This window comes from Amycolatopsis lexingtonensis, from assembly GCF_014873755.1.
Classification (GTDB): Bacteria; Actinomycetota; Actinomycetes; order Mycobacteriales; family Pseudonocardiaceae; genus Amycolatopsis; species Amycolatopsis lexingtonensis.
Genome location: NZ_JADBEG010000001.1, coordinates 9,922,506 through 9,978,677 on the forward strand (window position 1 = coordinate 9,922,506; position 56,172 = coordinate 9,978,677).

51 protein-coding genes, 1 tRNA gene and 1 pseudogene (2 of these 53 running past the window's edge) are annotated in these 56,172 nt (G+C 71.3%); 25 read left to right on the top strand and 28 right to left on the bottom strand.

Annotation, left to right across the window (positions count from 1 at the left end; all coding sequences use genetic code 11):
• Positions 1-335: the 3' portion of a carboxymuconolactone decarboxylase family protein gene (locus tag H4696_RS45970; protein WP_086865567.1), read on the top strand. Its footprint begins 214 nt before the window's first position; the window shows 335 of its 549 coding nt (coding positions 215-549); its start codon lies beyond the left edge, outside the window; it ends in the stop codon at positions 333-335.
• Positions 336-737: 402 nt separating this feature from the next.
• Here the strand turns inward: H4696_RS45970 and H4696_RS45975 are convergent, their stop codons facing one another.
• The 3 genes from H4696_RS45975 to H4696_RS45985 all read right to left on the bottom strand — a co-directional run bounded on the left by H4696_RS45975 (position 738) and on the right by H4696_RS45985 (position 3,435).
• Positions 738-1,850 (bottom strand): epoxide hydrolase family protein, encoded by a 1,113-nt coding sequence (locus tag H4696_RS45975; RefSeq protein ID WP_086865568.1) that lies wholly within the window; start codon positions 1,848-1,850, stop codon positions 738-740.
• A gap of 58 nt (positions 1,851-1,908) precedes the next feature.
• Positions 1,909-2,703 carry an SAM-dependent methyltransferase gene (locus H4696_RS45980; RefSeq protein WP_086865569.1) on the bottom strand — a complete coding sequence of 265 codons (795 nt, stop codon included), beginning with the start codon at positions 2,701-2,703 and terminating at the stop codon, positions 1,909-1,911.
• Between the two features lie 78 nt (positions 2,704-2,781).
• On the bottom strand, positions 2,782-3,435 hold the full coding sequence (locus H4696_RS45985; RefSeq protein ID WP_192782905.1) for a DUF899 domain-containing protein: 654 nt from the start codon (positions 3,433-3,435) through the stop codon (positions 2,782-2,784).
• Positions 3,436-3,756: 321 nt separating this feature from the next.
• Between H4696_RS45985 and tpx the strand changes: the two genes are divergently transcribed.
• From tpx to H4696_RS46005, 4 genes are all read left to right on the top strand, one after another.
• Positions 3,757-4,296, top strand: a complete 540-nt coding sequence (gene tpx / locus H4696_RS45990) for a thiol peroxidase (protein WP_086865092.1) — start codon at positions 3,757-3,759, stop codon at positions 4,294-4,296.
• A 108-nt stretch (positions 4,297-4,404) separates the two neighbouring features.
• Entirely contained in the window at positions 4,405-4,863 is a 459-nt protein-coding gene (locus tag H4696_RS45995; protein ID WP_086865090.1) for an SgcJ/EcaC family oxidoreductase, read from the top strand.
• 23 nt (positions 4,864-4,886) lie between these two features.
• Complete coding sequence (locus H4696_RS46000; RefSeq protein ID WP_086865089.1) at positions 4,887-5,342, top strand: SgcJ/EcaC family oxidoreductase; 456 nt, start codon at positions 4,887-4,889, stop codon at positions 5,340-5,342.
• A gap of 148 nt (positions 5,343-5,490) precedes the next feature.
• On the top strand, positions 5,491-6,516 hold the full coding sequence (locus H4696_RS46005; protein ID WP_211299835.1) for a methyltransferase: 1,026 nt from the start codon (positions 5,491-5,493) through the stop codon (positions 6,514-6,516).
• Positions 6,517-6,539: 23 nt separating this feature from the next.
• Here H4696_RS46005 and H4696_RS46010 read toward each other — a convergent pair whose 3' ends face one another.
• On the bottom strand, positions 6,540-8,084 hold the full coding sequence (locus tag H4696_RS46010) for an acyl-CoA dehydrogenase family protein (RefSeq protein ID WP_086865087.1): 1,545 nt from the start codon (positions 8,082-8,084) through the stop codon (positions 6,540-6,542).
• A gap of 174 nt (positions 8,085-8,258) precedes the next feature.
• Here H4696_RS46010 and H4696_RS46015 point away from each other — a divergent pair, with 174 nt between their 5' ends.
• The 9 genes from H4696_RS46015 to H4696_RS46055 all read left to right on the top strand — a co-directional run bounded on the left by H4696_RS46015 (position 8,259) and on the right by H4696_RS46055 (position 19,040).
• Complete coding sequence (locus tag H4696_RS46015; protein ID WP_086865086.1) at positions 8,259-8,732, top strand: polyketide cyclase; 474 nt, start codon at positions 8,259-8,261, stop codon at positions 8,730-8,732.
• Positions 8,733-8,819: 87 nt separating this feature from the next.
• Positions 8,820-9,287: an SgcJ/EcaC family oxidoreductase gene (locus tag H4696_RS46020; RefSeq protein ID WP_192782906.1), complete on the top strand. Its 468-nt coding sequence runs from the start codon at positions 8,820-8,822 to the stop codon at positions 9,285-9,287.
• A 29-nt stretch (positions 9,288-9,316) separates the two neighbouring features.
• Entirely contained in the window at positions 9,317-9,778 is a 462-nt protein-coding gene (locus tag H4696_RS46025) for an SgcJ/EcaC family oxidoreductase (RefSeq protein ID WP_086865085.1), read from the top strand.
• A 107-nt stretch (positions 9,779-9,885) separates the two neighbouring features.
• Positions 9,886-11,073, top strand: a complete 1,188-nt coding sequence (locus tag H4696_RS46030) for an acyl-CoA dehydrogenase family protein (protein ID WP_086865084.1) — start codon at positions 9,886-9,888, stop codon at positions 11,071-11,073.
• A gap of 129 nt (positions 11,074-11,202) precedes the next feature.
• Positions 11,203-12,582, top strand: coding sequence for an aminotransferase family protein (locus H4696_RS46035; RefSeq protein WP_249027260.1), 1,380 nt, complete (start codon positions 11,203-11,205; stop codon positions 12,580-12,582).
• Positions 12,583-12,676: 94 nt separating this feature from the next.
• Positions 12,677-14,224, top strand: coding sequence for a GMC family oxidoreductase (locus H4696_RS46040; protein WP_192782907.1), 1,548 nt, complete (start codon positions 12,677-12,679; stop codon positions 14,222-14,224).
• On the top strand, positions 14,224-15,792 hold the full coding sequence (locus H4696_RS46045) for a GMC family oxidoreductase (RefSeq protein ID WP_086857997.1): 1,569 nt from the start codon (positions 14,224-14,226) through the stop codon (positions 15,790-15,792). The genes H4696_RS46040 and H4696_RS46045 overlap by 1 nt, the downstream gene beginning before the upstream one ends.
• 282 nt (positions 15,793-16,074) lie before the next feature.
• Positions 16,075-17,583, top strand: a complete 1,509-nt coding sequence (locus H4696_RS46050; protein WP_338078719.1) for an APC family permease — start codon at positions 16,075-16,077, stop codon at positions 17,581-17,583.
• 101 nt (positions 17,584-17,684) lie between these two features.
• Complete coding sequence (locus H4696_RS46055; protein ID WP_169735119.1) at positions 17,685-19,040, top strand: nucleotide disphospho-sugar-binding domain-containing protein; 1,356 nt, start codon at positions 17,685-17,687, stop codon at positions 19,038-19,040.
• Positions 19,041-19,209: 169 nt separating this feature from the next.
• Here the strand turns inward: H4696_RS46055 and H4696_RS46060 are convergent, their stop codons facing one another.
• Positions 19,210-20,346: a nucleotide disphospho-sugar-binding domain-containing protein gene (locus tag H4696_RS46060; RefSeq protein WP_086863579.1), complete on the bottom strand. Its 1,137-nt coding sequence runs from the start codon at positions 20,344-20,346 to the stop codon at positions 19,210-19,212.
• Positions 20,347-20,522: 176 nt separating this feature from the next.
• Between H4696_RS46060 and H4696_RS46065 the strand changes: the two genes are divergently transcribed.
• A complete protein-coding gene (locus tag H4696_RS46065; RefSeq protein WP_086863578.1) occupies positions 20,523-22,115 on the top strand; it encodes an MFS transporter in 1,593 nt (530 codons plus the stop codon).
• A 1-nt stretch (position 22,116) separates the two neighbouring features.
• Here the strand turns inward: H4696_RS46065 and H4696_RS46070 are convergent, their stop codons facing one another.
• The 3 genes and pseudogenes from H4696_RS46070 to H4696_RS46075 all read right to left on the bottom strand — a co-directional run bounded on the left by H4696_RS46070 (position 22,117) and on the right by H4696_RS46075 (position 24,536).
• A complete protein-coding gene (locus H4696_RS46070) occupies positions 22,117-23,133 on the bottom strand; it encodes a class I SAM-dependent methyltransferase (RefSeq protein WP_338078741.1) in 1,017 nt (338 codons plus the stop codon).
• A pseudogene (locus H4696_RS50515) lies at positions 23,116-23,265 on the bottom strand (hypothetical protein); the annotation flags it as partial. The gene H4696_RS46070 and the pseudogene H4696_RS50515, both read right to left, overlap by 18 nt.
• 17 nt (positions 23,266-23,282) lie before the next feature.
• Entirely contained in the window at positions 23,283-24,536 is a 1,254-nt protein-coding gene (locus tag H4696_RS46075; protein ID WP_086863576.1) for a cytochrome P450, read from the bottom strand.
• A gap of 188 nt (positions 24,537-24,724) precedes the next feature.
• Between H4696_RS46075 and H4696_RS46080 the strand changes: the two genes are divergently transcribed.
• Positions 24,725-25,900, top strand: coding sequence for an acyltransferase family protein (locus tag H4696_RS46080; protein WP_086863759.1), 1,176 nt, complete (start codon positions 24,725-24,727; stop codon positions 25,898-25,900).
• A gap of 316 nt (positions 25,901-26,216) precedes the next feature.
• Here H4696_RS46080 and H4696_RS46085 read toward each other — a convergent pair whose 3' ends face one another.
• The 3 genes from H4696_RS46085 to H4696_RS46095 form a co-directional block, all read right to left on the bottom strand.
• Positions 26,217-27,437, bottom strand: coding sequence for a class I SAM-dependent methyltransferase (locus H4696_RS46085; RefSeq protein WP_086863760.1), 1,221 nt, complete (start codon positions 27,435-27,437; stop codon positions 26,217-26,219).
• 87 nt (positions 27,438-27,524) lie between these two features.
• A complete protein-coding gene (rfbB, locus tag H4696_RS46090; protein WP_225955998.1) occupies positions 27,525-28,523 on the bottom strand; it encodes a dTDP-glucose 4,6-dehydratase in 999 nt (332 codons plus the stop codon).
• 51 nt (positions 28,524-28,574) lie between these two features.
• Positions 28,575-29,216: a sigma-70 family RNA polymerase sigma factor gene (locus H4696_RS46095; protein WP_086863028.1), complete on the bottom strand. Its 642-nt coding sequence runs from the start codon at positions 29,214-29,216 to the stop codon at positions 28,575-28,577.
• Between the two features lie 204 nt (positions 29,217-29,420).
• On the opposite strand from H4696_RS46095, the gene H4696_RS51400 reads away from it, so the two are divergent.
• The 5 genes from H4696_RS51400 to H4696_RS46120 all read left to right on the top strand — a co-directional run bounded on the left by H4696_RS51400 (position 29,421) and on the right by H4696_RS46120 (position 35,154).
• Positions 29,421-30,719, top strand: coding sequence for an MFS transporter (locus tag H4696_RS51400; protein WP_143265260.1), 1,299 nt, complete (start codon positions 29,421-29,423; stop codon positions 30,717-30,719).
• 21 nt (positions 30,720-30,740) lie between these two features.
• Entirely contained in the window at positions 30,741-32,123 is a 1,383-nt protein-coding gene (locus H4696_RS46105) for an FAD-binding oxidoreductase (protein ID WP_086863030.1), read from the top strand.
• Positions 32,120-32,569, top strand: coding sequence for an NUDIX domain-containing protein (locus tag H4696_RS46110; protein WP_086863031.1), 450 nt, complete (start codon positions 32,120-32,122; stop codon positions 32,567-32,569). Before H4696_RS46105 ends, H4696_RS46110 begins: the two co-directional genes overlap by 4 nt.
• Positions 32,570-32,743: 174 nt before the next feature.
• Entirely contained in the window at positions 32,744-33,964 is a 1,221-nt protein-coding gene (locus H4696_RS46115) for a MalY/PatB family protein (RefSeq protein WP_086863032.1), read from the top strand.
• Positions 33,961-35,154, top strand: coding sequence for an amidohydrolase family protein (locus tag H4696_RS46120; RefSeq protein ID WP_086863033.1), 1,194 nt, complete (start codon positions 33,961-33,963; stop codon positions 35,152-35,154). The genes H4696_RS46115 and H4696_RS46120 overlap by 4 nt, the downstream gene beginning before the upstream one ends.
• A gap of 185 nt (positions 35,155-35,339) precedes the next feature.
• Here the strand turns inward: H4696_RS46120 and H4696_RS46125 are convergent, their stop codons facing one another.
• From H4696_RS46125 to aroB, 9 genes are read right to left on the bottom strand one after another with little or no spacing between them, the layout of a single operon-like run.
• Positions 35,340-35,960 carry a mycothiol-dependent nitroreductase Rv2466c family protein gene (locus tag H4696_RS46125; RefSeq protein WP_086863034.1) on the bottom strand — a complete coding sequence of 207 codons (621 nt, stop codon included), beginning with the start codon at positions 35,958-35,960 and terminating at the stop codon, positions 35,340-35,342.
• A 2-nt stretch (positions 35,961-35,962) separates the two neighbouring features.
• Positions 35,963-36,787 carry a mycothiol conjugate amidase Mca gene (gene mca / locus H4696_RS46130; protein ID WP_211299762.1) on the bottom strand — a complete coding sequence of 275 codons (825 nt, stop codon included), beginning with the start codon at positions 36,785-36,787 and terminating at the stop codon, positions 35,963-35,965.
• A 5-nt stretch (positions 36,788-36,792) separates the two neighbouring features.
• Positions 36,793-37,518, bottom strand: coding sequence for an SDR family NAD(P)-dependent oxidoreductase (locus tag H4696_RS46135; protein WP_086863036.1), 726 nt, complete (start codon positions 37,516-37,518; stop codon positions 36,793-36,795).
• On the bottom strand, positions 37,515-38,783 hold the full coding sequence (locus tag H4696_RS51405; protein ID WP_143265261.1) for a glycosyltransferase: 1,269 nt from the start codon (positions 38,781-38,783) through the stop codon (positions 37,515-37,517). Before H4696_RS51405 ends, H4696_RS46135 begins: the two co-directional genes overlap by 4 nt.
• A complete protein-coding gene (locus H4696_RS46145; protein WP_086863038.1) occupies positions 38,780-39,736 on the bottom strand; it encodes a sugar phosphate isomerase/epimerase family protein in 957 nt (318 codons plus the stop codon). The genes H4696_RS51405 and H4696_RS46145 overlap by 4 nt, the downstream gene beginning before the upstream one ends.
• Complete coding sequence (locus tag H4696_RS46150) at positions 39,702-40,709, bottom strand: BadF/BadG/BcrA/BcrD ATPase family protein (RefSeq protein ID WP_086863039.1); 1,008 nt, start codon at positions 40,707-40,709, stop codon at positions 39,702-39,704. Before H4696_RS46150 ends, H4696_RS46145 begins: the two co-directional genes overlap by 35 nt.
• On the bottom strand, positions 40,709-41,608 hold the full coding sequence (locus H4696_RS46155; protein ID WP_086863040.1) for an SDR family oxidoreductase: 900 nt from the start codon (positions 41,606-41,608) through the stop codon (positions 40,709-40,711). The genes H4696_RS46150 and H4696_RS46155 overlap by 1 nt, the downstream gene beginning before the upstream one ends.
• Positions 41,601-42,272 carry an HAD-IA family hydrolase gene (locus H4696_RS46160; RefSeq protein WP_086863041.1) on the bottom strand — a complete coding sequence of 224 codons (672 nt, stop codon included), beginning with the start codon at positions 42,270-42,272 and terminating at the stop codon, positions 41,601-41,603. Before H4696_RS46160 ends, H4696_RS46155 begins: the two co-directional genes overlap by 8 nt.
• Entirely contained in the window at positions 42,269-43,459 is a 1,191-nt protein-coding gene (gene aroB / locus H4696_RS46165; protein ID WP_086863042.1) for a 3-dehydroquinate synthase, read from the bottom strand. The genes H4696_RS46160 and aroB overlap by 4 nt, the downstream gene beginning before the upstream one ends.
• 237 nt (positions 43,460-43,696) lie before the next feature.
• On the opposite strand from aroB, the gene H4696_RS46170 reads away from it, so the two are divergent.
• Together H4696_RS46170 and H4696_RS46175 are read left to right on the top strand one after the other, a co-directional pair.
• On the top strand, positions 43,697-44,629 hold the full coding sequence (locus tag H4696_RS46170; protein ID WP_086863043.1) for an LLM class F420-dependent oxidoreductase: 933 nt from the start codon (positions 43,697-43,699) through the stop codon (positions 44,627-44,629).
• A gap of 257 nt (positions 44,630-44,886) precedes the next feature.
• Complete coding sequence (locus tag H4696_RS46175; RefSeq protein ID WP_249027129.1) at positions 44,887-46,467, top strand: FAD-binding oxidoreductase; 1,581 nt, start codon at positions 44,887-44,889, stop codon at positions 46,465-46,467.
• Between the two features lie 57 nt (positions 46,468-46,524).
• Here H4696_RS46175 and H4696_RS46180 read toward each other — a convergent pair whose 3' ends face one another.
• Positions 46,525-47,127, bottom strand: a complete 603-nt coding sequence (locus H4696_RS46180; RefSeq protein WP_192782908.1) for a sugar O-acetyltransferase — start codon at positions 47,125-47,127, stop codon at positions 46,525-46,527.
• A gap of 177 nt (positions 47,128-47,304) precedes the next feature.
• Here H4696_RS46180 and H4696_RS46185 point away from each other — a divergent pair, with 177 nt between their 5' ends.
• The gene (locus H4696_RS46185; RefSeq protein WP_086863750.1) at positions 47,305-48,258 is read left to right on the top strand and encodes an NAD-dependent epimerase/dehydratase family protein; all 954 of its coding nucleotides are present in this window, start codon (positions 47,305-47,307) and stop codon (positions 48,256-48,258) included.
• Positions 48,259-48,321: 63 nt separating this feature from the next.
• Here the strand turns inward: H4696_RS46185 and H4696_RS46190 are convergent, their stop codons facing one another.
• The 6 genes from H4696_RS46190 to H4696_RS46215 form a co-directional block, all read right to left on the bottom strand.
• Complete coding sequence (locus tag H4696_RS46190) at positions 48,322-49,860, bottom strand: alpha-amylase family glycosyl hydrolase (RefSeq protein ID WP_086863751.1); 1,539 nt, start codon at positions 49,858-49,860, stop codon at positions 48,322-48,324.
• Positions 49,861-50,003: 143 nt separating this feature from the next.
• Positions 50,004-50,597 carry a dihydrofolate reductase family protein gene (locus H4696_RS46195; protein ID WP_086863752.1) on the bottom strand — a complete coding sequence of 198 codons (594 nt, stop codon included), beginning with the start codon at positions 50,595-50,597 and terminating at the stop codon, positions 50,004-50,006.
• A gap of 87 nt (positions 50,598-50,684) precedes the next feature.
• On the bottom strand, positions 50,685-51,116 hold the full coding sequence (locus H4696_RS46200; protein WP_249027171.1) for a VOC family protein: 432 nt from the start codon (positions 51,114-51,116) through the stop codon (positions 50,685-50,687).
• Positions 51,117-51,181: 65 nt separating this feature from the next.
• Positions 51,182-51,799: a TIGR03086 family metal-binding protein gene (locus H4696_RS46205; protein ID WP_086863754.1), complete on the bottom strand. Its 618-nt coding sequence runs from the start codon at positions 51,797-51,799 to the stop codon at positions 51,182-51,184.
• A 716-nt stretch (positions 51,800-52,515) separates the two neighbouring features.
• Positions 52,516-52,592 (bottom strand) — tRNA-Arg (locus tag H4696_RS46210).
• Positions 52,593-52,929: 337 nt separating this feature from the next.
• Positions 52,930-53,313 carry a peptidase inhibitor family I36 protein gene (locus tag H4696_RS46215; protein WP_086863755.1) on the bottom strand — a complete coding sequence of 128 codons (384 nt, stop codon included), beginning with the start codon at positions 53,311-53,313 and terminating at the stop codon, positions 52,930-52,932.
• A gap of 218 nt (positions 53,314-53,531) precedes the next feature.
• Between H4696_RS46215 and H4696_RS46220 the strand changes: the two genes are divergently transcribed.
• Positions 53,532-54,716: an MFS transporter gene (locus H4696_RS46220; RefSeq protein ID WP_086863756.1), complete on the top strand. Its 1,185-nt coding sequence runs from the start codon at positions 53,532-53,534 to the stop codon at positions 54,714-54,716.
• A 182-nt stretch (positions 54,717-54,898) separates the two neighbouring features.
• On the opposite strand, the gene H4696_RS46225 is transcribed toward H4696_RS46220, so the two are convergent.
• Positions 54,899-56,172: the 3' portion of a YcaO-like family protein gene (locus tag H4696_RS46225; protein ID WP_192782909.1), read on the bottom strand. Its footprint extends 79 nt past the window's final position; 1,274 of the gene's 1,353 nt are visible here — the last part of the coding sequence; its start codon lies beyond the right edge, outside the window; its stop codon occupies positions 54,899-54,901.

Consider the following 56,172-nt stretch of genomic DNA (forward strand, 5'->3'; position numbering starts at 1 on the left):
CCTTCGGCGTCGAGCCGGGCGTGCTGACCGCGGCGCTCACCGACCTGGACTCCGCGCCGGTCGAGGACCGCCTGAAGCCGGTGCTCGCCTACGTCGGCAAGCTGACGCGGACGCCGTCCCGGATGACCGACGCCGACGCCGAAGCGGTGTTCGCGGCCGGCTGGGACGAGCGCGCGCTGCACGACGCCGTGCTGGTCTGCGCGCTGTTCAACTTCATGAACCGCATGGTCGACGGCCTCGGCATCCGCGCCGACGACGAGTACAAGTCGCTGTCGGGCGAGCGGCTCAAGCACAGCGGCTACGCGGGTCTCGCGAAGTTCCTGCCCGAGGAGTGAGTCCCGGCCGTGACTTCGGCCGAGTAGCCGACGACGGTGCCTGGCACCCCGGTGCCGGTATGCCGGGCTCGTTCACGTTCGACGCCGGCGGCGACGCCGCGGTGGTCGGGTTCTGCTACGGGAACGCCGATCCGGCGGGCACCTTCGTGGCGGCGGACCACCCCGGCGGGGCAGCGACGGTTTCCTGCACGCCGCAGGCTTCCGGCCCCAACGACCGCTACGTGGCGACGTCTACGAGGATTGGGACAACCCGACCGTGGTTCCGCCGGGCCCGGATGGCCGGGCGAGCTTCACCTTCACCCCGGAGGCTTCCGGGTTCTACGGTCGCGACCACTTCATCGCGGTGAACCGAAGCTTGGGACGCCTTCAGCGCGGCGAGTGCGCTGAAGGCGTCCTCCGAGCTCAAGCCAGCTCGGCGAAGAACTCCGCGATGTCGCGCCCGAGCGTCTCCGGTGACTCGACGGCCGGGTAGTGGCCGCCGCGCTCCATCACCGTGTAGCGGCGCAGGTCGAAGCGGCTCTCCACCCACTTCCGCGGCACGGCCGCGGGTTCGCGCGGGTAGGCCGCGACCGCCGTCGGGACGTTGAACAGCGGCTGCGCGTCGCTCTTCGGCGTCCACGGCTTCTGGAAGCTCTCCGCGTACAGCCGGGCGGTGCTGCCCATCGAGTTGGTGAACCAGAACAGCGAAAGCGTCGTGAGGACGCGGTCGCGCGGGTACCCGGTCTCGAAGTCGCCGTCGTGGTCGGTCCAGTCGTGCAGCTTCTCGACCAGCCACGCCGCGGTCGCCGCCGGCGAGTCGCCGATGTAGGCGATGCTCTGCGGCCGGGTCGTGTGCAGCACGAAGTAGCCGTTGCTGTAGCGCGCCCACGCCGTGTTCGCCGCGCGCCGCACCTTCTCGTCGTCCGCCCAGAGCTCCTCGGGGATCGGGCCCTCGAGGCTGAACGGCATCGTGGTGTGCAGCCCGGCGACCGCTTCCGGGTGGTGGTGGGCCAGGTGCTGGCCGATGATCGAGCCCCAGTCCGAGCCGTAGACGCCGTAGCGCTCGTGGCCCAGCACCTCGGTCATCAGGCGGTGGTACATGTCGGCGGTCTCGGCGTACCCGATGCCCGGGCGGGCCAGCGGCGTCGAAAAGCCGTAGCCCGGCAGGTCCGCCACCACGACTTCGTGGCCGGCCAGGTGCGGCAGGACCTCCTTGAAGTCCCAGAACGTCCACGGCCAGCCGCCGATCAGCAGCAGCGGCACCTTCCCGTCGCCGGGGACGTGCAGGTAGTGCACCGGCTGGCCGTCCAGCTCGACGCGGTAATGCGCGTAGGCGTTCATCTCGGCCTCGTGCGCGCGCCAGTCGTAGCTGTCGCGCCAGTCGGCCAGCAGCCCGGCCAGGTATTCCTGGTTGGTCCCGTACTCCCAGCCGTCGTTGGCCAGGTCGCCGGGGAGCCGCGTGCGCGCGAGGCGCTCGCGGAGGTCCTGGATGTCCTCGTCGGGCACGGCGATGCGGAACGGTTCCGGTTGAGGCAAGGGATTCGCCCTTCGTTCGTGGTGACCACGGCCGCGGACCCGGCCGCGGGCGCGGTGGTCAGCCCAGCCGGCCGAGCCCGCCGTACATCCGGCGGGTGGTGTCGCCTTCGCGGCGCCAGTGCCCGGTCGGCACCAGGCCGGGCGGCTGCAGGGTGAAGCCGGTGAACAGCGCTTCGATCTCGGCGCGGGTCCGGAAGACGATCGGCGACGTCGCGTTGCGGTAGATCGCGCGCATGGTGTCCTGCTCGGCTTCGGGTGACTCGTCGGCGTTGAGGTGCGACAGCGCGAGGAACGACCCCGGCGCCAGCCGCTCCCGGAACGTGCGGAGGATGCCGTGCGGGTCGTCTTCGTCGGTGATGAAGTGGAAGACGGCGACGCACAGCAGCGCGACCGGCTGCGCGAAGTCGATCAGGTCCGCCAGCTCCGGGTTGTCCAGAATGGACAGTGGATCGCGCAGGTCGGCGGTGAGCAGCCGGGTGATCTTCTGCTCTTCCTCGGTCAGCAGGGTTTTCCCGTGGCTGGCGACGACCGGGTCGAGGTCCACGTAGGCGACCCGGGCGTCCGGGGTGGACCGGCGCGCGATCTGGTGGGTGTTCTCCATGCTGGGCAGCCCGGCCCCGACGTCGATGAACTGCCGCACCCCGTGCTCGGCGGCGAGGTGCTGCACCACCCGGCCGAGGAAGCGGCGGTTCTCCCAGACGACGTCCTTGGTGAGCACCTCGCCGACCTGGTCGATGACGGCGTCCCCGGCCGCCCGGTCGACCGGGAAGTTGTTGTCCCCGTGGAGGAAGTAGTCGTACATCCGCGCCGGCGACGGCTTCTCCGCCGCCACGGCGTCTTCTGCTCCCGGCATCCTGGCCTCCCGCACGTCGGTCCCGGCCGCGAGCCTAGGCCGCGCCGGGACCGCGGTCGCCTTCGTGCGTGCGCAGGTTCAGTACTCGTCCCGCAGCCGGAGCCAGCCCATGGTCGAGGTCTGCGGCCAGCCTTCGGGCGAGTCCTCCCAGACTTCCTGGCGCCCGTAGGGGGTGAGGTCGAGCAGGTTGAAGTCGAGCCGGAGGCGGTCGGTGCCGCGCCCGTTGGTGAACCAGGTGCGGAAGACCTCGTCGCCGTCGCGCAGCAGCACGCTCACGCCGAACCCGCCGCCGGTGCCCATGTCCGCGTTGAACGTGCTGCCGTAGCTCGAATACCACGGGATCTGCCAGCCGAACCGCTGCCGCAGCGGTTCGAGTTCTTCCTGCGGCGCCACGGACTCGAGGATCAGCCGCACTCCGCGCGGGGCCAGGTGCGCCCACGGCGAGAGGTTGTCGGTCAGCGACGCGCAGCCGACGCAGAGGTGGTCGCTGCCCGGCTGCTTCATGTAGTGGTAGATGATCAGCTGGTTGTGGCCGTCGAACAGCGAAACGAGATCACCGGTTTCGCCGTCGGGGCCGGTGAAGACGTAGTCGTTCTTCAGCCGCACCATCGGCAGCCGCCGCCGTTGCGCGGCGAGGTCGTCGAGCGCGTGGGTGAGCTCCTTTTCCTTGACGAGGAGCTTGTCGCGCTCGGCCTGCCATTCCTCCGCCGAGACGACGGGCGGGCGATTCATGGGGGTGGTCCTTTCCTTGGCAGTGGGGGAAATCGACCGTAGCAGCGGGGGTGGGGGTGGAACACCGGTCGCGGGAGGGAGCGCACGGGAGGAGACGCCGGTCAATCGTGTGGGTGAAAGACTGAAGCTTTTCTTTCGCCGGGCGGCCGGACACGGACGTCTTGAATGAGTCATTCAGGTCACCGGAGGTCCTGAATGACTCATTCAAGACACCACCGGGAGCCGCGCCACAAAGAATCCGGCAGTCGAGGAGAGGCGCGCGGTCCCGCCAACCCGGAAACTGGGGCCTCGACCCGTACCCAGCCGAAAGTGGTCCAGTCCATGAACGCGATTCCCGAACGCACCGGCGTCACGACCTTCCGCGGCCGTCCGGTGACCCTGCTCGGGCCGGCCGTCGGTGTCGGCGACCAGGCTCCGGACTTCACCGTCGTGGCGCCGGACATGTCCCCCGTGGCGTCCGCCTCCCTCGCCGGCCGGGTGCGGATCCTCTCGGTCGTGCCGTCGCTCGAGACGCCCGTCTGCGACCTCCAGACCCGCCGGTTCAACGAGGAGGTCGCCGGGCTCGGCGACGTCTCCGTGCTGACCGTTTCCGTCGACCTCCCCTTCGCGCAGGCGCGCTGGTGCGGGGCCGCCGGGATCGAGGGCGCGCTGGTCGGCTCCGACCACCGTGACCTGTCCTTCGGCACCGCCTACGGCGTCGTGATCAAGGAATTCCGGTTGCTCGCCCGCGCGGTTTTCGTGGTCGACGCGAACGACACCGTCGTTTACGCCGAATACGTGCCGGAAATCGGCGAACACCCCGGCTACGACGCCGTCATCGCCGCCGCCAAGAGCGCCGAGACCGCGCGCCGGGCCGCGTAGGGACGACAAGCACGAATGAAGGCGCCCGCGCGGAACCGGGTGCCCACCATGGTAACCGGGGTTTGCTGTGCCGAACCCGGCAGAGATCCGTGACGACAAGGGGCCGGAATGACGACCACCGAACAATCCCGTTTGGACGCGTACTACGGAGAGTTCACCAGCGACAAGGAGAAGGAGGTGCTCCAGGTTCCGCTGCGGCTGGTGGCGGCGTGGGCGAAGAACGACGCCGACGGTGTCGCCGACGTCTTCACCGACGACGGCCTCCTGCTGCTGCCGGGTGACGTGTACAAGGAAGGCCGCGAGGAGATCCGCATCTTCATGAAGGCCGCGTACGCTGGGCCGTTCAAGAACAGCGGTGTCACCGGGCAGCCGGTCGACCTGCGCTTCGTCACCGACGACGTCGCGCTGATCCGCACGCACGGCGGCATCCTCGCCGAGGGCGAGACCGAGATCGCGCCCGAGCTGGCCGTTCGCTCCACCTGGATCACCGTCAAGCGCGACGGGACCTGGTACCTGGCCGGCTACCAGAACAGCCCGCGCGGCGAAGGCGCCACCCTCCGCTGGTAACCCCCATCTTCGAGGAGACACCGATGACTTCCAAGGCTTCCGACCTGGTCGCCAAGGCCAAGCAGTGGGCCGGCTACTACGGCGACTTCCCGAACGGCGAGGAGGGCGCGGTCTTCACCGTTCCGCTGCGCCTGCGCGCCGCCTGGGACGCCGGTGACGCCGACGCGCTGGCCGACCTGTTCACCGTCGACGGCAGCATGCTGATCGGCGACGAGCAGCTGCGCGGCCGCGAGGCGATCCGCGCCTACCTGACCGAGCAGTTCGCCGGCGCGTACCGCGGCAGCAAGGTCGCCGACGAGCCCGTCCAGTGCAAGTTCCTGGCCGACGGCGTCGCGCTGGCCATCACCAAGGGTGGCATCAGCTTGGACGGCGCCACCGAGATCGCGCCGGAGAACGAGAACCGGGCGACCTGGGTCGTGCGCAAGGAGGCGGGCGACTACAAGCTCGTCTCTCACCAGACCAGCCCGATCCGCGGCTGAGCCCGCCGCGGCGCGAAGGCCACCCCGGCACCCTCGGGGTGGCCTTCGCGCGTGACTGTCCACAGTGGTCCCGCACGGGAGGAGTCGACGCTGCCCGCGGCGCGCCGCCACGATGGGGAGCCACAGGCGACGAGCGGAAGGTGATCCCGTGGACAGCAAACCCGCAAGACTCTCCGACACCGAACAGGCCGGGATCCGCTTGTTCGAGGAGACGCTGGGCTACGTCTATTCCGCGGCCCTGCGCGCCGCGGCCGCCGTGGGCGTCGCCGACCACCTGGCCGACGGCCCGAAGACGGTCGTCGAGCTGGCGCAGGCCACCGGGGCGCACGCGGACAACCTCAACCGCGTCCTGCGGGCCCTCGCCATGCGCGGGGTGTTCCACGAGGACGACCAGGGGCGGTTCGAGCTGACCCCCGAGGCCGAGCTGCTGCGCTCGGACGTGCCGGGCTCGCTCCGGTCCGCGGTCCTGACGTTCACCGACAAGACGTTCTGGAACTCGCACGGCGAGCTGGCGCACAGCGTCGAGCACGGCGACGCGTCCTTCGACAAGGTGTTCGGCACGACGTTCTTCGACTACTTCCGCGACGTCGAGTCGCCCGAGACGTTCTACTCGGGCATGCAGTCGAAGTCGGACTCCGAAAACGCTTCCATCATCCGCAACCTGACCTTCCCGGCCGGGGCGACGGTCGTCGACGTCGGCGGCGGGTACGGCGGGCTGCTGCTCGAAGCGCTGCGCGCCGACGACAGCCTGTACGGCCTCCTGATGGACCTGGGCGAGCACGTCGTGTCCGGCCACCGCCTCGGCGAACTCGGCGACGACGACCGCTGGGAGCTCGTCACCGGCGACTTCTTCGAGGAGTGCCCGCCGGCCGACGTGTACCTGCTCAAGCACATCATCCACGACTGGAACGACGAGCAGTGCGTGCGCATCCTGCGCAACTGCCGCCGCGCGATGCGGCCCGGCGGCCGGATCGTGGTGCTGGACACGGTGATCCCGCCGCGCAACGAACCGCACCTCGGCAAGCTGTTCGACATCATGGTCATGTCGATCCTGCCCGGCCGGGAGCGCACCGAGGAGGAGTTCCGGGCGCTGTTCGCGAAGGCCGAGCTGGAGCTGACCCGGGTCCTCGACACCGGCTTCGCGGTGTCGGTCGTGGAGGCCGTCGCCCGCTGAGCGCCCGCACGGGTCGTGAGTGTTCAGTCGGGTTGGAACCCGACTGAACACTCACGACCCGTGCGGGCCAGCAGGTGCTCGAGCGTGGTGGGGTCGCGGTGCAGGCGGCGGCAGATCGCGTTGATCCGCTCCGGCAGGCCGAGGACCTGCTCCGCGGTGAGCAGCCCGTGGGCCAGGAACCACCCCGCGTGCGCCTCGATCTCCTCGAGGCAGTGCAGCTCGTACAGGTCCGGCGGCAGCTCTCCGGAGAGGACCTCCGCCGTCCGGCGGGCCGAGTGCGCGGAAACGAAGCGCAGCGCCAGTTCCGAGTGCGCGTTCCAGGTGTCGAACGAGCCGTCGAGCCCGGCCGTGAGTTCCTCGTGCAGCAGCCGTTCCCGGTGCCGGAAGAGCGTCACCCACTCGTCGGCGCCCGGGGCGGCCGCGGGCGGCGTGTAGTCCTCGCCTGCCGCCATCGTCCACGCCGCGTCGAGCCCGATCAGCCGGTTGTCGCCACCGGCGGACTGGAACGCCAGCGTCAGGCCCTGGTAGCCGATCAGCCGGTGCTCGGAGAAGAACCCGGCCGTGCCGCTCGCCGACCGGGCGCGGTTCACCGCGCTGTCGGCCAAGGACGTGACCGCGACCTTGGTCAGCCCGAGTTCGCGGTGTACGCCAGGAGGCGCGCCGAAGGACCAGTACCGGGCGGTCTCGCGCCGCGCGAGCGTCGTCGCCGCCAGCGCCGAAGCCAGCGCGCCGAACAGCAGGCGCTGCTGGTTGAGGTGGTCGATCGCGGGGATCTCGCCGGCCAGCCGGTCGAGCGTCCGGCGGCGGACGGCGCGTTCGAGGGCGAGTGAGACGCTCGCGCGCGCGACCGCGGCGAGGCCGACGGTGATCGCGCCCCAGCCGAAGCGGCCCATGCTCATCGTGCGGCGGCCGCGGGCGCCGGTGTCGTCCAGGGGGTCGTGGAACTCGCCGTCCGGGGTGATCGACGCGCCGTCGCGCAGCCAGCGCCGGTAGGGCACGCGGACGCCGTCGAACCGGACCGTCGCGTAGTCCAGCGGCAGCAACGCGGTCGGCGGGCGGGGCTCGATCGAGACGCCCGGGCACGGGCCGTGCTCGTCGCGCACCGGCACCAGGAACAGCGCGGTGCCGTGCTCGCCGCCACCGGTGACGAGCCGGGCGCTGACGACGGCGAGCGTCGCGAACCCGGCCGGGCCGAAGGTGGCGGGGTACTTCGCCGCGCCGGGCACCGGGGTCGACAGCACGAACTCCCGCGTCGCCGGGTCGAAGACGGCCTCGGTGTGCGTGCGGGAGTTGCTGTTGGCGTGGCCCAGTTCGGCGAGCAGTGCCGCGCCGGCCCAGCGCCCGGAGACGAGGCCGGCGACGTCTTCCTCGGCCGCGCCCTGGTCGAGCGCGGCGCCGGTGGCCATGCAGTGGTGCAGGAACAGCAGGAAGAACTCGCCCGGGTCGGCCACCGCGCTCGATTCGAGCAGCGACCGCAGGCGCGGGTGGTCGTGGAGCAGCGGCCGGTCGGCGGCGAGCGCGGCCCGCAGGCGCGCTCCCGGCGGCTCCTCGGTTCGCAAGGGAATCATGTCCGCCCTTTCCGCGGGCCGGGAGCGGTCCACTGTCGCACGGTAACCAGGGCCGGGACAGCGCTCTACTCCGAGCGTGCGCTCTGGGTTTCTTGATTCGCGGGAAACTGGCAGGGCCCCGGCGGGCGGTGCCATTCTCGGTCATTCCACATCCTACTCTCCACAGGAGTGACCGTGAATTCGGAAACCACGCTGACCAGAGAACTGTACGACGGGTTGCAACTCGTCGAGTTCGACCGCTGGGACGCCATCATCGCCGACGACGTCCTGATCAACAGCCCGGCCCAGTTCGGGCAAATCGGCCTCGGTGCGCTGAAGGAATGGGCGAAGTGGTTCGTGCGCCTCGGCAAGCGCATAGACCTCGTCGACGAGCACCTCGCACTGGACGACCGGGGGAACGGGCGGGGCTTCATCGTCTTCAACCTGCATTGGAAACACGACGAGCCGTTTTTCCACATCGGGCCGACCGGGCGCGAGGGCACGTCGGTGGAAACAATTGTGCTGAAGATCGAAAATCACCGCATTGCGCAGATCGACGTCGCGAGCAACACCGTCGACCTCGTGCTCTACCTGACGCAGCGCGGCTGGCCGTACCCGCACAACGTGCGCCCGGAGCCGCTCGTCGCCGGGCTCGACCGGAGCGCGTGACGTAGCGGCAATGCAGAAGGCGCCGGGTCACGGGGTGAGCGCCGATGATGGGCGGGACCCGTCCGCTGAGGCGAAGAGGAGGACCCGGTGTCCGCTGAACTCGACGCGTCGTCCGCGTTGGACGACTATTACGGCCCGTTCACGAGCGAACGGGAGAAGGAAGTGCTGGGCGTCCCGCTGCGGCTGGTGGAAGCCTGGGCACGCAACGACGTCGACGCGGTCGTCGACGTCTTCACCAAGGACGGCACCCTGATCCTGCCGGGTGACGTCTACAAGGTCGGCCGCGACGAGATCCGCCCGTTCCTGGCGGCCGCGTTCGCCGGCCCGTTCAAGGGCTCGCGGATCACCGGCAAGCCGGTGGACCTGCGGCTGGTGAACGACACCGTCGCGCTGATCCGCACGCACGGCGGCATCCTGGCGCCGGGGGAGACCGAAATCTCCCCGGAGCTCGCCGTCCGCTCGACGTGGACGGTCAAGAAGGAAGAAGACGGCGTGTGGTACCTCGCCGGCTACCAGAACAGCCCGCGCGGCACCGGCGCGACCCTCCGCTGGTGAACACCCGGAACACCGACGAAGGAGCCGCAATGCCCGCCACCGCAACGGAGATCCTCGCCTCGTACGGGGTCGAGGAGGACACGGACTTCTACCGGGAGTTCACCGACCCCCGCGACCGCGCCGCGCTCACCGTGCCGCTGCGCATCACGCACGCGTGGAAGACCAACGACGCCGACGAGTTCGCCGGGGTCTTCACCGAGAACGGCAGCCTGCTCATGCAGGACGAGCAGCTGACCAGCCGGGAGCAGATCCGCGCGTACATGCAGGCGGGCTTCGCCGGCCCGCTGGCCGGCGCGCACGTCAAGGGCTGGCCGCTGCAGGTCACGTTCCTGGCCGAGGACACCGCGATGGTGATCACCCAGGGCGGCATCATCCTCGACGGCGAGACCGAAACCGCGCCGGAGCGCCAGATCCGCGCCACCTGGATCGTGGTGGAGCGCGACGGCGAGTGGTCGCTCCTGTCGCACCAGAGCAGCCCCGTCCGCGGCTGAGCGCCCGCTGCCCGGCGGCGTTCTCCGCAATCGCGGAGGTGCGCCGCCGGAGCGGGGAAGCGGATTCTCGACCCGACGCCGCACGTGGAAACCCGGAAGGACCACCGATGACGACGAACGTCCCCGTCCCTTCGCGCGAGGAACTGGTCCGCCGGGCCCAGGACCTGGTGCCCCTCCTGCAGAAGAACGCCGTCTGGCACGAGGAGAACCGCCGCCTGCACGACGACACCCTCGAGGCGCTGGGCGACGCCGGGTTCTTCAAGCTGCGCGTGCCGAAGCGCTACGGCGGGTTCGAGGTCGACACCGCCACCCTGAACGCCGTGCTCGTCGAGCTGGCGCGCGGTGACGGTGCCGTCGGCTGGACGACGTCGGTGTGGAACATCCCCGGCTGGATGGTCGGCATGTTCCCGGACGCCGTGCAGGACGAGGTCTACTCGACGCCGGACGTGCGCGTCTGCGGCACGCTCAGCCCGGGCGGCCAGGCCGTGCCCACCGACGGTGGCTACGTCGTCAACGGGCGCTGGGGTTTCATCAGCGGCGCGCTGCACAGCCACTGGCAGGAGATCATCGCCATCGCCCCGACGCCGGACGGCCAGGGCATGTGGCCGGTCGCCGCGCTGGTGCCGCTGAGCGACCTGCAGGTGATCGACGACTGGTACACGATGGGCATGGCCGGTTCCGGCAGTGTCACGACGGTCGCGAACGACCTGTTCGTGCCCGCCGAGCGCGTCATCCCGCTGGTCTCGATCCTGCAGGGCCAGAGCCACTCGCCGGCGAGCGCGGAGCTGCCGATCTACCGGAACCCGTTGCTGGGCGTGGCGAACGCGTCGTCGGCGGGCACGCCGATCGGGCTGGCCGAGGCGGCGATGGAGAACTTCCTCGAGCGCGTCGGCACCCGCAAGATCACCTACACCGACTACGCGCACCAGGCCGAAGCGCCCGTCACGCACCTCAAGGTCGCCGAGGCCCGGCTGCAGATCGACCAGGCCGCCTTCCACGCGGACCGGATCACCCGGACCGCCGACGAGAAGGCCGCGACCGGCGCGGAGTGGTCGCTGCTCGAGCGCGCCCGCACCCGTGCGGACATCGGCGCGATCTGCAAGCTCACCAAGTCCGCGGTGGACGCGCTGAGCCTCGCCAGCGGCGGTTCGTCGGCCTACACCAGCGTGCCGATCCAGCGGATCGCGCGGGACATCCACGTGGTGAACCTGCACGCGCTGATGGCGCCCGACACGAACAACGAGCTCTACGGCCGGATCCTGCTCGGCCTGGAACCCAACACGCAGTACATCTGAGGCGCCCCGCACCGGCGGAGAAGTGGATGACCGACCGCCGGGTACGGTGAATTCGGTTTCGGAAAGTGTTGTGTGCCAACGTTCCTGGGGCGAATTACGTCGTCTCCTCTCATGATTGGACTGAAAGCCGTGACCACACCTGGGATCCCGCCGTTGTCCGCCCCGGCGTCGGAACTGGAAGACCTCGACCGCAAGCACCTGGTCCGCTCGATGCACCGCGGTGACATCACCGACCGGCTGGTCATCGTCAAGGGGCAGGGGAGCACGGTCTGGGACGCGCGCGGCAACGAACTCCTCGACGCCGCCGGCGGCGGGGTCTGGCACTCGCCGCTCGGTCACGGCCGCGCCGACCTCGCCGAGGTCGCCGCGAAGCAGATCAAGGAGATCGAGTTCTTCACGAGCCTCCTCGAGTTCACCAACGAGAAGGCGATCCGGCTCGCCGAGCGGCTCGCGCAGCTCGCGCCGGCCGGCATCAACCGGGTCGCCTTCTCCAGCGGTGGCTCGGAAGCGGTGGAGACGGCGATCAAGGCCGCCCGGCTCTACCACACCCGCAAGGGATCGCCGGACCGGACGTGGATCCTCGCCCGGCACTACTCGTTCCACGGCGCGACCTACGGCAGCGGCACCGCGACCGGCTTCCCGCCCATGCAGGCCGGCGTCGGCCCGAACCTGCCGCACGTCGAGAAGCTCTCCCCGCCCTACCCGTACCGGGCCAAGCAGCTCTACGGCGACGTCGACCCGACCGACTTCCTGGTCAAGGAGCTCGAAGACACCATCGAGCGGATCGGCGCGGGCAACATCGCGGCCATGATCGGTGAGCCGATCATGGCGGGCGGCGGCGTGCTCGCCCCGCCGCCGGGGTACTGGAAGCGCGTTCGCGAGGTCCTCAGCAAGAACGGGATCCTGCTCATCGCGGACGAGGTCGTCACGGCGTTCGGCCGGATCGGTTCGTGGTTCGAGTCGGCGAACCAGGGCATGGACGCGGACATCATCACCGCCGCCAAGGGCATCGCCGGTGGCTACGCGCCGCTGGGCGCCACCCTGATGACCGACGACATCGCCGACACCCTCATCGGCGACGGCGGCTTCTTCCACGGCTACACGTTCCAGGGGCACCCGGTCGCCTGCGCCCTCGGCCTGGCCACGCTCGACATCATCGAGCGCGAAGGCCTGCTGGAGAACGCGCGGCGCATCCAGGGCTGGTTCGAGGAGGGGCTCGCCCCGGCGCGGGAGCTGCCGAACGTCGGGGACGTCCGGATCGAGGGCACCCTCGCCGCCCTCGAACTGGTCGCCGACAAGGAAACGACGATCCCGCTCGACTGGTCGCAGGTCGAGGCGGTCGCGTTCGAGACGCGCAAGGCCCACGGCGTGATCGCCCGGCCGTACGGGCACAACTTCGTGCTCGCGCCGCCGCTGGTGTTCACCGAGGCGGAGGCGCGCCGGGCGACCGCGGCGGTCGTCGAGGTCGTGTCCCGGTTGCGGCCGGACGGCACGCTCGCACCGCGGTGACCCCGTGGGGTGGCGGGCGCGAGCCCGCCGCCCCGCCCGCCGAGCTCCGGCAGCGAGCTCGACCCCGATTGACCTTCTGGAGCTTGGAGAGCAGATGTACGACTACGTGATCGTCGGCGCGGGTTCGACGGGGTGCGTGCTGGCGGCCCGGCTGTCGGAGGATCCCGACGTCAAGGTGGCCCTGCTGGAGGCGGGACCGCCGGACGACGCCGAGGAGATCCACATCCCGGCGGCGTTCAGCCAGCTGTTCCGCACCCGCTACGACTGGGACTACGACACGGCGGAGGAGCCGCACCTCGGCGGCCGCCGGCTCTACCTCCCGCGCGGCAAGGTGCTGGGCGGCACCAGCTCCACCAACGCGATGCTGTACGTCCGCGGCACGAAGCTCGACTACGACGGCTGGAACCAGCCGGGCTGGTCGTTCGACGAGGTGCTGCCGTACTTCAAGAAGTCCGAGGACAACGAGCGCGGCGCGTCGGAGTACCACGGCGAGGGCGGTCCGCTGTCCGTTTCGGACAACCGCTCGCACAACCCGAGCTCGGTGGCGCTCGTCGAGGCCGCCGTGCAGGCCGGCTACAAGGCCACCGACGACTTCAACGGCGCCGAGCTGGACGGCTTCGGCGAGTTCCAGCTGACCCAGCGCGACGGCAGGCGGTGGAGCACCGCGGCGGCGTTCCTGCGCCCGGCGCTGGGGCGGCCGAACCTGACCGTGCTGACGGAGTTCCGCGCGCACAAGGTGATCATCGAGAACGGCCGTGCGGTCGGCGTCACCGGGCAGCAGGGCGACGACGCCCCCGTGGACATCCGCGCCGAGCGCGAGGTCATCCTCTCGGCCGGGGCGTACAACTCGCCGCAGCTGCTGCAGCTGTCCGGCATCGGCCCGTCGTGCCTGCTCTCGGCGTTCGGGATCCCGGTCGTCGCCGACAGCCCGCAGGTCGGCCAGAACCTCTCCGACCACGCACTGGTGCCGCTGGTTTCGGTGCACTCGCAGCCGATCAGCATGACCGCGGCGGCCACCCCGGAGAACTTCCGGCTGTTCATGGAAGAGCAGCGCGGCCCGCTGACCGGCAACGGCCCGGAGGCCGGCGGCTACTTCCGCACCCTGCCGGACCTGCCCGCCCCGGACGCGGCGATCTTCGCGGCGCCGGTGATGTTCGTCGAGAGCGGGCTCGCCTTCCCCTACGAGCACGCGATTTCCCTCGGCCCGGTGCTCATCACGCCGGAGAGCCGGGGCAACATCACGCTGCAGTCGACCAACCCGACGGCGAAACCGCGCATCCTCAACAACTTCTTCGCCGAGGAGTCCGACCTGGAGACGGGCGTGCGGGCGCTGCGGGTCTCGCTGGAGATCGCGAAGCAGGAAGCCCTGCGGCCGTTCCACGAGTCGTTCTACCAGCTGCCGGCGTCGGAGTCCGACGAGGACCTCAAGGCCTACCTCCGCCGGTACACCCACTCGATCTTCCACCCCGCGGGCACCTGCGCGATCGGCGAGGTCGTCGACGCCGAGCTGCGCGTCCAGGGCGTCGACGGCCTGCGGGTGGCCGACTGCTCGGTGATGCCGGTCGTCGGCCGGGGCAACCCGAACGCGTCCGCCATCATGATCGGCGAGAAGGCCGCCGATCTCATCAAGGAGGCCAGCTGATGTACGACTACATCGTGGTCGGCGCGGGCTCCGCGGGCTGCGTGCTCGCGGCCCGGCTGTCCGAAGACCCCGACGTCAAGGTCGCCCTGGTCGAGGCGGGCGGCACCGACGACGTCGAGAACATCCACATCCCGGCCGTCTTCGGCGACCTGTTCCGCACCCGGGTCGACTGGGACTACGACTCCCACGAAGAGGAGCAGCTGAACCGGCGGCGGATCTTCCACCCGCGCGGCAAGGTGCTCGGCGGCACCAGCTCGATCAACGCGATGCTGTACCTGCGCAACAACCGCATCGACTACGACGGCTGGAACCAGCCCGGCTGGAGCTACGACGAGCTGCTCCCGCTGTTCAAGCGCTCGGAGGACAACGAGCGCGGCGCCTCGGAGTACCACGGCGCGGGCGGGCCACTGTCCGTTTCGGACGGTCGCTCGCTGAACCCGGCGACGACGGCGCTCGTCGAGGCGGCGCTGCAGGCCGGGCACCCGGCCAACGACGACTTCAACGGCCCCACCCAGGACGGCTTCGGCCGCTTCCAGGTGACCCAGCGCAACGGGCGCCGGTGGAGCACCGCGCAGGCGTTCCTGCACCCGGCGCTCGAGCGGCCGAACCTGACGCTGATCAAGAACTACCAGGTTTACCGCGTGCTGATCGAAAACGGCCGCGCGATCGGCGTCACCGGGCGGCAGGTCGACGACGAGCTCACGCTGCACGCCGAGCGCGAGGTCATCCTCTCGGCCGGGGCGTACAACTCGCCGCAGCTGCTGCTGCTCTCCGGCATCGGCCCGGCCGACCAGCTGCGCGGGCTGGGCATGGACGTCGTCCTCGACCACGCCGAGGTCGGCAAGAACCTGCAGGACCACCCGCTGGTCCCGCTGATCTACGAACACTCGCAGCCGAACAGCCTGCTGAGCGCGTTCGAGCCGGAGAGCATCCGGGCGTTCCAGGAAGAGGGCCGCGGCCCGCTGACATCCAATGGCCCCGAGGCAGGCGGGTACGTGCGGACCCAGCCAGGCCTGCCGGGCCCGGACGTCGTGTACTTCGCCGGGCCGATGGAGTTCGCCGACAGCGGCCTGACGGTGCCGACCCGGCACGCGATCACCTTCGGCCCGGTGCTGCTGACCCAGCGCAGCCGCGGGCAGATCACGCTGGTGGCGGAGGACCCGACGGCCAAGCCGAAGATCGAGCACCGCTACTTCACCGCGGAGGGCGACATCGACGTCGCGGTGGCCGGCGTCCGGATCGCGATGGACATCGCGAGCCGGCCGGCGTTCGCGAAGTTCAACGAGCGCCTGCTCAACGCCCCGGCGTCGGACTCCGACGACGACCTGCGCGAGTACGTGCGGCGCTACACGAACTCGATCTTCCACGGCAGCGGCGCCTGCGGGATGGGCCGGGTCGTCGACCACGAGCTCAAGGTGTACGGCGTCGAAGGCCTCCGGGTCGCCGACGTCTCGGTGATGCCGACCGTCGGCCGCGGCGCGCCGAACGCGACGGCGATCGTCATCGGGGAGAAGGCCGCGGACCTGGTCCGCGGCGCGCAGTCGACGCCACTGGCCAAGGCGTCCTGACGCGACTCCCCACGCGGAGAAAGGGACGGCCGGCACCCGCCGGCCGTCCCTTTCGCGTCCTCCGCTCCGCTTCGCCTCGAGCGCCCCAATGTGGCCTTCGGTGCGTCACACGCACCCAAGGCGGCCTTCGGTGCGCAAGACGCAACCAAGGCCACATTGGGGCGCTTGGGGACCACCGATCGACCGCCCGGCCAAGTCCGCAGCGGGGGAGACGAGGGCGGGCCGCCCCCAAGCGAAGACTTGTTCGCGAACCCCATCGCGAGCGAGTGAGAGGAAGAACCCGTGAGCGCAGCAACCGACCGCGGTTCCGGGGACGCGCGACCGGCGTCCCTCCGGCGCACCCTCGGTACTCCCAAAGTCGTCTTCCTGGTCGTGGCCGCCGCGGCGCCGCTGGCCGCGATGGTCGGCACCGTCCCGCTGGCGTTCGTCATCGGCAACGGGGCCGCCGTGCCGGCGATGTTCGTCTTCGCCGGGCTCACGCTCCTCTGCTTCTCCGTCGGGTACGCCGCGATGAGCCGGCGGATCGTGACGTCCGGTGGGTTCTACGGCTACCTCTCGGCCGGGCTCGGGCGGCCGGCCGCGGTCGGGGGCGGGTGGGCCGCCGTGCTCGCCTACAACACCGCCACCGTCGGCATGACCGGCGCCTTCGCCTACTTCGCGCAGCTCGTCGCGTCCTCCTACGGCCTCGACTGGCCGTGGCCGGTCTGGGCGGCAATCGGCCTCGCGCTGATGGGCGTGCTGGGCTACCGGAAGATCGACTTCAGCGCCCGCGTACTCGCCGTCCTGATGATCGCCGAGGTCGCGATCCTGGTGCTGCTGGACGTCGCGGTGCTGCTCCGGCACGGCGGTGGCGCGCTGCCCGCGGCCTCGTTCGACCCGGCGACCATCGTCGGCGCCGGGCTCGGCGTGTCGCTCATGTTCGCGCTGATCTCCTTCATCGGCTTCGAATCCGCCGCGCTGTACGGCGAAGAGTCGCGCAACCCGCGGCGCAGCGTCCCGCTCGCCACCTACTGGTCGGTGATCCTGATCGCCGTCTTCTACGCGCTGACGAGCTGGGTCGCGGTCGGCGCCGTCGGGCCGGGGCAGCTGCGGGACGTCGCCGGGCAGCAGCTCGGCAACCTCTTCGGCGGGCTCACCGACGACTACCTGGGCTCGGCGGTCACCACCGCGATGCAGATCCTGTTGTGCACCAGCCTGTTCGCCGGGATGCTCGCGATGCACGGCGCCTCGAACCGCTACCTGTTCGCCCTCGGCCGCGACCGCGTGCTGCCCGCCGGGCTCGGCGCGGTGCACCGCAAGCACGGGTCGCCGCACCGCGCGAGCCTGACGCAGACGGTCTTCACCGTCGCCGTCACCGCGATCTTCGCGATCGCCGGCGCGGACCCGTACGTCAACCTCGCCACCACCATGACGGGGCTGGGCACGCTCGGCATCGTCGGGCTGCAGGCGGCCGCGTCCCTCTCGGTCATCGCGTTCTTCCGCCGCCGCCCGGACCGGCACTGGTGGCGCACCGGGGTCGCGCCCGTCCTGGGACTGCTCGGGCTGGTCGCGTCCGCGGTGCTGGTCATCCAGAACTTCGACCTGCTGACCGGCACGACGAGCACGCTGGTCAACTCGCTGCCGTGGGCGTTCGTGGTCGTCGTGGCGGCCGGCGCGGGCTTCGCGCTGTGGCTGCGTGCCCGCCGTCCCGAGCGTTACGCGGCGCTTTCCCGGATCGCGTCGGAACGCGGCGGGCTGGCGGCGGTCCCGGATCCGCAAGAGCCCGGTGACCGGCGGGCCGAAGCGGCCTGAGCGGCACTGCGGGAGATGTCCGCACCGCTTCGCGCCCATACGATTTTCCCTTGGCGGCTGAAGAAAGTCTCCCGCCGACACGTCCTGGAGGAGCCGAAACAATGCGTGTGCAATTCGCCATCTGGCCGGCCCCGGCGCACACCTTCCCGCTGGCGCCGCTGGCCTGGGCGCTGAAGTCCGCGGGGCACGAAGTCGTGATCGCCACGCACCCGGGCGGGGTGGAGACGATCGCGTCGATGGGCATCACCCCGGTCGCGGTCTGCGACATCGACAGCATGCCGATCCCGATGGGCCCCGGCCGGGCCTACGAGAAGGAGCGGGCGGACCTCGCCGAGATCACCGCGGCCCTCGAAGCACTCGGCTTCGACGCCGACGACCCGGACCGCGAGCACTGGGACGTCTACAGCCAGTACTACCTGCCCGCGCAGTGGGACTTCGCGCCGTGGAAGGGTGACCCGAACGAGCCGCTGCCGTTCCTCGACGGCCTCGTCGAGTTCACCAAGGCGTGGAAGCCGGACCTGGTGATCTGGGACGCCTGCCTGCCCGCCGCCGCGGTGGCGGCGAAGGTCGCCGGCGCGGCGCACGCCCGCTGGTGGACCGCGCCCGACGTCTTCTGCCGCAGCATCGACAAGTTCAAGGAGTTCACCAGCAAGCCGGGCGCCCCGGAGCTGCCGAACCCGGCGGTCGAGACGGTCCGGGCGGCGGCCGAGCGCTACGGCGTCGAGATCGACGACGAGCTGCTGTGGGGCCAGTGGACGATCAACTCGCAGCCGCAGGAGATCGGCCCCGAGGTGTCCGCGAACGTCGTCCCGATGCGCTGGGTGTCGTACTCGAGCCAGCAGCCGATGCCGGACTGGCTGTACCCGGTGCCGGAGCGCCCCCGCGTCGCGGTGTCGCTCGGCCTGTCCGAGCGCGCGTTCATGGAGGGCGGCTGGGACCACATCCCGGTGCTGCTGAACGCACTGTCCGAATTGGACGTCGAGGTCGTCGCGACGCTCGACGACCAGCAGCTGGCGAAGGTCGAGCAGATCCCGGAGAACGTCCGCGTGCTTCCGTTCGTCCCGCTCGACCAGCTGGTCCCGACGTGCTCGCTGCTCATCCACCACGGCGGCGTCGGCACGGTCATGCCGGCGATCCTGAACAGCGTCCCGCAGCTGCTGGTCGACTTCGTCGGCCACAGCATCCGCGCGAACCCCTCCGGCGCGGCCCGCCTGGCCCGGTCGCGCTACAGCCTCGGCCCGGCGCTGGCCCGCTTCACCCTGGCGAAGGGCGCGGGCCTGGTGCTGAACGTGGCCGAGCCGGACGCCGCGGTGATGCGCGAGCAGATCCGCCGGGTCCTGGAGGAGAAGTCCTTCAAGGAGAACGCCCAGCGGCTGCTGAAGGAGATCAACTCGGTCCCCGGCCCGGCCGAGTACGTGAAGATCCTGGAGCAGCTCACGCTCGACCACCAGAGCTGAGCGGGGTCCCGAGCGCCCCAATGTGGCGTTGGTTGCGTCTGACGCACCGAACGCCACATTGGGTGCGCTGGACGCACCGAACGCCACATTGGGGCGCATGAGGCGAGGAGCGCGAAGGCCGCGGGCCGGGTGCCAGTCACCCGGCCCGCGGCCGTTTCGCGTGCGGGGGTCAGCCCGCCCGGCGGAGTTCCGGTCGCAGCGCCAGGGGAGTCAGCGTCCGCACGACTTCGGCGGGCGACGGCTGCGCGGCGTTCTCCGCGGCGACGGCGGCCGCGACTTCGGCGAACCGGGCGTCGGCCAGCAGCCGGGCGCACCCGGCCGCGACGGCCTCGGGCGTGATCTCCCCGGGCGAGAGCCGCAGCCCGGCACCCGAGCGCACCACGGCTTCCGCGTTGCCGATCTGGTCGTCGAAGTGCGGCAGCACCAGCTGCGGGACCCCGGCTTCGAGCGCCGCCAGCGACGTCCCGTTGCCGCCGTGGTGGACCACCGCGTCGCACGTCCGCAGCGCCTGCGCGAGCGGGAGCCGCCCCGCGTGGAGCACCGACGACGGGAGCGTGCCCCACGCCGCCGCCGTCTCGTCGGCCACCGCGACCACCAGCTCGATGTCCAATGTGGACAACTCTTCGAGCAGGGCCAGGAAGAGCCCGGCCGTCCCCAATCCGGGCAGCACGGTGCCCAGCGTCAAGCACACCCGCGGCCGCCGCGGCGGGACCGCCAGCCAGTCCGGCAGCCGGGCGTCGCCGTTGTAGGGCACGTGCCGCATGCTCGACTGCTCGGCCGCGTGCAGGTGGCGCAGGCTCGGCGGCCAGGTGCCGACGACGTGGTCCGCGCGCGGCAGCCCGGGCAGGCCCAGCGCGGACAGCTCGCCGGCGAGCACTTCGTCCGCCGCGGCCCGGTACTCGCGCAGCGCCGGGACGCCCCACTGCAGTTCGACGCCGGGGACGCCGTGCACCGCCGCCGTGATCGCGCCCGCGGCGGCCGCGCGTTCGTACACCACGAGGTCCGGCTGCCAGCTCTGGGCGAGCCGGAGCGTGCCGACCAGGTTGGCGGCGGAGACGCGGGCGAACACCCGGCCGTGGGCGAGCAGGTGCTCGGCGGCGTCGTCGTAGCCGTGGCCGGCGAGGCCGGTGAAGTCCGCCGCGGGCCCGGCGGGTGTCGCGGGGAGCCCGGCGCGCAGGACCGTCGGCAGGTAGTCCGCCGACGTGGTCACCACGACCTCGGCGCCGGCGGCCCGGTAGGCCCACGCGAGCGGCACGAGGGGGAAGAAGTGTCCCGAGAGGGGCACCGTGGCGAAGAGGATCCGCATCGTTCGAGGTTCCCAGCCGCCCGCCGCCGCCAGCGTCTCGTCGATTGCTTGCGGACTTCGTGACGCAGAGCAATGAGAAAGATGCGGCCGTCATCGAGAGTGACCGACGATCAGTGTTGGACGAGTCACGCCACGTGATTCTTGAAACGATTCAGACAAAACACTCAAAGGGGATCATGACCACCAACAGCTCGACGCCCCCAGGCGAGCTGGCGGGCAAGAAGGAGTGGATCGGCCTTGCCGTCCTCATCCTCCCGACCCTGCTGCTGTCACTGGACCTGAGCGTCCTCATCCTGGCGATTCCCCACGTCACCGCGGACCTGCACCCCAGCAGCGCGCAGATGCTGTGGATCGTCGACATCTACGGCTTCACCATCGCCGGGCTCCTCGTCACCATGGGCAACCTAGGCGACCGCATCGGGCACCGGAAGCTGCTGATGATCGGCGCGGCGCTGTTCAGCGTCGCCTCGGCGGTGGCGGCCTGGTCGTCCAGCGCGGAGATGCTGATCGCCGCCCGCGCGGGCCTCGGCATCGCCGGCTCCACGCTGATGCCCACGATGCTGGGCCTGATCTCCACGATGTTCCGCAACGCGAAGCAGCGCGCGGTCGCGATCAGCGTCCAGACGAGCTTCTTCATGGTCGGCATGGCGATCGGCCCGCTGGTCGGCGGCGTGATGCTGTCGGCGTTCTGGTGGGGTTCGGTGTTCCTGCTCGGCCTGCCGGTGATGGGGCTGCTGCTGGTCGTGGCGCCGATCCTGCTGCCGGAGCACAAAGCCGCCGGCGCCGGCGGCTTCAAGCTCGACCTGGTCAGCATCGTGCTGTCGATGGCCACCATCCTGCCGGTCATCTACGGCCTCAAGGAACTCGCACGCGGCAGCTCGGTCGTGGTGTCGCTGGTGGTCCTCGCGGCGGGCCTGCTCTTCGGGGTGGCGTTCGTCCGGCGGCAGCGCCGGCTGGCCGACCCGCTGCTGGACGTGCGGCTGCTCGGCCGCCCGGCCTTCAGCGGCGCGCTGGGCATGATGCTGCTCGGCGGGTCCACGATCAGCGGCATCATCCTGCTGTTCAACCAGTACCTGCAGCTGGTGCTCGGCCTGTCGCCGCTGAACTCCGGCCTCTGGCTGATCCCGTACACCGTCGGCATGGTGGCCGGGTACATGGTGTCGCCGGGCCTGGCCCAGCGGTTCCGCCCGGCGGTCGTCATCGCGGCCGGGATGATGGTCTCCCTGGTCGGTTTCGTGCTGCTCACGCAGGTGCCGGCGAGTGGCGGCCTGGTCATCACGGTGCTCGGCACGGTGCTGGCGACCGCCGGTCTCTCGCCGATGCTGGTGCTGGGCATCGGCCTGGTGATGGGCTCGGCGCCGCCGGAGAAGGCCGGGGCGGCGGGCGCGATCTCGCAGACGAGCAACGAGCTCGGGGTCGCGTTCGGCATCGCGGTGTTCGGCTCGATCGCCACGGCCGTCTACCGCGGCGTGGCCGAGGTCCCGGCCGGGGTGCCCGCCGACGTCGCCGCGGCCGCCCGCGAAGGCATCGCCGAGGGCACGGCCGCGGCCGGCACCCTGCCCGGTGACCTCGCCGGTTCGCTGCTGACCGCCATCCGCGAGGCCTTCACCAGCGGGTTCGCCGGTGCGGCGATCGTCTGCGCGGTCCTCATGGTGGTGCTCGCCGCGGTGGCGCTGCTGCTGTTCCGGCACGTGCCGAAGAGCGGCCAGGAACCCGCGCCGGCCGCGGAGTCCATTCCGGACGAAGTGCCGGCCGGCGAGACGGTGTAGCTCAGACGACGACGGGTTCCGGGAGCGGGACGATGAACCGCCCCCGGAACCCGTCCGCGCGCAGCAGCGACATCAACTCGTCGGCGATGTGCCAGGACAGCAGCAGCGCGTACTCCGGCTGGTCCGGTCCGCACAGCCGGTCCTGGGCAACGACGGGCAGGTGCGCGCCCGGTGAGAACCGGCCGATCTTGCGCGGGTTGACCTCCGAAACGAACTCGAGTTCGGCCGGTCCCAGCCCGCAGTAAGTCAGCAACGTCGTCGCGCGCGCCGGTGACGTCGCGGCCGCGACGCGCGAACCGTCCCGCGTCACCTCGGCCAGCAACCCGCGCAGGCGTTCGCGGTGCTCCGCCACGCGCTCGGCGAACTTCCGGTAGACCGCGTCGTCGGTGAGCCCCAGGGACGCCTCGGACTCCCGGAGCGCGGCGACGGAACCGTCCACTTCGGACCGGCCTGCGACACCGGCGTGGACGCGCAGCGATCCGCCGCGCGTGGGAACCCGTTCGACGCGGAACACTTCGAGCCCGTGCGGGGCGAACGCCGCTTCGAGCGCCGTCAGCGAGTAGTACCGCGGGTGCTCGTGGTAGAAGAAGTCGTACTGCAGGGTTTCGAGGAGATCCGGCAGGTAGTGCGACTCCGAGACGAAGAGCCCGTCGTCGCGCAGGATCGCGCGCACCCCGCTCAGGAAGTCGGCCGGGTCGCCGACGTAGGCCAGGGTGTTGACCGCGGCGACGATGTCCACTCGCGACAGTCGCCGGGCGACCGCGGCACCGAAGAACTCCTTGATGACCGGAGCCGGGCCGAAACCGTTCGGGTCGACGCCGAGCACGTCGAGCCCCCGGGCGGCCAGTTCGGCGAGCAGAACCCCGTGGTTGCTGCCGATCTCGACGACCGAGGCGCGCGGGTACGCGGTGGCGAGGTCCGCCGCCAGGTCGCGCAGGTGCCGCCGGTAGCTGCCGGTCACCCCGTCGAGGTGGTGGTAGTCGCCGGAGAACAGCACGCGTTCGCTCACCGGCTTCACGATCTGGACCAGGCCGCAGCGCGGGCAGAAAGCGACGTCGAGGGGCCACGCGGGCTCGGCCGCCGCGTCCGCGGGGAACAAGCAGGCCGGCTGCGGCCCGAGCGCGAGGAACTCACGGACCTCGACGCCCGGGCACGTACGACAAACGGTTACCGCGCACCGCCCGGCGTGAAGGCCACCGGCAGGCGCTTGATCCCGTTGATCATCGGCGAGGTCAGCCGCGCCGGCTCCGCCGTCGAGTGCAGGTCCGGGATGCGGGTGAGCAGCTCGCGGAACATCACGCCGATCTCCAGCCGCGCCAGGTGCGCGCCGAGGCAGAAGTGCGGGCCCGGGCCGCCGTAGCCGATCTGCGGGTTCGGGTCGCGCCGCACGTCGAAGCCCGCGGGGTCCGTGAAGTACTTCGGGTCCCGGTTGGCCGCCCAGTAGTACATCATCAGCTTGTCGCCGGGGACGAGCAGCTGGCCGGACAGCTCGACCGGTTCCGCGTCCTCGGCGATCGTGCGCCGCTGCGCGATGACCGGGGTCGTCCAGCGGACGATCTCCTCCACCGCGGTCGGCGTCACGCCGTCGAGGTCGGCCAGCCAGGCTTCGCGCTGCTCGGGGTGCTTCGTCAGCAGGTGGATGCCCCAGGCGATCGCGTTGCGGGTGGTCTCGGTGCCGGCGCCGGTGAGCAGGATGAAGAACTGGGCCAGCTCATCCGGCGTGAGCGCCTCGCCGTTGACCTCGGCGGTCATCAGCTGGGAGATCATGTCGTCGGTGGGGTGCTCGGCGCGCTCGGCGGCCAGCCCGTTCAGCAGGTTGGTCAGCTCCTGCACGGCCTTGAACAGCGCCTCGAACGCGTCTTCGCCCTCGGGGACGTACTCCGGGTCCTGGACGCCCATCATCTTGTTCGTCTGGTCGAAGACGAACTGCTGGTTGGCTTCCGGCACACCCATCATGTCGCAGATGATGCGCAGCGGCAGCTTCGCGGCGATGTCCTCGACCGCGTCGACCTCGCCGCGGTCGATCACCTCGTCGACGATCTCCTTGGCCACCTGGGCCACGTTGTCGTGCAGCGACTTGATCTTCTTGTTGGTGAAGCCGCGCGAAACGATGCGGCGCAGCCGGGCGTGGCGCGGGTCGTCCATCGAGATCATCGACTGGCCGAGGAACTCTTCCGGCATGTCGACCGGGGTGGCGTTGCCCTTGCCGGAGATGAACGTGCCCGGGTTGCGGCTGGCGAAGAGGATGTCGTCCATCTTGGTCACCGCGTAGTAGCCGCGGCCGCGCGGCAGCGAACCGAACTCCGGCTCCTCGAAGAACGGCAGCCCCGGCCGGGCGCGCAACTCGTCGAACGCGGCGTGCCGGAAATCCAGGGGCTTGGCCCAGAAGCCTTCGAAATCGGAAAGGTCGATCGTGGTCATGATTCCGGCCTCCACGCCAAAAGTACGGTGTACCGCCGACTATCGCAGACACCGCCGGGTCCGCGCGCCTTCGAGGTTGCGCGCGAGGGCGGCACGCGGGGAGACGCCCCTGCCGGAGGGCACGGGAAGAGTGAAAAAAGGAATATCAGCTTCGGCTGCCTCGAGCGACCCCAAGAGCAGGAGCCGGCATGGCGCAAACTGTGGAAGTACCCCTCGAGCCCCACCACCTGGGGGCGCCGAGGAAACTCGATTCGTTGACCGGCCTGCGGTTCTACGCCGCGTTCGTCGTGTTCCTCTTCCACACGGGGATCATGATGAACCCGGCGCTGCCGACCGGGCCGATCAACCCGTTCGCCGACGTGGACGTCGCGAAGTGGTACGGCGCGATCTTCGGGACCGGCGGCTTCGTCGGCGTCTCCTTCTTCTTCGTGCTCAGCGGGTTCGTGCTGTCCTGGTCGGTGAAACCCGGCGAGCGGGCGCGGGCGTTCATCCGCCGCCGCCTCGTGAAGGTGTTCCCCAACCACCTGGCGATGTGGGTCGCGGCGATGGTGCTGTTCGCCGCCGCGTACACCAGCTGGAAGGCGTGGCTGCCCAACCTGTTCCTGGTGCACCCGTGGTTCCCGGACTTCAGCATCGCGATGAGCGTCGACACCCCGTCGTGGTCGCTCGGCGGCGAGCTGCTGTTCTACGTGCTGTTCCCGCTGATCATCCGCCCGATCCTCCGGATGGACGTCCGCCGCCTGTGGCTGTGGGCCGGGCTCATGGTCGCCGGGTTGTTCGCCTACCAGCTCGTCGCCACGTTCGTCGTGTCGAGCGACGGCGCCAACCCGAACATCCCGATTTCGCCGCTGCAGTACTGGTTCGGCTACTTCCTCCCGGTCGGCCGGCTGTTCGAGTTCGTGCTCGGCGCCGTCCTGGCCCGGATCGTGCTGGCCGGCAAGTGGATCGGCATCAAGCCGGCCGTCTCGGTCGTGTTCATGGTCGTCGGCTACGTCGCTTCGATGTTCGTGCCGTTCCAGTTCTCGCTGAACTTCGCCACGCTGATCCCGATCGCGGTGATGGTGGCGTCGTTCGCCAACGCGGACCTGCACGGCACGCGCACGCGGCTGCGCGGCCGGGTCGCCGTCTGGCTCGGCAACGTGTCCTTCGGGTTCTACCTGTCCCAGGGCGTGACGATCTTCTACCTGCGGTCCCTGATGGGCAACGCCGTGCTGAGCACCCCGCTCGCGATCCTGGTGCTGATCGGCCTGTTCGTGGTGACCCTGTTCGTCGGGTGGCTGCTGTACCGGTTCGTCGAGACGCCGATGATGCGCCGGTTCAGCCGCGCGCGGACCCCGCGGATCCCGGCACCCCGGGCGAGCTAGCGCGTTCCCCCGAGGTTCGGTGACAGCGCGGCGGTGAGTGCGAACGTCTTGAATGAGTCATTCAGGTCTTCGGAGGTCCTGAATGACTCATTCAAGACCTTTGGTCCGTGCTAGGCGAGCGCTCCGGCTCCTGCGGTCCGAACGTCAAGCAACCTGCGATGCGCGGCACCAGCGCGTTCCCCCGAGCGGCCCCGTCACCCCCGCGGTGACGGGGCCGCTTTCGTGCCGCCATCTCCCGCCGGGGCGCGGGAAAGCCACTGGCCCCGCCCCTCCGGAGAGGGACGGGGCCAGTGGGCGCCCGTACGGCGGTGCGGCCTCAGCGCTCGAGGATCCGCGGCTCCGGCAGCGGCTCGATGAGCGTGCCCCGGAAGCCTTCGTTGCGCAGGTTGGTGATGACCTCGTCGGCGATGTGCCACGACATCAGCAGCGCGTACTCCGGCTGGTTGTCCCCGGCCAGCTCCTGCTGGCTGATGATGGGGATGTGCGTGCCGGGGAACAGCTTGCCGATCTTGCGCGGGCTGATCTCCGAGACGACGTCGATGTCGTCCGGGCCGAGGCCGCAGTAGTTCAGCATCGTGACCGCGCGGCCCGGTGCGGACGCCGCCGCGACGCGCGCGCCGGTGTTCTTCAGGAACCGGACCAGCTCGTTGAGCTTCTCGCGGTGCTGTTCGACGCGCTCGGCGAACTGCGTGTAGATCATCGAGTCGCGCAGCTTGAGGGAGTCCTCGAGCTCGCGCAGTTCGATGACCGACTGGTCGACCTCGTGCTCGCCCACGAAGCCGGCGTAGACCCGGATCGACCCGCCGTGGGTCGGGATCCGCTCGATCTTGACCGTCTCCAGGCCGTGCCGCCGGAACGCCTCGTCCAGCGCCGTGACCGAGTAGTACCGGGAGTGCTCGTGGTAGGCGAAGTCGTACTGGAGGGTCTCCAGCAGGTCCACCAGGTAGTGCGACTCGGTGACGAACAGGCCGTCGTCCTTGAGGAGCGCGGTCACGCCGTCCAGCACGTCGTGCAGGTTGGTGACGTGCGCGAACACGTTGAGCGCGACGACGAGGTCGGTCTTGCCGCGGGTGGCGGCGAGGTCGGCCCCGACGGTCGAGCTGAAGTAGTCCTTGACCACCTGGGACCCGGCCGCGGTCACCTGACCGACCGGGTCGACGCCGAGGACGTCGAACGAACGCGCGGCCAGCTTGTCCAGCAGGCTGCCGTCGTTGCTGCCGAACTCGACGACGGACCGCCCGTCGGTCGAGTCGAACAGACCCGCGAGCGTGTCGGCGAGACCTTGCAGGTGCTCGTGGTAGCCGGCGGTCAGCCCGGCGAGGTGGTGGTAGTCGCCCGAGAACAGGATCCGTTCGCTGACCGACTCCAAGACCTGAACCAGGCTGCACTGTTCGCAGAAACCCAGCTCGAGCGGCCAGAGGCGTTCGTTCTCCGCTTCTTCCCGATTCGCCGGGAAATGGAACGAAGGCTGCTGGCCGAGTGAGAGGAACTTGCGGACCTCCACGTCCCCACACGTCTGGCAGAGCGTTTTACTCACGACCTACTCCTTCGGGCTAGCCGTACGGTGCTCCGGTGGACAAACGTACGGCGCCCGCTTCCGCGGCGGCGTCTCCGCGATTGCGCGCTACCGCCCGAGAATGCCGTACCTGGCCTCGGTGTCCGCCTTCCGCGGTTTCCACCACCATTCGTTTTCGCGGTACCAATCGAGGGTGGCGGCCAGCCCGGCGCGGAAATCCGCGTACCGCGGCCGCCAGCCGAGTTCGGTGCGCACCTTGGTGGAATCGTTGGAATAGCGCAGATCGTGGCCGGGACGGTCCGCGACGTGGTCGTAGGCGTCGGTGGGCAGGTCGGAAAGCTCGAGGATCAGTTCCACGATTTCCTTGTTGCTGCGCTCGTCCCCGGAACCGATGAGGTAGGTGTGGCCGATGCGGCCGCCGTCGATGATCCGGTGCACGGCGTCGTTGTGGTCGGCGACGTGGGTCCATTCCCGGACGTTCGCGCCGGCGCCGTACAGCTTCGGCCGGGTGCCGGTGAGCAGGTTGGTCACCTGGCGCGGGATGAGCTTCTCGACGTGCTGGTACGGGCCGTAGTTGTTGGCGCAGTTGGACAGCGTCGCCTCGACGTCGTACGAGCGCACCCACGCGCGGACCAGCATGTCCGAGCTCGCCTTGCTCGCCGAGTACGGGCTCGACGGGTCGTAGGCGGTTTCCTCGGTGAACTGCTCGACCGCGTCGAGCGGCAGATCGCCGAACACCTCGTCGGTGGAGATGTGGTGCAGCCGCCGTCCGTGCTTGCGAACCGCTTCCAGAATGGTGAAGGTACCGAGGATGTTGGTCCGGACGAACGGCGACGGATCGTGCAGCGAATTGTCCACATGGGATTCGGCCGCGAAGTGGACGACGGTGTCGGACGCGGCGACCAGCCGGTCGACGAGCGCCACGTCACAGATGTCGCCCTGCACGAACCGGATCCGGTCGGCGACCGGGTTCAGGCTGTCGCGGTTGCCCGCGTAGGTGAGCGCGTCCAGCACGGTCACCTCCGCGTCCGGCCGCCTCGCGATCGTGTCCAGCACGAAGTTCGCGCCGATGAACCCCGCTCCGCCCGTGACCAGCATCCGCCGCATGCGGGCACGGTTCCACAGTCCCGCCCGCCGCCGCGTCTCCTCACGTGCGGGTCACGCCGCCCGCCGCTCTTGCTCGAGCAGTTCGGCCACGACGTCCACTTCGGACCGGTCGAGCGCGCTCATGTACCGGCGCAGCAGCACCCGTTCCGCGTCGGACGGCCGCGCTCGTTCGTCGTGGACGCGTTTCATGGTCGACCGCGCCCGCTGCAGCGCGCTGTTGGCCGAGGCGACGCTGATCGCGAGCACCTCCGCGCACTCCTTGGCCGGCCACCCGAGCACGTCGCGCAGCACGAGCACCGCGCGCTGCCGGGGCGGCAGGTGCTGCAAGGCGGTGAGGAAAGCCTGCTCGAGCACCTCCCGGGCGAGCACGGCGGCGTCCGCGCCCGGCGTGCTCGGCTCCGAGCCGTCGGCTTCGAGCTCGCCGGCCTCGGGCTGCCGGGCGAGGTGGTCGAGGCAGCAATTGGTGGCGATCCGGTACAGCCAGGCCCGGAAGGTCGAGCGGCCCGCGTACTGGTCCCGCTTGTGCCACGCGCGGAGGAAGGTCTCCTGGACCATGTCCTCGGCCTCGTCGTAGGAACCGAGCAGCCGGTGGCAGTGGACACGCAGTTCGTGGCGGTGCCGTTCGAGCAGCCGCCCGAACGCGCGCTCGTCACCGGCGGGGACGGCACGCGCCCGGTCCGGTCTGTCGTCCACTCGTCTGGCTCCCCTCGCATCCCCGGTCCAGGCTCGCAGCGCGGTGGACGGCGCCCTACTCCTCGGTTGCGGTCCGCCGCCGGCGTTCGGAGCCCGCCGCACCTTCTCCCGTGTTGCGTTCCGCCCCTCGGCAACGCGGGAGATGTGCCGGTCGATCAGCTCCCGCACGATGAGGTGGTTGACGCCGATGGCCGGGAGGAAGTCGTGTCACCAGGACTGGGAGCAGCCGGAGCAGCGCCGGCCGACACGGCGACCCGCGCCGAGATCTCGGCGCGCCGCCGCGGGATGATGGCGCTGTTCACCACCGCCACCCTGATGAACGCCGCGATGGCGGCGGTCGCGCCGACCAGCACCATCTGGGCCGAACCCTACGTCGGCGTCATGTGGAGCGCGTTCCCGCAGACGCTGACCATCCTCGGCACCGGCCTCGGGGCGCTGCTGCTCGTGCGCGCGACTTCGTGGCTGGGCTGGCGGGCGAGCCTGATGGTCGCCTTCGCCGTCGGGACGCTCGGCGGCCTGATCTGCTTCACCGCGACGCTGATCGAGAGCATCCCCCTGCTGGACGGCGGGATGTTCGTGCTCGGCCTCGGCGTCGGCGGTTCGATCGTCTCGCGGTACGCGGCCGCGGAGCTCTACCCCAGCCATCGCAGCGGGTACGCGCTCGGCCTGGTCGTCGCCGCCGGCGCCGTGGGCTCGGTCGGCGGGCCGCTGCTGCTCTACCCCATGAGCTCGCTGATGGGCTCCTTCGGCCTGCCCGAGCTGTCCGGGCCGTTCCTCCTCGCCGCGGTGGTCAGCGCGGTCGCCGGCCTCGGCGGGATCACGCTGCCCCGGCACAAGGCGCCGCGCCCGACGGGTTCGCAGCTGGCGGTGCTGGGCTCGGTGTTCCGCTCCGGCTCGGCGCGGATGCTGCTGCTGGTCATGATCGTCAGCCAGCTCATCATGGTCGCGATCATGACCGCGGCCCCGATGGACATCATCCTGAAGGACGGCACCCTGGTGGTCGTCGGCGCCGCCCTCGCCGCGCACGCCGGCGGCATGTTCATCTTCGCCCCGCTCACCGGCTGGATGATCGACCGGGTCGGCGCGCGCAAGGTGATGTTCGCCGGCCTGGCGGTGCTGGTGCTCGCCGCCGCGATCGGCGCGGGCTCCACGATGTCGCACACGGTGCTCGGCTCCATCTCGCTGTTCCTGCTCGGCTACGGCTGGAACCTCGGGTTCATGGCGGGCAGCCGCACGCTCGCGACGACGCTGTCCTCCGGCGGCCAGGGGCAGGTCGTCGGCGCGGTCGACGCCGTCGTCTGGTGCGTCTCGGCGACCGGCACCATCGGCGGCACCGCCTTGCTCGGCTCCGGCGGGTACTCGATCATGGCGGAGATCATGGGGATCCTGCCGATCGTCACCTTCCTGCTGCTGCTCCGCAGCCGTCCGGTCGCGGCGGTCTCGCCGGCCGCCGCCCCCGCGGGCGAGGCCGGTGCCCCCGAACGCGCCGACGAAGCTGCCTGACCGCGAGGAAGGACGACCCTGGTGCGCTGGAACGCGCTGGAGCGGCGCCTGGCGGGTGAGCTCCTCACCCCGGCTTCGGCCGGCTACGACGAGGTCCGCCGCTCCGAAATGGCCCGGTACGACGCGGTCCGCCCGGCCGTGGTGGTCCGCTGCACCACCGACGCCGACGTGGCGGTGGCGCTGGCCGCGGCCCGCGAAACCGGGCTGCCGCTGGCCGTCCGCGGCGGCGGCCACGACTTCGCCGGGCATTCGTCCACCGCGGGGATCCTCCTGGACACCCGCCCGATGGCGACCGCGGCGGTCGAAGACGGCCGGCTGGTCGTCGGCGCGGGTGCCCGGCTCGCCGACGCCTACGACGCGCTGGCGCCGCACGGCCGGACGATCCCGGCCGGCTGCGGCCCGACCGTCGGCCTCGCCGGGCACGCCCTCGGCGGCGGCATGGGCATCCTCGGCCGCCGGTACGGCCTCGCGGCGGACCGGCTGCGCGCGGCGACGGTGGTCCTCGCGGACGGCCGCGTCGTGGACTGCTCCGAGCACCGGGAACCGGACCTGTTCTGGGCGCTGCGCGGGGCGGGCACCGGCAACTTCGGCGTGGTGACGCGGCTGGTCTTCGAGCCCGTGCCGGCGCCGGAAGCCACCAGCTTCCACCTCACGTGGGGCCGCGAGCACGCGCCGGCGCTGGTGCTCGCCTGGCAGGAGTGGCTCGCCGGCGCACCGCGCGAAGTGGCCCCGAGCCTGATGGTGACGGCGTCGGCGAACCCGGCCGACGAGGCCGTCACGCACCTGTTCGGCACGCTTACCGGCGGGGCGGAGTCGGTGGCGGAGTTCGTGCGCTCGCTGCCCGCGCCGGTCACCGACACCCGCGTCACCCTGCCCTACCGCGAAACCAAGGCGTACCTCGCGGAGAACGGGCCGGGCGAGGACCACCCGGGCGCGCACCTGTACAGCCGGTCGGAGTTCATCGGCAGGCCGCTGCCCGCCGACGTCGTCGAGGCGCTGCTCGCCGAGTTCGACGACGGGCGCAAGCCGGGGGAGGGCCGCTCCCTGGAGCTGCTGCCCTCGGGCGGCGCGTACAACGACGTCGACCCCGCGGCGACGGCGTTCCCGCACCGGACCGCGCGGTACCTGCTCAAGCACGCCGCCGACCTCGACGCCGACCTCGAGCCGGGCGACGCGCGCAAGTGGCTGAACCGCTCGTGGGACCTGACGCGCCCGTGGGGCACCGGCGGCGCCTACCCGGGCTTCCCCGATCCCGACCTCGAGGACGCCCCTTCGGCGTACTTCGGCGCCAACCTCGCCCGGTTGCGGGCGGTCAAGGCGCACTACGACCCGGGCGGGCTGTTCCGGTTCGCCCAGTCCGTGCCGCTCGCGCAGCGGAACGGCCAGGAAGGAGAGCACGCATGAGTCAGCCGACCCCCGCGCCGCGGGTGTGCGCCGGGACGCTGTTCACCCGCGGCGACACCGTGCTGCTGCTGCACCGGTCGATCTACGAAAACGGCTGGGACATCCCGGGCGCGCTGGTGGGCCACGGCGAGTCGCCGGCCGCGGCCGCACGGCGCCAGCTGGGTGAGGACCTCGGCCTCGAGCGGGAGCCGGCCGGGCTGGTCGTCGTCGACTGGGTCCCGGGCGACGACGGCGACGAGTTCCTCTACGTCTTCGACGGCGGTGAGCTCGCCGACGACGACATCCGGCTCACGCTCGGCCGCAACGGCCTGGACCGCTCGGAGTGGGTCCCGGTGGACCGGCTCGCCGAGTACCTGCCGCCGGAGCTGGCGGCCCGGTTCACCGTCGCGCACGGCGCGACCGGGACCCTCTCGCTGGAGCGCGGAAAGCCCGCCGGCAACGGCTGAAATACCGCACGTGTGAGGAAGAGCCCGGCCGAGGCTGGGCTCTTCCTGGCTCCTGACCAGGAAAATCGTGGCAGTCAGGGGATTTTTCGCCCGGTACCGATGAGTTCTGCACGCCCGAGCCGTCACACAAGCAGGGGAACACACACTGGGTGGAAACGAAAACGAGGTGCGGTCATGACGATCGAGCAGGCGAGCGCGACGCTGGTGCCGGCGGCGCGATCGCGGCTGCATCAGGCGTTCTCGGCGTTGTCGGAACCCGAGCTGCGGTCCCGGCCCGGGGCCAAGTGGCAGGTCGTGCGCCCGGACGTGGTGCCGGCGTGGGTGGCGGACATGGACTTCCCGGTCGCCGAGCCGATCCGGGAATCGCTCCACGGCCTGATCTCGAGCGGCGACTTCGGCTACCCGGACTGGCCGACGGGCGCGCGGACCGTGCGCGAAGCCTTCGTCGACCGGATGGCCGACCGCTACGGCTGGTTCGTCAACCCGGGTGACGTGCGCGAGTTCACGAACGTCGCGCAGGCCGTGCGCGTGGTGCTGGAAGCGGCGACGCGGCCGGGCGACGGGATCGCCATCCACACCCCGGCGTTCGGCCCGCTCACCAAGATGATCACCAGTCTCGGCCGCCGGGTCGTGCCGATCCCGATGGAGGACACCGAAGCCGGCTGGCGGTTCGACGCCGGGCAGCTGGACTCGGCGCTGGCCGGGGCCAAGCTGCTCCTGCTGGTGAGCCCGCACAACCCGACCGGGCGCGTCTTCACCCGCACGGAGCTCACCGCGCTCGCCGCCGCCGTCGAGCGGAACGACATGCTGGTCGTCTCCGACGAGCTGCACGCCGACCTCACGTTCGCGCCGCACCGGCACATCCCGTTCGCTTCGCTGAGCCCGGAAATCGGCGCGCGCACGGTGACCGTGTACGGCGCCAGCAAGGCGTTCAACCTGGCCGGGCTGCGCTGCGCGGTGGCGCACCTCGGTCCGAAGTGGATGCACGCGGTGGTGGACGTCCAGGCGGGCCTGCTCGGTTCGGTCAACATCTTCGGCGCGGCCGCGACGGTGGCCGCGTGGACGCAGGGCGACGAGTGGCTCGACGCGACGGTCTCCTACCTCGACCGCAGCCGCTACATGGTCGCCGAGACGATGCGGACCGAGCTGCCGATGGTGCGCTACCACCTGCCGGAGGCGACTTACCTGGCGTGGCTGGACTTCCGGGCGTTCGGCTGGAAGGACCCGACGTCGGTGGTGCGCGAGAACGCGGGGATCGAAATGAGCCCCGGCGAGTCGTTCGGGCGCGGCGGGCAGGGGTTCGCGCGGCTGAACTTCGCGACTTCTTGGCCGTTGCTCTGCGAGCTGAAAGGCCGGGTGGCGCGCAGCGTTCCGTTGCTATCGTCCGTGGCATGACTGCTCCGGGGCCGCTGCTGATCGAGGTGAGCAGGCTCCTGCGGGGCCCGCTCGGCGAATGCGTCCCGGACGCCGCCGTCCTGGTGGTGGACGGGAAGATCGCCGAAGCGGGCCCGCGCGAGTCCGTGCCGGCGCCGGAATCCGCGCGGCGCCTGGCTTTCCCCGGCGCGACGCTGGTGCCCGGCCTGATCGACGGGCACGTGCACCTGGCCATGGACGGCGGCGCCGACCCGGTCGGGGCCCTGCTCGCCGCGGGCCCCGGCGAAGTCGAAGCCGGGATGGCGGAGCGAGCCGCGCGGCTCGTCACGTCCGGCGTGACGACGGTCCGCGACCTCGGCGACCGGCCCCCGCGGGTGGCCGGTCTGCGCCGCGAGATCGACGCCGGCACCCGCCCGGGCCCCCGGATCCTCGCGGCGCTGGCCCCGCTGACCCCACCGGGCGGCCACTGCTGGTTCTTCGGCGGCGAGGTCTCCGGCGAAACGGCGATGCGGAACCTGGTCCGCGCCAACGCGGAAGCGGGCGCGGACGTCATCAAGGTGATGGCCAGCGGCGGCAGCCTCACCCCGGGCGGCGCGGCGATGTGGGAGTCCCAGTTCACCCAGGCCGAGGTGAAGGCGGTGGTCGCGGAGGCGCACGCGCTCGGCCTCCCGGTCGCCGCGCACGCGCACGGCACGGAGTCGATCGAGTTCGCGGTCGACGCGGGCGTGGACACGATCGAGCACTGCTACTGGCTGGCCGGCGACGCGCAGTGGCACCGCCGCGAGGACGTCGCCCGCCGGATGGCTTCGTCGGGCATCGCGGCGTGCTGCACGGCCGGGCCCCGCGACTGGCTGGTGCAGCGCGCGACGCTCGGCGAGGCCGCGGCGCGTCCGCTGTTCGACCGGATCGCGTGGCTCGACGCGCTCGGCGTCCCGATCCTGCCGGGGTCGGACGGCGGGGTGCGAAACGCGGTGTTCGGGGAGTACGCGGGGCTGCTGGGGATGTACGAGTGGCTGGGTTTCAGCCCGGAGCGGGTCCTGGAGCTGGCGACGTCGAGCGCGGCGGACATCCTGGGGTTGTCGTCGGTGACGGGCCGGGTCTTGCCGGGGCTGGACGCGGACTTGCTGGTGGTGGACGGGGATCCGCGGACGTCGACGTCGGTGCTGGCGAACGTGCGGCTGGTGGTGGCCCGCGGCCGGGTGGTGGGCTGAGCCGTCTTGTCTTGAATGAGTCATTCAGGACCTCTGGTGACCTGAATGACTCATTCAGGACGTCGGCGCGAGTGCTGCCAGCGCGGCTGCCGCGACCTCCGGCGCAAGCACGAACACCCAGACACCCGCCCACGCCGAAAGGGGCTTCCCCCGCAAGGAAAGCCCCTCCGGCACCACCCAAGACCTCAGGAAAAGTCGGGCTCCGAAATCCGTGCCCGCTTGACCTCCGAAACGTGCTCGAACCCCGCCAGCGTCGCCAGCGCGTCGAACAGCCGCCCGGCGTCCTCACCCCGCGCGATCTTCGAGACCACCGGGCCGAAGAACGCCGCTCCGTCGATGCGGATGATCGGGGTGCCGATCTCGATGCCCACCGCGTCCATCGCCTCGCGGGTGCTCGCGCGGACCTGGTCGTCGGCCGCGTCCGTCGTGGCGATCTCGTTCAGCTCGGCGGGCAGGCCCAGCTCGTCCAGTGCCGCCGAGATGACCGCCGGGAAGTCCTTGTTGCCCTCTTCGTGGATGCGCTTGCCCAGCGCGGTGTACAGGTCGCGCAGCACCTTCGGGCCGAGCTGCTCGGCGGCCGCCGTCGCCACGCGGACCGGGCCCCAGGCCGCCTGCATCCGCTTCAGGTAGGCCTCCGGGTCGTCGAGGTACTGCTCGGGGATCTCGCGGTCGGCGTTGACCACCGAAACGCTCATCACCCGGAACCGCAGGTCGATCTCCCGGACCTGCTCGACCTCCAGCAGCCACCGCGACACGACCCAGGACCACGGGTCCATCGGGTCGAACCACTGTTCCACGGTGTTCATCCTTACCCCTTCCGCACTTCGATGCCGGCGAACAGGTCGTCCTCCGGCCCAGAGCCGCCCACCCGGGAACGGGCGAGCTCGAAATCTTCGGTCGGCCACAGCTCCCGCTGGAGTTCGAGCGGGACGGCGAACCAGTGGCTGTCCGGGTCGATCTGGGTGGCGTGGGCGAGCAGCGCCGCGTCGCGCCGCGGGAAGTGGTCCGCGCACGGCACCCGGGTCGTGATCCGGGCGTAGACGTCCGGCTTGGTGTCCCACTCCTTCAGCCACTCGTGGTACGGCGAATCCAGGCCCGCCTCGAGCAGCGCTTCGTGGAAGATCGCCATCTTCTTGCCGCACCACTCGTGCACGTAGTACAGCTTCAGCGGCTGCCAGTCCGGGTCGTCGCCGGCCGCCTCGAACGCCGCGGCCGCGACCTCGTGCGCCCGGATGTGGTCCGGGTGCGGGTAGCCGCCGTTCTCGTCGTAGGTGATGACCACGTGCGGCCGGAACTCGCGCATCTCCACGAGCAGCCGTTCGGTGCACGTCGCGAGCGGCAGGCTCGCGAACCGGCCCGGTGGCACCGGGGTGCCGTCCGGCCAGCCGGAGTCGGCGAACCCGAGCCACCGCTGCTCGACGCCGAGGACCTCGATGGCGCGGGCGATCTCGCCCCGGCGGACCGCGGTGAGGTCGGCGCGCACCTCCGGGGTGTCCATGGCCGGGTTGAGGATGCTGCCCTCTTCGCCGCCCGTGCACGTGACGACCAGGACCTCGTGGCCCTCGTCGACGTACCGCGCGAGCGTCGCCGCGGCCTTGCTCGACTCGTCGTCCGGGTGCGCGTGCACCGCCATCAGCCTCATCGTGCCCTCCGCACCAGGGTCGCGCCGCCGTCGACGTCCAGGCCCTGCCCGGTGATGTGCGCCGCGGCCGGCGAGCAGAGGAACGCCACGACGTCGGCGACGTCCTCCGCGGTCTGTTCCCGGCCGAGCGGGACGCGGTCGGCGACGACCTCGTCGAACTCGGCGCGGCTGACGTCCTGCCACTGCCGGCTCCAGACGAACCCGGGCCGGACGGTGTTCACCCGCACCCCGGCCGGCGCCAGCGCGACGGCGAGCGAGGTGCTCCAGTGTTCGAGCGCGGCTTTCGCGGCGCCGTACGCGGGGGAGACGACCCACGGCATGTTCGCCGCGATCGAGCTGACGTTGCAGATCGCCGAACCGCGGCCGAAGCGCTCGCGCAGGGCCTTCGTCACGCGGTAGGCCGTGGTGAGGTTGAGCGCGAAGATGTCGTCGAACACCGCTTCCGGCGGCCAGGTCGCGTCCTCGACGGGTTCGAGGTGCGGCCGCCGTTCGCCGCCCAGCACGTTGACGAGCACGGTGAGCTCGCCGGGCAGCGCGGCCGCCAGCTTGTCCACTTCGGACGCTTCGCGGAGGTCGCAGACGAAACCCTTGGCACCGGCGGGAACCACCGGCTCGACGACGTCGACCGCCACGACCTCGTCGACGACGCCGGCCGCGAGCAGCCGCTCCGCCACCGCCGAGCCGATCCGCCCGCCCGCCGCGGTGACCACTCCGGTCCTCATCGTGCCGCCCCTTCCGGAAGCCGTGCCGCCACCGCGCGGTAGTCCGCGACCAGGCGGTCCATCAGGTAGGTGGCCGCCGCCGCGGCCGCGGCGGCCGCGCCCATGCGCTCGCGGTCCCGCAGGCACGAGAGCAGCCCGTTCACGGCGTCGACGACGGCCGCGGTGTCCGCCGGGTCGACCAGCAGCCCGGTCCGGCCGTGCTCGATCTGCGCGCACAGCCCGCCGACGCGCCCCGCGACCACCGGCCGCCCCTTCGCCATCGCCTCGGTGACGGTGAGCCCGAACCCTTCGGCGAGGCTCTTCTGCACGACGACGTCCGCCCGCCGCTGCAACGCGTTGATCAGCAGCGCGGCCCGTTCGGGGTTCCGCTGCGAGGTGCGCAGCAGGTGCACCCGGCGCCGCACCGAGGCGGGCAGCCCGGCCCGCAGCCGTCGCACTTCGGCGAGCACGGCGAGGCCTTCGGGGTCGTCGGGGATCTCTTCGGGGTCGTTGCCCGCCAGCACGAGGTGGACGTCGCCGGGCAGGCCGGGCAGCAGCCGCAACACGCCGGGCATGTCCTTGAGCGGGTCCCACCGCGAGACCTGCAGCACCATCCGCGCCCCGGCGGGCATCGGCGCGTCCTGCTCGACAGCGGCGAGTTCGCTCGCGGTTTCCGCGGTCAGCCCGGCTTCGGCCAGCAGCTCGTTCGTCTCCACCGCGTCCATCGGCCGGTTCTTCGCCGCCTTCGGGTCGAAAGCCGGCGCGCACACCGCGACCGGCCGTCCCGGCGGGGCGTACTCCGCCAGCGCCGTCACGACGACGTCCACTGTGGACAGTTCCGGCTCGAACGCCCGCCACACCGCTTCGGGCCCGGCACCCGGAGCGTCGGTGCCGATGTGGCAGTGCCACACCACCCGCGCGCCGGCGGCCGCCAAAGCCGGGGCCAGGCCGAGCACCTGCGGGTCGTGCAGCACCACGGTGTCACCGGGGCCCACCCGCGCGGCCAGCCACTCCGCCTGCGGGGCCAGCACCTCGCGGTAGTGGTCCAGGTCGGCGGCGGAAATCCGAGGCGTGCCCTGGTCGTGCAGCAGGTGGTGCAGGGACTTGGTGAACGCGAAGAACCCGTCGTCCCCGGCGATCACCGCCCACCCCGCGTCGACGCCGGCCGCGAGCTGCGCCGGCACCAGCCCGTGCAGCAGCTCGGCGACACCGCCGCCGGTCGCGGTCGCGTTGACGTGCACCAGCCGCGGGCCCGGGCCCGGCTCGCGCACCCACGCGGGCCTCACCACGTCCGCCCTTCGGCCACCGCGTCCGGCACCATCGACCGCAGGACGCCGAGGCCGCGCTCGATGCTGCGTTCGCGGGGGAGCAGCGTGTCTTCGTGCTCGAGGTAGAGCACGCCGTCGAAGCCTTCGTCCTGCAGCGTCGCCACGATCTCCGCCCACGGCAGCTCGCCGAGGCCGAGCGCGCGGAAGCGGATCGGCGGCTGCGGGCCGTAGCGGCCCCAGCCGGCGCCGGAGGGCAGGCCGCGCCCGGTCCAGCGCTGCAGGTCCTTCGCGTGCACCGCGCCCATGCGCGTTTCCCAGCCGCGCACGGCGTCCACCGGGTCGTGGCCGGTCGCGGCGAGGTTCGCCGGGTCGACGCACAGCCCGAGCACGTCCGCCCAGTCCTCGGTCGCGGCGAACAGCAGGTCCGCGCTCGCCCGGTCGTAGACGACCTGCTTCGGGTGCGGCTCCACCAGCAGCCGGACGCCGGCCTCGCGCGCGGCCCGCACCAGCGGCTCGGCGGCGGTGCGGAACTCGGCGATGTTGTCCGCCCAGCTCACGTCGCTGTGCCACCACGACAGCCAGCGCCCGAAGTCGGGACAGCCGGGCAGCAGCCGGACGTCCGGCGCGCCGAGCCGCTCGGCCAGCCGGATCGCGCCGAGCGCGCAGGTGAGCGCGTGGGCGCGCTTGGCGGCCGCGTCGCCGCGGTGCACCGGGTCGGTGTGCCGGTCGTGCGGTCCGAGCAGCAGCTGCGCGTCGCGGCTGTTGCTGACGCAGCCGATCTGCTGCCCGCGCAGCACATCCGCCACTTCGTCGCGGTAGGTCGCGTCGTCGGCGCACCGCACGGCGTCGATCAGCCCGAACGTCGTGTCCGTCGGGACGTCCAGCCACAGCGGGCCGAACTTCTCCGCGTGCCGCAGCGCGGTGGCCAGGTCGAGGTCACCGAACGCCGCCAAGCACAGTCCCAGCTTCATGTCGCCTCCTCGGGGGCAGCGCCGCGGCGTAGGCGTCGAGCCCGCCGGGCAGCGCGGGTTCGCCGGAGCCGGCGAACCGGTCGAGCGCGGTCAGGACGACCGAGGCCGTGTCGGTCACGAGGTCGGCGCTGCCGGCGCCGACCGGCCCGGTCAGGTGGTGGGCGAACTGCTCGTACAGCTCGGGGCAGCCGGTGAACACGCCACCCGCCGCGGCGACGGCGAACCCGTCCGGCAGGCCGAGCGCGTCGCGGACCGCGTACACGCCTTCCGCCAGATCGCCGACGGCCTGGTCGACCACGCCGAGCGCGACCTCGTCGCCGGCCAGCCAGGTCGCGCAGACCACCGGCGCGAGCGCGGCCAGGCCCTGCTTGGGGAACGGCTGCGCGGCCAGCCGGCGCGCGAGGCCGGCGACGGTCGTTCCCGCGTATTCGCTCAGCGCGTCGACGAGCGCGGTCTCGGGGCCGCGGCCGTCGGTGGCCCGGACGGCCGCCCGCAGCCCGCGCAGGCCGATGTCGACGGCGCCGCCCTCGTCGCTGCCGAGGTACTCGCAGCCGCCCGCGTTGGCCACGCGCTTCCCGTCGGTGCCGAAGAACCCGGAGCCGGTGCCGCACACGGCGACCACGCCGACGCCGGACAGCGCCGGGACGCCCCACAGCAGCGGCAGCACGTCGTTGGAGACGACCAGCCCGGCGTCCAGGCCTGCGGCGTCGGCGGCGGCCCGGGCCCGCTCGAGCTCCGGGCCGATCCCACCGGGCCCGGCCGCGGCGCTGGCCAGCCAGCCGACCGAGGGCCCGGACCCGAGCACGGCGCCGATCTCGGCGAACGCCTCCCGCAGGGTGCGGCCGGCCTCGTCGCCGGTCGCGTGCGGGTTGATCGACGGGAATTCGAACGTCCGCCGCGGGCCGCCGTCCCCGGGCACCACCAGAACCCGGGTGCGGCTGCCGCCGGCGTCGATCGCGAACCGGCCGACCATCAGACCGCGACCACGGGGCCGGTCCGCAGCATCCGCCGCAGCCCGTCCTCCGGCGTCATCGGCGTCCAGCCGGCCAGCCCGGGCAGGTGCCCGAAGTCGTCGCAGGCCAGCGAGGAGTGCCGGGGGCGCGAGGCCCACAGGGTGTCGCGGCGCAGGACCGGCCGCACCAGCGCGGGGTCGGTGCCGGTGAGCCGGTAGGCCACCGTCGCGAAGTCGTACCGGCTCAGTTCGGCCGGCCCGGCCAGGTGGGCGATGCCGGTCGGCAGCTCCGGCACGCGGCACAGCGCGGCCAGCACTTCCGAGACGTCGTCGATGTGCACCGGCGTGAACGACTGGTCGGTCGGCGCCTCCAGCTCCTCGCCGCCGGCGGCCGCCTGCAGGCAGCGCTGGCCGTAGGTGGCGCGGTGCGCCGGGCCGGTCCAGCCGTAGACGAGGCTGACGCGCAGCGCGAGGTTCGGGCCGGTCAGCAGCTCCTGCTCCGCCAGCGCCTTGACCCGCCCGTAGACGTTGTGCGGGCTGATCGGGTCCGCGGGGCGGTGGCCGCCGCGCGAACCGTCGAAGACGTTGTCGGTGGAGACCAGCACGGTCGGCACCCCGGAGCCGGCGAGCAGCTTGGCCACGCCGTGGTGGACCGCCTCCGCCCGCTGCTCGTTCGCTTCGATCCACGTGACGTCGCTGGGCCCGTGGGTCAGGATGACCCGCGCGGGGCGCAGGGTGTCGACGTGGCTGCGCAGGCGTTCGCGGCCCGCCGGGTCGTCGAGGTCCACGGACAGGTGCCCGGCGTGGGGAAGTGGCGTGGTCGACACGGTCGCCACGTCGTGGCCGTCGGCGCGCAGCCGGTCGGCCACCGAAGCGCCGATCAGCCCGCGGCCGACGACCAGCACGGTCTGGTCAGACATGGGTTTCGCTCCTCCTCGTCAGCGCGATCGAGCCGGTGCCGACGGTGGCCGCCACCGCGGCCAGGTCCGGCACCAGGATGTCCACATCGGACGGATCACCGAGCAAGGGCCCGTCGATGCCGATGACCCGGCAGCCGGCGGCCCGGGCGGCGAGCACGCCGGGCCGGGCGTCCTCGACGACGACGCACGACTCCGGCGCGAAGCCGAGCCGGGCGGCCGCGGCGAGGTAGCCGTCGGGCGCGGGCTTGCCACGCGGGACCTCGCCCGCGGCGATCAGGACGGCCGGGACCGGCAGCAGCACGCTGGTCAGCCGCGCGGTCGCGAGCGGCCGCGTCCCCGACGTCACCACGGCGTGCCGCGTCGGCGGCAGTGCGGCGAGGATCTCCGCCGCACCCGGGCACGCCACGAGTTCGCTGGTGTCCGCCGCCTGGAGCAGTTCCAGCGCGGCGGCCTCGGCGGCGGCGTCGAGGTGCGGCGCCACCGCCGCGATCGTCTCGGCCGACGGGCGTCCGTGGCAGGCGGCGACCACGGCGTCCGCGTCGAGCCCGTGGTCCACCGCCCAGGCGCGCCACGACCGTTCCACGGTGCTGCCGGACTCCACGAGCACCCCGTCGAGGTCGAACAGCACCGCCGCGCACGACAGCGCATCGGCCGGGGTGCTCATGCCGCCCTCACGCCCTCGCCGCTTTCGGCCAGCGCGGCGGCCCGGGTCGCGGCCATCGCCATGGCGACCTCGTCGTCGGTGACGTCGTCGGCGATCACCGTGCAGCCGTACTCGACGGGCAGCACGAACCGGATCTTCGAGTCGCGGATCTTCCGGATCTGGCCGAGCGCCGCGGTGACGGCACCCGGTTGCACCGACCGCGGGAGGTCCAAAGTGGACGTCGGCAGCCCGCAGCGGTTCAGCAGGCCGACCAGCCGCGAGCGGTCCTCCTCGGCGAGCATCCCGCGCCGCACCGCGATTTCGGCGGCGATCGTCATGCCGTAGGCGACGGCCTCGCCGTGCAGCACCGGGCCGTAGCCGGTCACCGTCTCCACCGCGTGGCCGACGGTGTGGCCGAAGTTCAGCGGCCGCCGCAGGTCCACTTCGTACGGGTCCAGCTGGATCAGCTCGGACTTCACGACGCTCGCCGCGCGCACGATCTGCTCCAGCGCGGGCAGGTCGCGGTTCAGCGCCAGATCGGCGTTCTCCTCGATGAGGTCGAACAGCGGGGGCGAGCCGATCACGCCTTTCTTGATGGCCTCCGCCAGCCCGGCCGCGATCTGCCTGCGGTCCAGAGTGGACAGATAAGCCACGTTCGAGACGACCGCCTTCGGCTGGTAGAACGCGCCGATGAGGTTCTTCGCGCTCGGGTGGTCGACGGCGACCTTGCCGCCGAGCGCCGCGTCGACCTGGCCCAGCAGCGTGGTGGGGACGTTGATGTAGGGCACGCCGCGCATGTAGGCGCTGGCGACCCAGCCGATGGTGTCGATGACCACGCCGCCGCCGACCGACAGGATGATGTCGCGGCGGGCGATGGACGTGCCGGCCAGCCAGTCGAGCATGCGGACCGCGGTGTCGATCGACTTGTTGGCTTCCCCGGGCGGGAAGGACGTCATGGCGACGTCGATCCCGTGTGCCCGCAACGAGTTCGCCAGCCGCTCGGCGTGCAGCGCGGAGACCGTGTCGTCGGTGACGAGCGCGACCCGGCGCCCGTCGATCTGCTTGAGGAGGAACTTTTCGGCGCAGGGTTCGGCCTTGCAGACGAAGACCGAGTAGATGTCGTCTCGGCTGGCGGAGGCGGTGAACGGCTCGGTATCGTCCGCGGCGGGAATCGGTACCAGATGCGGACAACGCACGTGCTCGAGCATGGTTTGACTCCCCTTGAAGTCCTTCGTTCGCGCAACCGCACCTTGCGGACCCGCTCGGTGTCCAAATCGTGGAACACCGTGCTCCGGCTGGTACTTTTGTAGTCACCCGGGATCGGGTTGCGGGCACCGCGGGCTGCGCCGTCGCTCATCGAACTCTCGCACCGGTCCTTGTCGTGCTCATCTCCGAGCGTGCCGCCTCGCTTAGTGCCCCCGCCTCGCCGGGATAGGCTTTTTCCCATGGAGCTGAGGATCTTCACCGAACCGCAGGAAGGGGCCGGCCACGGCGATTTGCTGCGCGTGGCCCGGCACGCCGAAGCGACCGGGTTCCCCGCGTTCTTCCGGTCCGACCACTACATGCGCACCGGAACCGCGGCCGCGCACCCCGGCCCGTCCGACGCGTGGGTCACGCTCGGCGCGCTGGCACGGGAAACCAGCAGCATCCGGCTCGGCGTGCTGCTGAGCCCGGTGACGTTCCGGTACCCGGGCGCGCTGGCCGTCACCATCGCGCAGGTGGACGAGATGTCCGGTGGCCGTGTGGAATTCGGCATCGGCTCGGGCTGGTTCGAGGGGGAGCACCACGCGATCGGCGCGCCGTTCCCGACCAAGGGCGAGCGCGTGGACCGGCTGGGGGAGCAGCTGGAGATCCTCACCGGGCTGTGGGGCACCCCGGTCGGCGACACGTATTCCTTCGAGGGCAAGCACTACCGGATCGTCGACTCGCCGGCGTTGCCGAAGCCGGTGCAGGGCCCGCACCCGCCGATCATCATGGGCGGCAAGGGCCCGAAGCGCCTGCCGCGCCTGGTTGCCCGCTACGCCAACGAGTTCAACAACTCGCTGTGGGACGAGGAGAACACGGCGGCGCAGTTCGACCGCGTCCGCGCGGCCTGCGCCGAGATCGGCCGCGACCCCGCGGAGATCACGTTCTCGGTGGCCCAGACCATCTGCGTCGGCGCCGACGAGGCCGCGGTGGCCGCTCGCGCGGAGAAGATCGGCCGCACGGTCGAAGACCTGCGCGAGAAGGCGCTGACCGGTTCACCCGCCGAAGTCGTCGACAAGATCGGCCGGTGGCGCGAGCGCACCGGGATCTCCCGGGTCTACCTCCAGGTGCTCGACCTGGCCGACCTGGACCACCTGGACCTGATCGCGGCGGAGGTCGTCCCGCAGGTCTAGTGGTGCGCCGCAGTGCGGAAAGGGGGCTTCCTCGGCCGGGGGAAGTCCCCTTCTTTCGTGCGGTCACGAAGAGTGCCGAAGCGAATCTTTTTCGCTAAGCGCACGACGCAAGATGCTCGTCAATCACCTGATCGGTTAATTTTCTCCTCTCAATTCTTGATTCGGCACTCAGTCGCGATCGCAGAGGAACGGCAGAAATGCTCAATGAGCGGCAGGTCACTGGTCGGAGAAAATTCCTCACTGGCGCAGTTCTCGGAGTGGGCGGGACGGCGCTCCTCGACAACGGTCTCCTCACCGGGGTGGCGGGAGCCGCCGAATCGACCGCGGCGGGTTCGGGTTACCCCGCCTCGGTCATCAGCCCCGCGGACCAGCAGTACCCGGACCTGGTGCGCGCGCTCAACGCCCGGTTCGTGGCGCACCCCGAGCGGGTCGCCGTCATCGACGCGCCGTCGCAGATCGCGCCGCTGGTGAACGCCGCCGTGAGCGCGGGCAAGCGGATCACCGTCCGCGGTGGCGGCCACTGCTACGAGGACTTCGTCTACAGCGACGACACCCAGGTCATCCTCGACCTGAGCAGCATGAACCGCGTCTGCTACGACTCGCAGCTCAACGCGATCGCGATCGAATCCGGCGCGACGCTGCTGGACGTCTACGAGAAGCTGTACAAGACCTGGGGCGTCGTCATCCCCGGCGGGGTCTGCTACTCCGTCGGCGTCGGCGGGCACGTCGCCGGCGGCGGCTGGGGCTGGCTGGTGCGCCGCAACGGCCTGGTCGTGGACCACCTGTACGCCGTCGAGGTCGTCACGGTGAACGCCGCGGGGCGGGCCCAGACGGTCGTCGCCACCCGCGAGCCCGGCGACCCGAACCGCGAGCTCTGGTGGGCGCACACCGGCGGCGGTGGCGGCAACTTCGGCATCGTGACGCGGTACTTCTTCCGCTCGCCGGGCGCGACCGGCACCGACCCGCGCAAGCTGCTGCCCAAGCCGCCCGCGCGGACGAACTTCACCGTGGCCGGCTGGAACCTGAACAACCTGTCGGAGCAGCAGTTCTCGCGCCTGGTGCGGAACTACGGGCAGTGGCACATCGACAACAAGTCCCCGAACAGCCCGGCCCGCGACCTGACCGGCGCCCTGTCGGTGAACCACAAGTCGAGCGGCTCGGTGACCGCGCTGGCGCAGCTCGACGTGTCGGTGCCGAACGCGCAGGCGATCATGGACAGCTTCATCGCCTACCTGGCCGACGGCGTGGCGCCGCCCGACTTCGTCGCCCCGCAGACGCTGCCGTGGCTGCAGTTCGTCGAGCTGACCGGGACCACCAACTCGGTCGCGAACGACCCGACGTCGCGCGCCAAGTACAAGGCGGCGTTCATGAAGGGCCTGTTCACCCCGGAGCAGACCGCGGCGATGTACAAGCACCTCACCCGTTCCGACATCAGCAACCCCAACATCAACATCATCTTCCAGCCCTACGGCGGCCAGGTTTCCGCGGTGCCCCAGGCGAACACGGCCATCCAGCACCGCGACGCCGCCTACCAGGTCCAGTGGTCCTCGGTGTGGAACGGCGCCGCCGGCGACGCCGCCAACATCGCGTGGGCGCGCGAGGTCTACGCCGAGGTCTACGCGGCCACTGGTGGCGTCCCCGTGCCCAACGACGTCTCCGACGGCTCGTACGTCAACCACTGCGACGCCGACCTGAGCGACCCGGCGTTCAACAAATCGGCCTCGGCCTGGTACGACCTGTACTACAAGGGTGCCTACCCGCGCCTGCAGGCCGTGAAGAAGAAGTACGACCCCCGCAACGTGTTCCGCCACCGCCAGTCGGTCGAGCTCCCGTCCTGACGGCTCCACGACGAAAGGCCCCGGACCACGCGGTCCGGGGCCTTTCGTCGTGCGTGGTCAGCTCGCGATGTCGATGGGCCGTTCTTCGCCCGGCTCGATGGTCCGGATGATGCGCGCCGGCGCGCCCGCGGCGACGACGTTCGCCGGGATGTCCTTCATCACCACGGAATTCGCGCCGATGACGGCGTTCTCGCCGATGGTGACGCCCGGGCCGACGATGCTGCCCGCCCCGAGCCAGACGTTGTCCCCGATGGTGATGGGCTTGCCGTAGCCCCACTTCGCGCGGCGCGACTCGGGCTCGATCGTGTGCCCGGCGGCCAGCAGTTGCGAGTACGACCCGAGCAGGACGTCCTCGCCGATGGTGATCTGCCCGACGTCGAGGAAGATGACGCCGAAGTTGGCGAAGCTGCGGGCCCCGATCTTGGTCTGGTAGCCGTAGTTGCAGTAGAACGGCGGGCGCAGGTAGGCGCCTTCGCCGAACTCGCCGAACAGCTCTTCGCAGATCTGTCGGCGCTTTTCGCCTTCCAGCACGGAACTGCGGTTGTACTCCTCCAGCAGCACCTGCGCGCGCCGGACCTCCTCGCTCAGGAGTTCCCCGTTGGCGAGGTGGTACTCGCCGGCCAGCATCAATTCCTTCATCGCGTGGTCATCAAGCTGCATGGCGACGCTCCTCGGAGTTCCGGTTCACCGTTCCACGGTGCCCGTGCGGCCGTGATCAGGACATCTCCCAGCGTGCCGATTCCCTTTCGTTCCGGCCGGAAATGCGGTGAGGTAGGGCAGGATGACTGTCGGAAAAGACGAGCGCGATCATCGTCGGCAAAGCGCGAAAGGATGACAATGATACTCGTTACCGGCGGCCTGGGTTCCATCGGGTCGCACACCGCACGGGCGCTGCTCGACCTGGGCGAATCGGTCGTGCTCACGTCGCACCGGTCCACCGAGCTGCCGGAGTACCTGGCGAACGAGGCCGAAGGCCGCGTCGTGGTCGAGCCGCTGGACACGACCGACGAGCAGGCCTTCCTCGACATCGGCAAGCGCCACGAGATCACCGGCATCGTGCACCTCGCGGCGAGCTACTTCGCCACCCCGGACCCGGTCGAGTACCTCCGGGTCGAGAGCCTCGGCCTCCTGAACGCCCTCAAGGCGGCGTCGGTCTGGGGCGTGCGCCGGTTCTCCGTCGCCAGCTCGATCGGCGTGTACGTCGGCGTGGACGACTCGGCCCCGTGGCGCGAGGACGCGGCCCTCCCGGTGCTGCCGCTGCCCCAGATCCTCCAGTTCAAGAAGACGGCGGAGCTGTTCTCGATCGCGGCCGCGGCCGCCGGCGGCTTCGAGGTCGTCAACCTGCGGATCGGCACGATCTGGGGGCCGCTGAGCCTGCCGGACTCGCCGTTCTTCGCCTTGCCCCGCCTGCTCAGCTCGGCCGTGCTGGGCGAGGACGCGGACCTGACCCCGCCCCGCCCGGACGCCTACGCCGAGGACGCCACGGACCTCTGCTACGTCAAGGACTGCGGCCGCGCGATCGCCCTGCTCATGACGGCGAAGCACCTGAACCACACCACCTACAACGTTTCGAGCGGCCGCCTGGTGCCGTACGCCGAGGTCGTCGACGAGATCAACAAGGCCGTCCCGGGCGCGAACATCACGCTCCCGCCGGGCCGCAGCCCGGAGCGCCCGTCGCCCAACTACCTCGACATCACCCGCCTGCGCGAGGACACCGGCTTCGAGCCGGAGTACGACTCCGCGCGCACGGTGCAGGACTACGTCGCTTGGCTGAAGACGCACGAACGCTGAGCCGGTCGATCTGAAAGAGCCCCGGGGTGGTGTGCCACCCCGGGGCTCTTTCGCTGCGGTTCGTCAGCCTTGTGCGGCCCGGTAGATCCCGTAGCCGTAGCCCGCGACGTGCAGACCGGCGGCGTCATAGCTCGTGCCCTGACCGAGAACCAGCTCACCGGGCGCGGCGACGTCCACGGTCGCCGACCGCAGCGCCGGGTTGACCACCACGGTGAATTCACCGCGGCGGTAGACGAACGGGTACCCGGCCCGCACGATCGAGACGTCCCCGCGGGCGCCCAGCGCCGGGTTGGCCTTGCGCAGCGCGATCAGCTCGCGGACGAGGTTCAGGTTCGACTCCGGGTCGGTGCGCTGGGAAGCGACGTCCGGCCGGGTCGGCGACGGGTTCGCGGGCAGGTAGGTGACGTCCGGATCGGCCGCGTCCCACTGCATCGGCGTGCGCGAGCCCGCCCGGTTGAAGCCGTCTTCGAAGACCTGCAGCAGGCTGCCCTCGTGGTCGGGCAGGCCGGGCTGGTACTGCGTGCCGATCTCGTCGCCGTAGTAGATCGCCGGCAGCGTCGGCCAGGTCAGCAGGAACACCAGTGCGCTGCGCGCGTGCTTGGCCGTGCGCGAGCCCGCCACCAGCCGCGGCCAGTCGTGGTTCGCGGTGGGCAGGATGACGTGCCCGCGGTCGCCGATCGACGCCACCGTCGTCGCCCATTCGGCGAGGAACACGTCGATCGAGCCCTGGCCCGCCGCGTCGAAGTAGGCCGGCCGCGGGTCTTCCCACGTCATGTCGTGGACGGCGCGGTTGTGGAACAGCGAACGGAAAGCGCGGCTTTCGCCGTAGTGCATGAAGAAATCCGCGTCGAACCCGGCCGGCACGGCCAGTTTCGGGTCGTTCCACTCCGACAGCAGCACGGTGCCGGGGTGCGCGCGGTCGATCCACGCGCGCACGTCACGCCACAGCTTCGACGTCTCCACCAGGCCAGGGTCGTCCTTGATCAGGAACGGCGCCATATCGACCCGGAACCCCGAGATGCCGTAGCCCAGCCAGAAGTCCATGATGTCCCGCAGCGCCTGGCGGTTCGCCCGCGGCCCCTCGGCGTCCACCGGCTGGCGCCACGGCTCGGCCTCGTTCGGCCGCCCGTACCCGAAGTTCAGCGCGGGCTGCACGGGGAAGTAGTTCGGCAGGTAGAAACCCTCCCGGCTGCCCGGCGACGGCTGGAAGTTCGGCCCCTGCTCGGTGGCCCAGATGTACCGGTGGTCGTCCGGGTCGTTCGCCGACCGCACGAACCACGGGTGCTCGTTGGAAGTGTGCCCGGGCACGAAGTCCAGCAGCACCCGGATCCCGTGCCTGCCCGCCGAGTCGACCAGCTTGAGCAGGTCGTCGTTGCTGCCGTACCGCGGGTCGACGCGGAAGTAGTCCGCGATGTCGTACCCCGCGTCGAACATGGGGGAGGCGAAGCACGGGTTCAGCCAGACCGTGTTGACACCCAGCCACGCCAGGTAGTCCAATTTGGACTCGACGCCGCCGAGATCGCCGATCCCATCCCCGTTCGAGTCCGCGAAGCTCTGCGGATAGATCTGGTATAGGACCGCATCCGCCAACCAGTCAGCCATGCTTGCCAAGTTACAAGGAACGCCGGCCGGCCCGCGTATCCGAACGTGCGGGAACGCGCCCGCGCGCGACGCGCACGAGGCACGCAGATCGCCGAGAGCTGTCGTGCTCCCGGCGACCTGGTAAACGTTTTCCGCGGCGCGGGTCAGCGCTTCACGTTGTAGTGCAGGTGCAGCACGCGGTCGCCCTGGATGACGACGTCCGGGTCTTCCAGCAGCACGGTCCCGGAATGGCTGCCGAAGTACCGCTTGCCTTCCCCGAAGACGACCGGCGCGACGTCCAGCGCGACCTCGTCCACGAGCCCGGCCGAGAACGCCTGCCCGGCCACGTCCCCCGCGGCCACGCAGACCAGCCCGTCACCGGCCAGCTTCTTGGCCAGGTTGATGCCGTTCTCGATCGAGTCGGCCGTGTGGAACGGCGCGTCGGGGAACCGGGCCAGCCACTCGTCCGGCAGCGGCCGGTGGGTGACGACGACTAGTTCGTCGGCGGAGGCCGGCTTGCCACCCCAGCCGTCAAAGGTGTCGAACAGGTGCCGGCCGATCACCGTGACCTTGATGGCGTCCCAGAAAGGCTGCACGTAGTCCGCGGACGCCTTGCTCACGTTGAACGACCACTCGTCGTTGGCGCGGATCGTGGTGTCGCCGTTCCCGTACCAGTCGAACAGCGGCCCGACGGAGTCATCGGGGTAGGCGATGTAGCCGTCCAGCGAAACCACTGCGTGTACGACAACTCGGGCCATTGCATCCGCTCCTTGACTTCATCGGCGGCGCAGGACATTCCTGCGCCCGTTGGCGATGCTATCGACCGGGTCGCGTCCCGCATCTTCCTAATTGCTCTCCTCGGCGAGTTCGACGATGAGACCTTCGGGCCCGCGGACGTAGCACATCCGGAAGATGTTTCCGTAGTTGACGATTTCGCCGACGGTGTCCAGGCCTTTCGCCCGGATTCCCTCGATCGTGCGGTCGAGGTCCTCGACGATGTAGGCGATGTGCCGGAACCCCAACCGGTTCACCGCCGGCGCCGGTGCGGCCGCCGGGCCGGCCGGGTGGTGGAACTTGGTCAGCTCGAGCTTCCCGCTGCCGTCCGGCGCGCTCACCATCACCATTTCCATGCGCACGCCTTCGAGCCCGAGGATCCGGTCGACCCACTCCTCTTCGATCCGCATCGGCGGGGCGACTTCGAAGCCGAGGCCGGCGAAGAAAGCCGTCACCGCTTCGAGGTCGTCGACGACCACGCCGACGTGCTCGAATCGCCGCACCCCACCTCCGGCGGCACCGCCCACCATGATTCTCCTCGGTTTTCTCCGATTTTCCCGGCTGGACGCTAGGCCGCCGCCCGAATTCCCGGCCACGGCGACCGGCGGCCGACGTGACCCAGGTGCGCGGTCAGCACGTCGGCGTCCGCCCCGACTTCCACCGGCGGCCCGAACATCCCGAGCGCCCGCGCTTCGGGCCCCACGAGCGCGGCGGCGAACTCCCGCGCCGCGGCGACGACCTCGGCGTCGGGAGCGTAGGCGACCCCGCCGCCGCTCGCCAGGTCCCAGCCGTGGGTGAGCACCTCGTTGAGGCACATCAACGCGTGCACCGAACCGGGGGTGTCCGCGCCGCCCTTGCCCGGGGTGAGCCGGTCGAGGGTTCCGGGCTCGGAAAAGGCGGCGACGCTCCGCTCCCCGAGCGCGCGGACAGCGCCCGCGGGGTCAGCACCGAGTCGTTCCGTGTACGCCAGCTGCGCCAGCCGCTCCGGCTCCGTTTCGGCGGGGTCCAGCGGCTGCCCGCTCGCGACGTGCGTCGTCAAGCCGACCATGCCGATCATGTGGTTGCCGACCTGGCGCACCGACCACCGCCGGCACGGGCTCGGCCCGTCCCAGGCCGCCGGTTCGATGGCGGCCACGACGCCCACCGTCGTCCGGAAAGCGCGCTCGAGCAGCGTCGGCAGATCCATGTCCGTCCTCTCGTCGGTGGCTTTCCTCCAATCTGGGACAAGATCACGTTGACGATCATCTTGTTGCGTGCGAAATTCCTGTTTGCGGTGGTCAGCGGCCTGGCGTGAAGTACTTGGGGTACCGGGGAACGGTGCAGTGTCGGCAAGTGACGGTCAAGCGGCTTCCGATGCTGGCTGCGTGCCCGCCGGCCCCGGATCCGAACTGGACAGTGCGGCCGGTGGTGGTCCGGTGCCGGAAGGCTCCGCGGCCGTGCGGAAGGCCAACTGGTGCAGCTTCCTCAGGTGCCGCTGCACCAGCCCGGCCCGGCGCGCGTCGGCGAACAAGGTGCGCGCGGCGCTGTTCTCGCGTCGGCGGCGGTGTCGCGGGGTGGATAAGTGGTCCGCCACGATGGTGTCCTCCACAGGGTGCGCCGGATCGGGTCGGCGTGTCGGGTTGACGGGTTTCATCGCTGGGTGTGACCGCGCGATCGCGCGCAAGCACGACAGCCGGTTCGCCGCCCGGGTAACAAGGTTGTCTCGACTGGAACTCGGCCGGGCGCCGTTGGGCCACCTGGCCGCTCGCACGGTGCGTCGTCTGGACCTTCGCGCGCTGCGGGGAAATGCGGGCCGCCACCGTCCACTGTGGGAGTACCCGGGGTACGGAAAGGTGCCCGGGTGTGGGGCCGATCACGTGGCCAGGGCACGTCGTGCGCAGCCGCGCACGACGTCTTCCCTGGTGGCGCCCCCGGCAGGACTCGAACCTGCGACCTAGAGATTAGAAGGCTCTTGCTCTATCCAGCTGAGCTACGAGGGCCCGCGCCGACGGCTGCTGCCGATCGTGCCGGTCGCCCGGCACCGGCAGCTTAGTCGTCGCCATCCTCTCGATCGTTCGACACCGGCGAATCGTTTCAGGTCTCGTTCGACGTAATTCCGGAGTTCGGTGGCGACACCGTCACCGCCCGCGATCCGACCCGTTCGGGGGACATGTGGCGGACCTCCCGGCGCCGGGAGGTCCCGTGGGCGCGCCGTGCCGCGGAGGCGCGCCCACGGGGTGGGGCCGCTGTCGGGGGAGCGGCCCCGGTCGGGCCCGGCCGCCGCCGCGAGCCGGCTCCCCCTTGGAGCGGGCGGCGAGCTCGGACCCGGGTCGGGGATCACTCCCAGATCTGGACCGCGCGGACGAGGAAGGGCGCGTTCGGGACGTACGTGCCGCCACCCGGGTAGGTGATGAAATCGCCTTCGGTCGAGCATTCCTCGTCCTGGTACACCGTGACGTCACGGCTCATGAGATTCGCGAACGACGAACCCGCGAATCCTTCGGGCAGCGGAATGCATTCCCCGGGATTCGCGGTGCGCAGGTCGAGCCGTTCGGATTCGCCGCCGTAGGCGTCGGCCGACCACAGGCAGAATTCGCCCTTCTGGCAGGCCGGATCCGGCGGCGCCGAAGCGGCCTGCGCCGCTCCGGCACTGGTCAGCAGCCCGAGCACGGCCAGGACCAGCAACTGCGGCAGCCGGGAACGGAGACGGCTCGAAGACATGGTGGATTCCCCTCTGGAGTCGCGGCCCGGAAGGCCGCGGTGAATGTGTGATTCCAGATTGACCGGCCGGGGAACGGTTGTCAGCCCGTGATTTCGATTCTGTGGACAACTCGGGGAAGCGGGATCGGTTGTCCACAGGGCCGCCGCCGGGGCTTGCGAGCGGGGCGTTCCGGTGTTACGCGCGCCGTGTCAAGCTGAGGGGCGCGGAAGGGGGAACCATGCGGGACCGGATCGCGGTGTTCACCGTGTTCGCCCTCAACGGCCTCGCGATCGGCTCGTGGGCGACGCGAACGCCCGCGCTGGCCGCCCAGGTGCACGCCTCACCCGGCGTTTTCGGGCTCGCGCTGCTCGGCGCCAGCGTCGGCCTGCTCGCGGCCGCCGCGGCGGCCGGGCGGGTCGTCGAACGCTTCGGGGCCAGGGCGGTTGTGGCGGGGAGCACCGGCCTGGCCGCCGTCGCGCTGGCGCTGATCGGGTTCGCGCCGGGCGTCCCGCTCCTGGCCGGGGCGCTGTTCGTGGTCGGCGCGAGCGTCGGGATGCTCGACGTCGCGATGAACGTCGCCGCGGTGGCCGTCGAACGCCGCACGCGGCGGCCGCTCATGCCGGTCTTCCACGCGGGGTTCAGCGTGGGCGCGCTCGCCGGTTCGCTCGCCGCCGGGCTCGCCGCGGGCCACGGCTGGTCGCCCGCACGCCACCTGACCACGGCGGCCGTCGTCGCGGTCGTGGTGCTGCTGCTCGTGGTCCGCGCGGTCCCGGGCAGCCGCCCCGAGCGCACCGCCACGGCGGTGCCGGCCGCCGGCCGCCGGGCCCCGATCCGCCGTCCGGCGCTGTGGCTGCTCGCGGCGGTCGCGCTGTGCTCGGCCGTCGCCGAGGGCGCGGCGGCGGACTGGTCCGCGCTGCTGATGACCGCCGAACGCGGCGTGGGCCAGGGGGCGGCGGCACTGGCGTTCGCCGGGTTCCAGCTGGTCATGGCGCTGGCGCGGCTGGCGGGCCCCTGGGTGCAACGGTGGTTGGGGCCGACCCGCTGCCTGCTCGCGGGCGCGGCGCTGGCCACGGCCGGCTTCCTCGCGACGGCCACGATCCCGGCCGCGGCGGTCGCCTACGTCGGGTTCGCGCTGGCCGGAGCGGGTCTCGCGGCGTCGTTCCCGCTCGCGTTGAGCCTCGCGGGCGACGCGGGGAAGCGCGGCGACGGCACCGGCGGGGAGCGGGAGATCGGGTTCGTGTCGGCCCTCGCGTACACCGGGTTCCTCGCCGGGCCGCCGATCATCGGGGGCATCGCGCAGGCGGTCGGGTACGGGGCGGCGTTCGTGTTCGTTTCGCTGGTCGCGGCGCTGATCCTGCCCGCGGCGGTCGCCTCCCGGCGGTCGCGGCGCCGGGAGGAGGCGGGGCGGGCCGCGGTGGGGTGAGTTTCGGCAGGAAGCCAGTGCCGCGGCAAAGGTGCGTTGGTGCGGTCCGCAGCGTTCCGCCAACGTCTTGAATGAGTCATTCAGGACCTCCGAAGACCTGAATGAGTCATTCAAGACGTCGGGCGGGCCGGTCACCGGCGGCGGAGCGGTTCCGGCTGCCACCGACGCCGGTGCCAAGAGCCTCAGCCGTGCGGCATCGGGTCCCGGTTCAGCTCCGCCTCCGCCAACGGCTCTGGATGCCAGCCCAGCCGCGCCCCGAGATCCTGGACCCGCCCCAGGCCGAGCGGCGGATAGGCCGCCGGGGCCGTGCCGACCGTGCCCGGCACCAGGACCCGCACCACCCGCACCCCCTCCTCCGCCGCTTCCGGCGTGGTCAGGTCGACGTACAAGACCTCATGCCCCGCGGCCGCCACGCGGGCGTGGAGGGCGTCGAGCGAGTCGTCCACCGGCCGCGGGATCGAAGCCCACTCGACGGCGGGACCGCCCGCGGCCCAGGCCAGTGCGGCGTCTCCGGCTCGCGGGTCGAGGTGGAACTGCTGGTGGCACAGCAGCTCCACCAGGTCGGCCGGACCGTAGTGATCGGTGTAGTCCCGCGCCGCCCGCCAGGGCCGCAGGGGACTCCGGCGGTCGCCGATGAGGGCCGACACCGCGTCCCGGTCGTCGAGCGTGCGGCAGGTGATCTGCAGCGTGTACGCCTCCGCCAGCGCCTTCAGCGCCGCCTGCTCGGGGTCGGCCCGCATCGCCGTACCTACCGTCAGCCAGCCCTCGGGCGACCGCACCGCCGCCGCGATCACCGGTACGCCGAACGCGTTCGCGATCGACCAGAAATGGACCTCGTCCGCGCCGGCGAGTTCGGCCAGGCGCGGGGTCGGGGCCAGGGTGGGCTGGGGCGCGCCGTTGAGCCACCAGACCGCCGAGGCGTCGTGTTCGACGATTTCCTGCAACCCGGACCGGATCGCGGCTTCGAGGCTTTCGCCCGCGGCCGTGCCGCCGATCGCCGGGAACGCGTAGAGGGGTTCCCCGACCGCCTTCGGCACGTGGGGCCAGCCGGTGTGGACCAAGAACGCCGGGACGTGGACGTCGCCGCCGCCGAGGGACGTGGCGCGCACCCAGTGGACCGGCGACGAGCCGAGGAACGGCGTGAAGGGGAACCCTGGGGTGGCGTGCTGGCGGGGCGAATACAGGGCGAGGCGCGCAGGGGACAGCGCCGTCAGCCCGCGCGCGACGAGGTCGTCGTGGCTGCCGTGGACGAGCTCACGGGGCGGCCAGGTCCCGCAGTACCGCTCCACCGCCTCGCCCCAGGCGGACACGCGCGCCGGGCCGGGGTCGTCCCACGACGTGCCGAAGCCCTGCGGGTCGGCCTGCCACGGGAGGTCCGCCCGCACGTCGCGGATGTCCGCCACCGCCAGGTGCAAGCTCTCCGGGGTGCCGGCCAGGCCGGCGAAGGACCGCAGCC

Excerpts from the sequence above, each read along its gene's own strand:
- H4696_RS45980 (WP_086865569.1), bottom strand. The coding sequence starts at position 2,703 with ATGCCGGGAGCAGAAGACGCCGTGGCGGCGGAGAAGCCGTCGCCGGCG.
- H4696_RS45985 (WP_192782905.1), bottom strand. The coding sequence starts at position 3,435 with ATGAATCGCCCGCCCGTCGTCTCGGCGGAGGAATGGCAGGCCGAGCGC.
- tpx (WP_086865092.1), top strand. The coding sequence starts at position 3,757 with ATGAACGCGATTCCCGAACGCACCGGCGTCACGACCTTCCGCGGCCGT.
- H4696_RS45995 (WP_086865090.1), top strand. The coding sequence starts at position 4,405 with ATGACGACCACCGAACAATCCCGTTTGGACGCGTACTACGGAGAGTTC.
- H4696_RS46000 (WP_086865089.1), top strand. The coding sequence starts at position 4,887 with ATGACTTCCAAGGCTTCCGACCTGGTCGCCAAGGCCAAGCAGTGGGCC.
- H4696_RS46010 (WP_086865087.1), bottom strand. The coding sequence starts at position 8,084 with ATGATTCCCTTGCGAACCGAGGAGCCGCCGGGAGCGCGCCTGCGGGCC.
- H4696_RS46025 (WP_086865085.1), top strand. The coding sequence starts at position 9,317 with ATGCCCGCCACCGCAACGGAGATCCTCGCCTCGTACGGGGTCGAGGAG.
- H4696_RS46030 (WP_086865084.1), top strand. The coding sequence starts at position 9,886 with ATGACGACGAACGTCCCCGTCCCTTCGCGCGAGGAACTGGTCCGCCGG.
- H4696_RS46040 (WP_192782907.1), top strand. The coding sequence starts at position 12,677 with ATGTACGACTACGTGATCGTCGGCGCGGGTTCGACGGGGTGCGTGCTG.
- H4696_RS46045 (WP_086857997.1), top strand. The coding sequence starts at position 14,224 with ATGTACGACTACATCGTGGTCGGCGCGGGCTCCGCGGGCTGCGTGCTC.
- H4696_RS46055 (WP_169735119.1), top strand. The coding sequence starts at position 17,685 with ATGCGTGTGCAATTCGCCATCTGGCCGGCCCCGGCGCACACCTTCCCG.
- H4696_RS46060 (WP_086863579.1), bottom strand. The coding sequence starts at position 20,346 with ATGCGGATCCTCTTCGCCACGGTGCCCCTCTCGGGACACTTCTTCCCC.
- H4696_RS46065 (WP_086863578.1), top strand. The coding sequence starts at position 20,523 with ATGACCACCAACAGCTCGACGCCCCCAGGCGAGCTGGCGGGCAAGAAG.
- H4696_RS46075 (WP_086863576.1), bottom strand. The coding sequence starts at position 24,536 with ATGACCACGATCGACCTTTCCGATTTCGAAGGCTTCTGGGCCAAGCCC.
- H4696_RS46080 (WP_086863759.1), top strand. The coding sequence starts at position 24,725 with ATGGCGCAAACTGTGGAAGTACCCCTCGAGCCCCACCACCTGGGGGCG.
- rfbB (WP_225955998.1), bottom strand. The coding sequence starts at position 28,523 with ATGCGGCGGATGCTGGTCACGGGCGGAGCGGGGTTCATCGGCGCGAAC.
- H4696_RS46110 (WP_086863031.1), top strand. The coding sequence starts at position 32,120 with ATGAGTCAGCCGACCCCCGCGCCGCGGGTGTGCGCCGGGACGCTGTTC.
- H4696_RS46115 (WP_086863032.1), top strand. The coding sequence starts at position 32,744 with ATGACGATCGAGCAGGCGAGCGCGACGCTGGTGCCGGCGGCGCGATCG.
- H4696_RS46120 (WP_086863033.1), top strand. The coding sequence starts at position 33,961 with ATGACTGCTCCGGGGCCGCTGCTGATCGAGGTGAGCAGGCTCCTGCGG.
- H4696_RS46125 (WP_086863034.1), bottom strand. The coding sequence starts at position 35,960 with ATGAACACCGTGGAACAGTGGTTCGACCCGATGGACCCGTGGTCCTGG.
- mca (WP_211299762.1), bottom strand. The coding sequence starts at position 36,787 with ATGGCGGTGCACGCGCACCCGGACGACGAGTCGAGCAAGGCCGCGGCG.
- H4696_RS46135 (WP_086863036.1), bottom strand. The coding sequence starts at position 37,518 with ATGAGGACCGGAGTGGTCACCGCGGCGGGCGGGCGGATCGGCTCGGCG.
- H4696_RS46145 (WP_086863038.1), bottom strand. The coding sequence starts at position 39,736 with ATGAAGCTGGGACTGTGCTTGGCGGCGTTCGGTGACCTCGACCTGGCC.
- H4696_RS46150 (WP_086863039.1), bottom strand. The coding sequence starts at position 40,709 with ATGGTCGGCCGGTTCGCGATCGACGCCGGCGGCAGCCGCACCCGGGTT.
- H4696_RS46155 (WP_086863040.1), bottom strand. The coding sequence starts at position 41,608 with ATGTCTGACCAGACCGTGCTGGTCGTCGGCCGCGGGCTGATCGGCGCT.
- H4696_RS46160 (WP_086863041.1), bottom strand. The coding sequence starts at position 42,272 with ATGAGCACCCCGGCCGATGCGCTGTCGTGCGCGGCGGTGCTGTTCGAC.
- aroB (WP_086863042.1), bottom strand. The coding sequence starts at position 43,459 with ATGCTCGAGCACGTGCGTTGTCCGCATCTGGTACCGATTCCCGCCGCG.
- H4696_RS46170 (WP_086863043.1), top strand. The coding sequence starts at position 43,697 with ATGGAGCTGAGGATCTTCACCGAACCGCAGGAAGGGGCCGGCCACGGC.
- H4696_RS46180 (WP_192782908.1), bottom strand. The coding sequence starts at position 47,127 with ATGCAGCTTGATGACCACGCGATGAAGGAATTGATGCTGGCCGGCGAG.
- H4696_RS46185 (WP_086863750.1), top strand. The coding sequence starts at position 47,305 with ATGATACTCGTTACCGGCGGCCTGGGTTCCATCGGGTCGCACACCGCA.
- H4696_RS46190 (WP_086863751.1), bottom strand. The coding sequence starts at position 49,860 with ATGGCTGACTGGTTGGCGGATGCGGTCCTATACCAGATCTATCCGCAG.
- H4696_RS46195 (WP_086863752.1), bottom strand. The coding sequence starts at position 50,597 with ATGGCCCGAGTTGTCGTACACGCAGTGGTTTCGCTGGACGGCTACATC.
- H4696_RS46205 (WP_086863754.1), bottom strand. The coding sequence starts at position 51,799 with ATGGATCTGCCGACGCTGCTCGAGCGCGCTTTCCGGACGACGGTGGGC.
- H4696_RS46215 (WP_086863755.1), bottom strand. The coding sequence starts at position 53,313 with ATGTCTTCGAGCCGTCTCCGTTCCCGGCTGCCGCAGTTGCTGGTCCTG.
- H4696_RS46220 (WP_086863756.1), top strand. The coding sequence starts at position 53,532 with ATGCGGGACCGGATCGCGGTGTTCACCGTGTTCGCCCTCAACGGCCTC.